Annotated in this window: 55 protein-coding genes and 2 tRNA genes (2 of these 57 running past the window's edge); 28 read left to right on the top strand and 29 right to left on the bottom strand. The window is 66.5% G+C overall.

Annotated elements, in window-relative coordinates; translation table 11 throughout:
* Both D105_RS0105890 and D105_RS0105895 read left to right on the top strand, forming a co-directional pair.
* A protein-coding gene (locus D105_RS0105890; RefSeq protein ID WP_018867326.1) for a flagella synthesis protein FlgN crosses the window boundary here: on the top strand, nt 1–177 show its final stretch. The gene continues 309 nt to the left of window position 1, outside the view; 177 of the gene's 486 nt are visible here — the last part of the coding sequence; its start codon lies beyond the left edge, outside the window; its stop codon occupies nt 175–177.
* Between the two features lie 83 nt (nt 178–260).
* The gene (locus tag D105_RS0105895; protein ID WP_018867325.1) at nt 261–977 is read left to right on the top strand and encodes a flagellar brake protein; all 717 of its coding nucleotides are present in this window, start codon (nt 261–263) and stop codon (nt 975–977) included.
* A gap of 72 nt (nt 978–1,049) precedes the next feature.
* Here D105_RS0105895 and D105_RS0105900 read toward each other — a convergent pair.
* From D105_RS0105900 to D105_RS0105950, 11 genes are all read right to left on the bottom strand, one after another.
* Nucleotides 1,050–1,126, bottom strand: a tRNA-Pro gene (locus D105_RS0105900).
* Nucleotides 1,127–1,461: 335 nt separating this feature from the next.
* Entirely contained in the window at nt 1,462–1,818 is a 357-nt protein-coding gene (locus tag D105_RS0105905; RefSeq protein WP_018867324.1) for a MerR family transcriptional regulator, read from the bottom strand.
* Nucleotides 1,802–2,101 (bottom strand): integration host factor subunit alpha, encoded by a 300-nt coding sequence (locus tag D105_RS0105910; RefSeq protein WP_018867323.1) that lies wholly within the window; start codon nt 2,099–2,101, stop codon nt 1,802–1,804. Before D105_RS0105910 ends, D105_RS0105905 begins: the two co-directional genes overlap by 17 nt.
* A 4-nt stretch (nt 2,102–2,105) precedes the next feature.
* A complete protein-coding gene (gene pheT / locus D105_RS0105915) occupies nt 2,106–4,466 on the bottom strand; it encodes a phenylalanine--tRNA ligase subunit beta (protein ID WP_018877832.1) in 2,361 nt (786 codons plus the stop codon).
* On the bottom strand, nt 4,466–5,494 hold the full coding sequence (pheS, locus tag D105_RS0105920) for a phenylalanine--tRNA ligase subunit alpha (protein WP_018877833.1): 1,029 nt from the start codon (nt 5,492–5,494) through the stop codon (nt 4,466–4,468). The genes pheT and pheS overlap by 1 nt, the downstream gene beginning before the upstream one ends.
* Nucleotides 5,495–5,637: 143 nt before the next feature.
* Nucleotides 5,638–5,997 (bottom strand): 50S ribosomal protein L20, encoded by a 360-nt coding sequence (gene rplT, locus D105_RS0105925; protein WP_017925358.1) that lies wholly within the window; start codon nt 5,995–5,997, stop codon nt 5,638–5,640.
* A 20-nt stretch (nt 5,998–6,017) separates the two neighbouring features.
* Nucleotides 6,018–6,215 (bottom strand): 50S ribosomal protein L35, encoded by a 198-nt coding sequence (rpmI, locus tag D105_RS0105930; protein WP_017942014.1) that lies wholly within the window; start codon nt 6,213–6,215, stop codon nt 6,018–6,020.
* A 102-nt stretch (nt 6,216–6,317) separates the two neighbouring features.
* The gene (infC, locus tag D105_RS0105935) at nt 6,318–6,836 is read right to left on the bottom strand and encodes a translation initiation factor IF-3 (protein WP_081618407.1); all 519 of its coding nucleotides are present in this window, start codon (nt 6,834–6,836) and stop codon (nt 6,318–6,320) included.
* A gap of 22 nt (nt 6,837–6,858) precedes the next feature.
* Complete coding sequence (thrS, locus tag D105_RS0105940) at nt 6,859–8,775, bottom strand: threonine--tRNA ligase (RefSeq protein ID WP_018867319.1); 1,917 nt, start codon at nt 8,773–8,775, stop codon at nt 6,859–6,861.
* A gap of 151 nt (nt 8,776–8,926) precedes the next feature.
* Nucleotides 8,927–9,910, bottom strand: coding sequence for an MBL fold metallo-hydrolase (locus D105_RS0105945; RefSeq protein ID WP_018877834.1), 984 nt, complete (start codon nt 9,908–9,910; stop codon nt 8,927–8,929).
* Nucleotides 9,911–10,062: 152 nt separating this feature from the next.
* The gene (locus D105_RS0105950) at nt 10,063–10,758 is read right to left on the bottom strand and encodes a TVP38/TMEM64 family protein (protein WP_018876829.1); all 696 of its coding nucleotides are present in this window, start codon (nt 10,756–10,758) and stop codon (nt 10,063–10,065) included.
* 60 nt (nt 10,759–10,818) lie between these two features.
* Between D105_RS0105950 and D105_RS0105955 the strand changes: the two genes are divergently transcribed.
* Entirely contained in the window at nt 10,819–11,814 is a 996-nt protein-coding gene (locus D105_RS0105955) for a serine/threonine protein kinase (RefSeq protein WP_018876830.1), read from the top strand.
* Between the two features lie 16 nt (nt 11,815–11,830).
* On the opposite strand, the gene D105_RS0105960 is transcribed toward D105_RS0105955, so the two are convergent.
* The 5 genes from D105_RS0105960 to D105_RS0105980 form a co-directional block, all read right to left on the bottom strand.
* Complete coding sequence (locus D105_RS0105960; protein WP_018867315.1) at nt 11,831–12,253, bottom strand: hypothetical protein; 423 nt, start codon at nt 12,251–12,253, stop codon at nt 11,831–11,833.
* A 272-nt stretch (nt 12,254–12,525) separates the two neighbouring features.
* Nucleotides 12,526–13,296, bottom strand: a complete 771-nt coding sequence (locus D105_RS0105965) for a DUF2063 domain-containing protein (RefSeq protein WP_018867314.1) — start codon at nt 13,294–13,296, stop codon at nt 12,526–12,528.
* The gene (locus tag D105_RS0105970; RefSeq protein ID WP_026279281.1) at nt 13,289–14,173 is read right to left on the bottom strand and encodes a DUF692 domain-containing protein; all 885 of its coding nucleotides are present in this window, start codon (nt 14,171–14,173) and stop codon (nt 13,289–13,291) included. Before D105_RS0105970 ends, D105_RS0105965 begins: the two co-directional genes overlap by 8 nt.
* Complete coding sequence (locus D105_RS0105975; protein ID WP_018867312.1) at nt 14,163–14,456, bottom strand: hypothetical protein; 294 nt, start codon at nt 14,454–14,456, stop codon at nt 14,163–14,165. The genes D105_RS0105970 and D105_RS0105975 overlap by 11 nt, the downstream gene beginning before the upstream one ends.
* A gap of 117 nt (nt 14,457–14,573) precedes the next feature.
* A complete protein-coding gene (locus D105_RS0105980; RefSeq protein WP_018867311.1) occupies nt 14,574–15,209 on the bottom strand; it encodes a DoxX family protein in 636 nt (211 codons plus the stop codon).
* A 170-nt stretch (nt 15,210–15,379) separates the two neighbouring features.
* Here D105_RS0105980 and D105_RS0105985 point away from each other — a divergent pair, with 170 nt between their 5' ends.
* Nucleotides 15,380–16,312: an AraC family transcriptional regulator gene (locus tag D105_RS0105985; protein WP_018877835.1), complete on the top strand. Its 933-nt coding sequence runs from the start codon at nt 15,380–15,382 to the stop codon at nt 16,310–16,312.
* 9 nt (nt 16,313–16,321) lie between these two features.
* Here the strand turns inward: D105_RS0105985 and D105_RS0105990 are convergent, their stop codons facing one another.
* The 6 genes from D105_RS0105990 to sdhC form a co-directional block, all read right to left on the bottom strand.
* Nucleotides 16,322–17,278: a NifU family protein gene (locus D105_RS0105990; RefSeq protein ID WP_081619281.1), complete on the bottom strand. Its 957-nt coding sequence runs from the start codon at nt 17,276–17,278 to the stop codon at nt 16,322–16,324.
* On the bottom strand, nt 17,232–17,486 hold the full coding sequence (locus tag D105_RS0105995; protein ID WP_019583600.1) for a succinate dehydrogenase assembly factor 2: 255 nt from the start codon (nt 17,484–17,486) through the stop codon (nt 17,232–17,234). Before D105_RS0105995 ends, D105_RS0105990 begins: the two co-directional genes overlap by 47 nt.
* Nucleotides 17,487–17,622: 136 nt before the next feature.
* Nucleotides 17,623–18,324, bottom strand: coding sequence for a succinate dehydrogenase iron-sulfur subunit (locus tag D105_RS0106000; RefSeq protein ID WP_018877838.1), 702 nt, complete (start codon nt 18,322–18,324; stop codon nt 17,623–17,625).
* Nucleotides 18,325–18,404: 80 nt separating this feature from the next.
* Complete coding sequence (gene sdhA / locus D105_RS0106005; protein WP_018877839.1) at nt 18,405–20,180, bottom strand: succinate dehydrogenase flavoprotein subunit; 1,776 nt, start codon at nt 20,178–20,180, stop codon at nt 18,405–18,407.
* A gap of 10 nt (nt 20,181–20,190) precedes the next feature.
* Nucleotides 20,191–20,529, bottom strand: coding sequence for a succinate dehydrogenase, hydrophobic membrane anchor protein (gene sdhD / locus D105_RS0106010; protein ID WP_018867305.1), 339 nt, complete (start codon nt 20,527–20,529; stop codon nt 20,191–20,193).
* The gene (sdhC, locus tag D105_RS0106015) at nt 20,526–20,906 is read right to left on the bottom strand and encodes a succinate dehydrogenase, cytochrome b556 subunit (protein ID WP_018867304.1); all 381 of its coding nucleotides are present in this window, start codon (nt 20,904–20,906) and stop codon (nt 20,526–20,528) included. The genes sdhD and sdhC overlap by 4 nt, the downstream gene beginning before the upstream one ends.
* Before the next feature lie 188 nt (nt 20,907–21,094).
* Between sdhC and D105_RS0106020 the strand changes: the two genes are divergently transcribed.
* Both D105_RS0106020 and D105_RS15190 read left to right on the top strand, forming a co-directional pair.
* Nucleotides 21,095–22,141 carry a folate-binding protein YgfZ gene (locus tag D105_RS0106020; RefSeq protein ID WP_018877840.1) on the top strand — a complete coding sequence of 349 codons (1,047 nt, stop codon included), beginning with the start codon at nt 21,095–21,097 and terminating at the stop codon, nt 22,139–22,141.
* Nucleotides 22,142–22,144: 3 nt separating this feature from the next.
* Nucleotides 22,145–22,309 carry a hypothetical protein gene (locus D105_RS15190; protein ID WP_018877841.1) on the top strand — a complete coding sequence of 55 codons (165 nt, stop codon included), beginning with the start codon at nt 22,145–22,147 and terminating at the stop codon, nt 22,307–22,309.
* A gap of 36 nt (nt 22,310–22,345) precedes the next feature.
* Here D105_RS15190 and D105_RS0106030 read toward each other — a convergent pair whose 3' ends face one another.
* From D105_RS0106030 to D105_RS0106045, 4 genes are read right to left on the bottom strand one after another with little or no spacing between them, the layout of a single operon-like run.
* A complete protein-coding gene (locus D105_RS0106030; RefSeq protein WP_018877842.1) occupies nt 22,346–23,779 on the bottom strand; it encodes an FAD-dependent oxidoreductase in 1,434 nt (477 codons plus the stop codon).
* Nucleotides 23,779–24,159, bottom strand: a complete 381-nt coding sequence (locus tag D105_RS0106035; RefSeq protein WP_018876837.1) for a DUF302 domain-containing protein — start codon at nt 24,157–24,159, stop codon at nt 23,779–23,781. The genes D105_RS0106030 and D105_RS0106035 overlap by 1 nt, the downstream gene beginning before the upstream one ends.
* A 54-nt stretch (nt 24,160–24,213) precedes the next feature.
* The gene (locus tag D105_RS0106040) at nt 24,214–25,353 is read right to left on the bottom strand and encodes an acyl-CoA dehydrogenase family protein (protein WP_018877843.1); all 1,140 of its coding nucleotides are present in this window, start codon (nt 25,351–25,353) and stop codon (nt 24,214–24,216) included.
* A 34-nt stretch (nt 25,354–25,387) separates the two neighbouring features.
* On the bottom strand, nt 25,388–25,936 hold the full coding sequence (locus D105_RS0106045; RefSeq protein WP_018867299.1) for an OsmC family protein: 549 nt from the start codon (nt 25,934–25,936) through the stop codon (nt 25,388–25,390).
* Nucleotides 25,937–26,350: 414 nt separating this feature from the next.
* Between D105_RS0106045 and D105_RS0106050 the strand changes: the two genes are divergently transcribed.
* The 9 genes from D105_RS0106050 to D105_RS0106090 all read left to right on the top strand — a co-directional run bounded on the left by D105_RS0106050 (nt 26,351) and on the right by D105_RS0106090 (nt 37,726).
* Nucleotides 26,351–27,211, top strand: coding sequence for an ABC transporter ATP-binding protein (locus D105_RS0106050; RefSeq protein WP_018877844.1), 861 nt, complete (start codon nt 26,351–26,353; stop codon nt 27,209–27,211).
* A 43-nt stretch (nt 27,212–27,254) separates the two neighbouring features.
* On the top strand, nt 27,255–28,538 hold the full coding sequence (locus D105_RS0106055; protein ID WP_018877845.1) for an ABC transporter substrate-binding protein: 1,284 nt from the start codon (nt 27,255–27,257) through the stop codon (nt 28,536–28,538).
* Nucleotides 28,535–29,374 carry an ABC transporter permease gene (locus D105_RS0106060; RefSeq protein WP_018877846.1) on the top strand — a complete coding sequence of 280 codons (840 nt, stop codon included), beginning with the start codon at nt 28,535–28,537 and terminating at the stop codon, nt 29,372–29,374. Before D105_RS0106055 ends, D105_RS0106060 begins: the two co-directional genes overlap by 4 nt.
* A gap of 198 nt (nt 29,375–29,572) precedes the next feature.
* The gene (locus tag D105_RS0106065; RefSeq protein ID WP_018877847.1) at nt 29,573–31,216 is read left to right on the top strand and encodes a sigma-54-dependent Fis family transcriptional regulator; all 1,644 of its coding nucleotides are present in this window, start codon (nt 29,573–29,575) and stop codon (nt 31,214–31,216) included.
* 186 nt (nt 31,217–31,402) lie between these two features.
* Nucleotides 31,403–32,857 (top strand): ABC transporter substrate-binding protein, encoded by a 1,455-nt coding sequence (locus D105_RS0106070; RefSeq protein WP_018877848.1) that lies wholly within the window; start codon nt 31,403–31,405, stop codon nt 32,855–32,857.
* A 3-nt stretch (nt 32,858–32,860) separates the two neighbouring features.
* Complete coding sequence (gene ntrB, locus D105_RS0106075) at nt 32,861–33,709, top strand: nitrate ABC transporter permease (protein ID WP_018877849.1); 849 nt, start codon at nt 32,861–32,863, stop codon at nt 33,707–33,709.
* 29 nt (nt 33,710–33,738) lie between these two features.
* Nucleotides 33,739–34,650 (top strand): ABC transporter ATP-binding protein, encoded by a 912-nt coding sequence (locus D105_RS0106080; protein WP_018867292.1) that lies wholly within the window; start codon nt 33,739–33,741, stop codon nt 34,648–34,650.
* A gap of 33 nt (nt 34,651–34,683) precedes the next feature.
* Nucleotides 34,684–35,130, top strand: a complete 447-nt coding sequence (gene cynS, locus D105_RS0106085; protein WP_018867291.1) for a cyanase — start codon at nt 34,684–34,686, stop codon at nt 35,128–35,130.
* A gap of 130 nt (nt 35,131–35,260) precedes the next feature.
* A complete protein-coding gene (locus D105_RS0106090) occupies nt 35,261–37,726 on the top strand; it encodes an EAL domain-containing protein (protein ID WP_018877850.1) in 2,466 nt (821 codons plus the stop codon).
* 50 nt (nt 37,727–37,776) lie between these two features.
* On the opposite strand, the gene D105_RS0106095 is transcribed toward D105_RS0106090, so the two are convergent.
* Nucleotides 37,777–37,852, bottom strand: a tRNA-Ala gene (locus D105_RS0106095).
* A gap of 548 nt (nt 37,853–38,400) precedes the next feature.
* Between D105_RS0106095 and D105_RS0106100 the strand changes: the two genes are divergently transcribed.
* The 11 genes from D105_RS0106100 to D105_RS0106150 all read left to right on the top strand — a co-directional run bounded on the left by D105_RS0106100 (nt 38,401) and on the right by D105_RS0106150 (nt 51,147).
* Nucleotides 38,401–39,186 carry a 3',5'-cyclic-nucleotide phosphodiesterase gene (locus tag D105_RS0106100; protein WP_018877851.1) on the top strand — a complete coding sequence of 262 codons (786 nt, stop codon included), beginning with the start codon at nt 38,401–38,403 and terminating at the stop codon, nt 39,184–39,186.
* A 108-nt stretch (nt 39,187–39,294) separates the two neighbouring features.
* Complete coding sequence (gene phoB, locus D105_RS0106105; protein ID WP_018877852.1) at nt 39,295–39,984, top strand: phosphate regulon transcriptional regulator PhoB; 690 nt, start codon at nt 39,295–39,297, stop codon at nt 39,982–39,984.
* Between the two features lie 15 nt (nt 39,985–39,999).
* Nucleotides 40,000–41,343 (top strand): phosphate regulon sensor histidine kinase PhoR, encoded by a 1,344-nt coding sequence (gene phoR / locus D105_RS0106110; protein WP_018877853.1) that lies wholly within the window; start codon nt 40,000–40,002, stop codon nt 41,341–41,343.
* Nucleotides 41,344–41,645: 302 nt separating this feature from the next.
* Entirely contained in the window at nt 41,646–42,614 is a 969-nt protein-coding gene (locus D105_RS0106115; protein WP_018867286.1) for a PstS family phosphate ABC transporter substrate-binding protein, read from the top strand.
* Between the two features lie 239 nt (nt 42,615–42,853).
* Nucleotides 42,854–45,124: an ABC transporter permease subunit gene (locus tag D105_RS0106120; protein ID WP_018877854.1), complete on the top strand. Its 2,271-nt coding sequence runs from the start codon at nt 42,854–42,856 to the stop codon at nt 45,122–45,124.
* 27 nt (nt 45,125–45,151) lie between these two features.
* The gene (gene pstA, locus D105_RS0106125; RefSeq protein WP_018877855.1) at nt 45,152–46,819 is read left to right on the top strand and encodes a phosphate ABC transporter permease PstA; all 1,668 of its coding nucleotides are present in this window, start codon (nt 45,152–45,154) and stop codon (nt 46,817–46,819) included.
* Between the two features lie 349 nt (nt 46,820–47,168).
* A complete protein-coding gene (gene pstB, locus D105_RS0106130; RefSeq protein WP_018867283.1) occupies nt 47,169–47,999 on the top strand; it encodes a phosphate ABC transporter ATP-binding protein PstB in 831 nt (276 codons plus the stop codon).
* A gap of 26 nt (nt 48,000–48,025) precedes the next feature.
* A complete protein-coding gene (gene phoU, locus D105_RS0106135) occupies nt 48,026–48,748 on the top strand; it encodes a phosphate signaling complex protein PhoU (protein ID WP_018867282.1) in 723 nt (240 codons plus the stop codon).
* A 67-nt stretch (nt 48,749–48,815) separates the two neighbouring features.
* The gene (locus D105_RS0106140; protein ID WP_018867281.1) at nt 48,816–49,421 is read left to right on the top strand and encodes a DsrE family protein; all 606 of its coding nucleotides are present in this window, start codon (nt 48,816–48,818) and stop codon (nt 49,419–49,421) included.
* Between the two features lie 441 nt (nt 49,422–49,862).
* Nucleotides 49,863–50,297 carry a glutathione S-transferase N-terminal domain-containing protein gene (locus tag D105_RS0106145; protein ID WP_018867280.1) on the top strand — a complete coding sequence of 145 codons (435 nt, stop codon included), beginning with the start codon at nt 49,863–49,865 and terminating at the stop codon, nt 50,295–50,297.
* Nucleotides 50,298–50,319: 22 nt separating this feature from the next.
* Nucleotides 50,320–51,147 carry an amidohydrolase family protein gene (locus D105_RS0106150; protein WP_018877856.1) on the top strand — a complete coding sequence of 276 codons (828 nt, stop codon included), beginning with the start codon at nt 50,320–50,322 and terminating at the stop codon, nt 51,145–51,147.
* Between the two features lie 430 nt (nt 51,148–51,577).
* On the opposite strand, the gene D105_RS0106155 is transcribed toward D105_RS0106150, so the two are convergent.
* A complete protein-coding gene (locus D105_RS0106155) occupies nt 51,578–53,488 on the bottom strand; it encodes a methyl-accepting chemotaxis protein (RefSeq protein ID WP_018877857.1) in 1,911 nt (636 codons plus the stop codon).
* 179 nt (nt 53,489–53,667) lie between these two features.
* Complete coding sequence (locus D105_RS0106160; RefSeq protein ID WP_018877858.1) at nt 53,668–55,170, bottom strand: DASS family sodium-coupled anion symporter; 1,503 nt, start codon at nt 55,168–55,170, stop codon at nt 53,668–53,670.
* A 172-nt stretch (nt 55,171–55,342) separates the two neighbouring features.
* Between D105_RS0106160 and D105_RS0106165 the strand changes: the two genes are divergently transcribed.
* Complete coding sequence (locus D105_RS0106165; protein WP_018876850.1) at nt 55,343–55,924, top strand: superoxide dismutase; 582 nt, start codon at nt 55,343–55,345, stop codon at nt 55,922–55,924.
* A gap of 102 nt (nt 55,925–56,026) precedes the next feature.
* On the top strand, nt 56,027–56,494 hold the start of the coding sequence (locus D105_RS0106170) for an acetylornithine transaminase (RefSeq protein ID WP_018867275.1). It continues 729 nt past the right edge of the window; the window shows 468 of its 1,197 coding nt (coding positions 1–468); it begins with the start codon at nt 56,027–56,029; its stop codon lies beyond the right edge, outside the window.

Here is a 56,494-nt window from a genome sequence, read left to right on the forward strand (position 1 = left end):
GAGCGCTGCAACACCCTCAACCAGGGCAACGCACGCCTGATCGATCGCGATCGCCAGCGCGTGGAGCTCTCCATGCAGATCCTGCGCGGCGAAGAGGCCGGCCCGGCGGCGACCTACGACCCCTACGGGCGCACCCGCCCCAACACCCGTGGCGGACGCCGTATCACACAAGCCTGATGCAGCTTATTCGCACCGATGCTGGCATTTCGGATGCTCGACCAGTACCTTGCGTCCTCACACCCAGCTAACGTCACGGACGCATGGACGAAACCGACTACACGGTCGACAAGCCGGACCGGATCGCCGGCATTCTCAAGGACCTGGACCACAAGCTCACCCTGGTCAGCGTCCGGCTCGACGCCGACGGCCCGCTGTACACTTCGGCCCTGGTCCGGCTGGACCCCGCCGCGAAGGAACTCTTTCTCGACGAACTGAATCCGCCGCGCGCGCACCAGCATGTCACCTCCGGTATGCCCCTGCGGGTATTCGCCGCGCTGCGCGGCGTGGCCGTACGCTTCTCCACCACCGTGGCCCGTATCGAACATGAAGAAGGCGGCGCCCTGTACGCCTGCCCCTACCCCGAAACACTGGAGCATCTCCAGCGCCGCGAAACCTTCCGCGTTCACATCCCCATGGCCCAGCGCCCGCAGATCGAACTGCGCGCGCCCGGCTGGAAGGACCCGGTCATCGGCGAGCTCGTCGATCTCTCGGGCCAGGGCATGTGCATCGAGCTGGCCACGGCCACGCTCGACACGCTGGAGACCGGCACCACCCTCGCGTTCACCAATCTGCTGCTCCCCGACGTCAGTGAGCGGCTCTCGGGCGACCTGCGCCTGGCCAACCGGCGGCGCAGTACGCGGGAGGGCTACGAATACGCCGGCTTCGAGATTGTCGGGATGACCCAGTGGCTGGAGCGCCAGACCAACCTCGCCTTGCTGCATTACCAGCGCGAGGCGCGTCGCCGCTCGATGGAATAGACCCGCCCGGACAAACTCGGACGTCAGACACAAAAAAGGCCGCTACAAGCGGCCTTTTTGATGCTTCCCGTTTGGTCGGGACGGCAGGATTTGAACCTGCGACCCTCTGCACCCCATGCAGATGCGCTACCAGACTGCGCCACGCCCCGAAGCCGCGAACTATATCCGATTCCCCGCCGTCACGAAAGCACCCAACACCGTCAAAGCGAACCGAGCGCCCACCACGGCACACGGCTGTTTAGTTCACCACAGAGTGCACGGAGGACACAGAGAAACGCGAGGGAACGGAAGGCATCGATGGATGCCGGATTCGGAGGACGGAGTGGGCCCGATAGGGCGCAACCCGCCACCCGTTAAGGCGTTCGGCCAGACCACATACCGACACCCAGGGTAGTTATCCGCGGTCAGGCCCTAACGATCTTCTCCGTGAACTCTGTGCCCTCTGTGGTTCAAAAGGCCTTTCTGAACACGGGTGCCGGGAAGGTCAGGCGCGGAGCGTGCGCAGTACGGACTCGAGCTCGGAGATGGTGTCCTGGATGATCTGCTGGGCCTGCTGGCGATCGCCCTTCGCCTCATCACCGGAGAGCTTCTGGCGGGCCCCATTGATCGTGTAGCCCTCCTCGTACAGCAGAGCCCGGATCTGGCGGATCAGGATCACGTCCTGGCGCTGATAGTAGCGGCGGTTCCCGCGGCGCTTCACCGGCGCCAGCATCGGGAATTCCTGCTCCCAGTAGCGCAGCACGTGCGGCTTGACCTGGCACAGCTCCGCCACCTCGCCGATCGTGAAGTAGCGCTTGCCCGGAATCGCGGGCAGTTCCTGGTGGTTACTCGCCTCCAGCATAGCTCTCTACCCGCTCGCGCAGTTTTTGCCCCGGGCGGAAGGTAACCACACGTCGCGCGGATACCGGGATCTCCTCGCCCGTCTTCGGATTGCGTCCCGGACGCTGGTTCTTGTCGCGCAGGATGAAGTTGCCGAAGCCCGAGAGTTTTACGCCCTCGCCTGCTTCCAGCGACTGGCGCATTTCCTCGAAGAACATCTCGACGAATTCCTTGGCCTCCCGCTTGTTGAGACCCAGTTCCTCGTTTAGCACGGCGGCAAGATCCGCCTTGGTAACAGCTGCCATCGCCTTATTGTCTCAGGGTTGCGTTGAACCGGGCCTGGAGATGCTGCATCACCGCGTCGGTGACGCCAGCCACATCCTGTTCGCCTAGGGTGCGATCAAAAGCCCGTAAAATCAAGCCCAAAGCCAGGCTCTTCTCGTCCGGATTCAAGCCCTTGCCCTGGTACAGATCAAACAGGCGGACATCCTGCACCAGCTCCAGGTCCAGCTCCCGGATGGCCGCCAGCACGTCGCCGGCGGCGACCGATTCGCCGACCACCACCGCCAGATCGCGCCGGATCGACGGATAGGGCGACAGCGGGCTGAACTGGGCCACCGGCGCGCGGGCCACGGCGACCGCGTCCAGGTCGAACAGGTAGACGGGCTCCACGTCGAATCGCTCGCACAGGGAGGGGTGCAACCGCCCGACCCAGCCAATCGCCTGGCCATCCACCAGGACGCGCGCTGACTGACCATCATGCAGCGCCGGGTGCCGTTCCATACGGAAGCCCAGCTCCCCGGAGAGCCGCTCGCAGAGGGTCTCCACTACCCCCTTCGCGTCAAAGAAATCCATCTTTCTCGGTGTCCCTTCCCAGTGCTCCGGTGCCGCCCGGCCACCGAGCAGACCGGCCAGGCGTGCCTCCTGGCGCAAGCCCGAGGCATCCGGCACAAACCGCAGACCATGCTCGAACAGCCGCAGATCCGGTTGCTGGCGGGCCTGGTTGTACGCCGCGGTGGTTACCAGTCCCGGCCACAGCCCGGAGCGCATCACTGCCAGGTCGGACGAGATGGGATTGGCCAGGGCCAGGGGTTCGACGTCCGGATAGAACGCCCGGGCCGTGTCCGCCGCAACAAAGCTGAAGCTGATGATCTCGTGAAACCCGCGGCGCGCGAGCCCGTCGCGCAGTGACCGCAGGGCATTGTCCGGGGTCACCGGCGCCACGGGCGTCGGCAGGGTCTGCGGCAGGGCATCGTAGCCGTGCACCCGCGCCAGCTCCTCGATCAGGTCCTCCTCGCGTTCCAGATCGAACCGCGCGCGCGGCGCCCGCACCGACCAGCCATTACCGGCCGCCTCGACCTCGCAGTCCAGCGCCCGCAGGATGCGTTCGATCTCGGCGGTATCGAGTGTGACCCCCAGCAGGCGCTGGACCCGCTCCGGGCGCAGGGTGATCGCGTTCTCCCGGTGCGGAGCCGGCGTCTCGCCGGCCTGCTCGACCGGGCCGCACTGCCCACCGCAGATCGCCAGCAGTAGCTCCGTGGCGCGCTCCATGGCCCGCGGCACCAGGGTGGGATCGACCCCGCGCTCGAAGCGGTGCGAGGCATCGGTGTGCAAACCGTGGGCCCGGGCGCGGCCGGCCAGGGCACGCGGGGTAAAATGAGCGCACTCGAGGATTACCCGCGTGGTGCTGTCGTCGACCGCACTCGCGGCCCCGCCCATCACCCCGGCCAGGGCCAGCGGCCCATCCTCTCCAGCAATCACCACGTCTCTGGGCGACAGCTTCGCCGTCTGCTCGCCTCCCAGCAGGATCAGGGATTCGCCCTCTTCCCCGCGGCGCACGATGATCCGTTCGCCGGCGCGCCCGGCATCAAAGGCATGCAGGGGCTGGCCCAGTTCCAGCATGACGTAGTTGGTCACATCCACGATGGCGCTTAGCGGACGCACCCCGGCACGCCGCAGGCGTTCCGCCATCCAGACCGGCGTGGCGGCCTTCGCGTCCAGCCCCTCCAGCACCCGCGCCGCATACAGCGGGCAGGCCTCCGCATCGCGGACCTCGATGGCCACACGGGCTTCGCTGGCCACCTGCACGCCCGGCATATCCGGGGCCCGCAGCGGGCGATCCAGCAAGGCCGAGCATTCGCGGGCAATGCCCCGCATCCCCAGGCAATCCGCCCGATTCGGGGTCAGGTCCACCTCGAGGATGGTGTCGTCCAGCCCCAGGGCCTCGCGCAGGTCCCGGCCGGCCTCCAGATCCGATGGCAGCACCATCAGCCCCGCCGCATCTTCGGACAGGCCCAGCTCGCGCGCCGAGCAGAGCATGCCTTCGGAGGCGACCCCGCGCAGCTTCGAGCGCTTGATCCGGAAGTCGCCGGGCAGGACCGCGCCGACCACGGCCACCGGCGCCCGCATCCCCTCGTGGACATTGGGCGCCCCGCAAACGATGGTCAGCGGCTCCGCCGCGCCGGCCGCGACCCGGCACACGCGCAGGCGATCGGCATCCGGATGCGGCTCCACCGAAAGGACATGACCCACCCGCACGCCGCTGAAATCCGGGGCCGCCGGTTCCTGGGCGTCCAGCTCCAGCCCCGCCATGGTCAGGCGATGCCCCAGCGCCTCCGGGGTTTCGTCGATCTGCAGCCATTCCTGCAGCCACTGCACACTGATACGCATTAGCCTGTCTGCCCGAATTGCCCGATGAAGCGGATATCGTTGTCGAAGAACAGCCGGAGATCGTTCACGCCGTGGCGCAACATCGCCATGCGCTCCACCCCCAGCCCGAAGGCAAAGCCCGTGTACTGCTCGGAATCGATTCCGACGTGCCCCAGCACGTTCGGATGCACCATCCCGCAGCCCATCACCTCCAGCCAGCCGGTATGGCTGCACACCCGACACCCCTCCCCACCGCAGTGCACGCACTGGATGTCCACCTCCGCCGAGGGTTCGGTGAACGGGAAGTAGGAGGGCCGAAACCGGGTGGCCAGATCATCACGGTCGAAAAAGGCCTGCAGGAACGCGCTCAGTACACCGCGCAGATCCGCGAAGGTGATATCGGTATCCACGCACAGCCCTTCCACCTGATGGAACATCGGGCTGTGGGTCAGATCGGAATCACAGCGATACACCCTCCCGGGCGCGATCACCCGCAGCGGCGGCTTCTGCTCCTCCATGGTCCGGATCTGCACCGGCGAGGTATGCGTACGCAACACCCGATGGGCGTCGAAGTAGAACGTGTCGTGCATGGCCCGCGCCGGGTGATGCTCGGGGATATTCAGGGCCTCGAAGTTGTGGAAGTCGTCCTCCACCTCCGGTCCCTCGGCCACGCGAAATCCGAGACCGGCAAAGAAGGTCTCGATTCGTTCAAGCGTCTGCGTGATCGGGTGCAGGGCACCCGGCCCCGGCCGGCGCCCCGGCAGCGTCACGTCCACCCGCTCGCTGGCCAGCTGATCCGCCAGGGCCGCCTGCGCCAGCGCTTCCTTGCGCGCCTCGATCAGACCGGCGACCTCGGCCTTGGCTTCGTTCACCTTCTGGCCCGCGGCGGGGCGTTCCTCCGCCGTCAGCTTGCCGAGTTCCTTCAACTGGGCGGTAATCGACCCCTTCTTGCCCAGGTACTGCACCCGGACCTCATCCAGCGCCTTCAGGTCGGTGGCCGCCTCGATGCGGTCGCGCGCCTCGGCGACGAGCTGTTGCAGTTGCTCCACGTGCGTTCCCCGAAAATGATGGGCGACGGCTTACCCGCCGTCCCGGTGTTCCCTGTTCCCGAAACAAAAAAGGGAGGGCGTCGACCCTCCCCTTTCCGGGACCCGCCAGGCAGTGCCCGGCGGGTAATCCTGCAGGATCCTGCTCAGGCCGGCAGTGCGGCCTTGGCCTTTTCGGCGATCTTGCCGAAGGCGGTCAGGTCGTGCACGGCCAGATCGGCCAGGCTCTTGCGGTCGATCTCGATCTCGGCCTTCTTCAGACCCGCCATCAGGCGGCTGTAGGAGAGATCGAACTGACGGGCCGCCGCATTGATGCGGACGATCCACAGCGACCGGAACTGGCGCTTCTTCTGGCGACGGTCACGGTAGGCGTACTGGCCGGCCTTGATGACGGCCTGGTTGGCAACGCGGAAGACGTTCTTCCGGGCGCCGTAGTAGCCCTTGGCCTGCTTCAGGACCTTCTTGTGACGGGCGTGAGCGGTTACACCGCGCTTGACTCGTGGCATGTCTCGATTCCTCGGTCAGTTCAACGGTACGGCAGCAGCTTGCGCACGGCCGGGGCATCCGACTCGTGCACCATCGCCGGACTGCGCAGGTGACGCTTACGCTTGGTAGGCTTCTTGGTCAGGATGTGGCTGCGGTGCGACTGGAACCGCTTGAACTTCCCCGACCCGGTACGGGTGAAGCGCTTGGCCGCACCCCGATTGGTCTTGATCTTCGGCATTACTCTCTCCGGCATTTGGGGCCGTACCCGATTCGGGCCGGCCGTTTGTGAAAAGGCGATACGGGTATGCGGAGACCCGACCGCCCTTGTTGTCTGACCGGCCTACTTCTTCTTGCCGGTCAGCACCATGATCATCTGGCGCCCTTCCATCTTCGGGCGCTGTTCCACGACCGCAATATCGGCCATGTCCTGCTCGATCTTGTCGAGCAGCTCGCCACCGAGTTCCTGGTGGCGCATCTCGCGCCCGCGAAAGCGGATGGTGACCTTACCCTTGTCGCCGGCCTCGATGAACCGGCGCAGGTTGCGAAGCTTGACGTTGTAGTCGCCCTCGTCCGTACCCGGACGAAACTTCACTTCCTTGATCTGGATCTGCTTCTGCTTCTTCTTGGCTTCCTGCGCCTTCTTCGCCTGCTCGAACTTGTACTTGCCGTAGTCCATGATCCGGGCCACGGGCGGCTCGGCATTCGGCGAGATTTCGACCAGGTCCAGACCGCTTTCCGCGGCCATTTCCAGGGCCTCTGCAGTACTGCAGACGCCGCGATTCTCGCCCTCGGCGTCGATCAGTCGGATTTGCGGGCTGGTGATCTGATCGTTCAGGCGGACCGTTTTCGCTGCGCTAATAGCCTTCTCTCCAGTTCAAGGTTCAGTGTTGGCGACTCGCGACCTCCTCCCGGAGGCGCTCGCCGAAGGCCTCGAGACTCATCACGCCGAGGTCTTCTCCGCTTCGCGTGCGTACCGCGACCTGCCCGTTTTCCATTTCCTTGTCTCCAAGGACCAGCAGATACGGCACGCGCTTGAGCGTGTGCTCGCGAATCTTAAAGCCGATCTTCTCGTTTCTCAAGTCGGACTCGACCCGGAAACCCTTGTCCCGCAGCGTCTTGGTGACCTCGCGGGCGTAGTCGTCCTGGCGCTCGGTAATGGTCAGCACCTCGGCCTGCACCGGCGCCAGCCAGGTCGGGAAGTGCCCGGCGTAGTGCTCGATCAGCACGCCGAAGAAGCGCTCCACCGACCCCAGCAGCGCGCGGTGGATCATGATCGGGCGACGGCGCTCGTTGTCCTCGGCCACGTACTCCATGTCGAAGCGCTCGGGCAGGTTGAAGTCCAGCTGTACCGTGGAGCACTGCCATTCGCGGCCGATCGCGTCGTGGATCTTGATGTCGATCTTCGGTCCGTAGAACGCACCGCCGCCCTCGTCCACCGAATACTTCAGCCCCTTCTTCTCGATCGCCGAGCGCAGCGAAGCGGTCGCGTGCTCCCAGATCGCGTCGGAGCCGACCGCGTCCTCGGGCTTGGTCGAGAGGTTCACGTCGAACTTCTCGAAGCCGAAGGTCTGCAGGACCTCCAGCGTCAGGTCGATCACCGCCATCACCTCGGCCTCGATCTGGTCCTCGCGGCAGAAGATATGGGCGTCGTCCTGGGTGAAACCGCGCACACGCATCAGCCCGTGCAGCGCACCGGACATCTCGCGGCGGTACACCGTGCCCATCTCCGCCCAGCGCAGCGGCAGGTCGCGGTAGGAGTGCAGCCGGTCCTTGTACATCAGCACATGGAACGGGCAGTTCATCGGCTTGAGCTGGAAGGCCTGATGCTCGTCCTCCATCGGCTCGTACATGGACTCAGCGTAGAAGTCCGCGTGGCCGGAGGTCTTCCACAGCTCCAGGTTCGCGATGTGCGGCGACACGACGAAGTCGTAACCCGCCTTCTCGTGCATGTCGTACCAGTACTTCTCGATCTCGCGGCGAATGCGCGCGCCCTTCGGGTGCCAGAACACCAGGCCGCCGCCGGCCTCGTCCTGGATCGAGAACAGATCCAGCTCCTGGCCGATCTTGCGGTGGTCGCGGCGCTCGGCCTCTTTCAGGCGTTCCAGGTATTCCTTCAGCTGGTCCTTGTTCGGCCAGGCGGTGCCGTAGATGCGCTGCAGCATCTCGTTGTCAGAGTCGCCGCGCCAGTAGGCGCCGGCCACCTTGGTCAGCTTGAAGGCCTTCAGCTTGCCGGTGGACGGGATATGCGGGCCGCGGCAGAGGTCGACGAAGTCGCCCTGCTTGTACAGCGAGATGTTCTCGCCCTGCGGGATGCTGGCAATGATTTCGGCCTTGTACTCCTCGCCCATGTCGCGGAAGTACTTCACCGCCTCGTCGCGATCCATCAGCGAGCGCTCCACCGGCAGGTCCTGTTTGGCCAGCTCTTTCATCCGCTTCTCGATCTTCTCCAGATCCTCCGGCGTGAAGCCGCGGTCATAGGCAAAGTCGTAGTAGAAGCCGTTCTCGATGGTCGGGCCGATGGTGACCTGGGCCTCGGGAAAGAGCTGCTTGACCGCCTGCGCCATCAGGTGCGCGGTCGAATGCCGGATGATCTCCACCCCCTCCGGGTCGCGGTCGGTCACGATCGCGAGTTCGGCGTCATCGTCGATCTCGTGGCGGGCATCGACCAGCTGGCCATTCACCTTGCCGGCCAGGGTCGCCTTGGCGAGGCCCGGACCGATGTCCTTGGCCACATCCAGCACGGTGACCGGATGATCGAACTCGCGGCGGCTGCCGTCGGGGAGGGTTACTGCGGGCATTGCGAGGCTCCTTCGCCGACCCATACGCGGGGTCGAACGTCGCGTGTATAAAGATTAGAATTGCCGGAAACGACAACGGCGCGAAGCGTATCACACGCCCCGCGCCGTCGGCAGGTTTCCCGGCCAGCTGCCGGGACTCCCGGAGGTCGACTTACATATTGCCTTCGATAAACAGGTAGGTCCGGTTCACGTTCGGGCGGTGCCAGTCATCGTAATGACGCAGATGCTTGAACTCTTCCAGATCCGCGAGTCGGTCCACCACCTCGCTCAGGGATTCCCAGTCTTCGATCCCCGCGCGCACTTCGCGCACCAGCAACTCAAGGTAATCACCGGTATCCTGGCGCGCCTCGGCCATATCCGTCGCGCGGCCATGACCCGGCACCACAATCTCCGGGTCAATGGACTCCAGGTGCCGGAAGGCCTCCAGCTTTTCCACCGGGTTGCTGAACGGATGAATCCCCAGCATGCGCTCGGTATAGACGATATCGCCGGTAAAGACGACGTCCTCGCCCGGCAGATGGACCATGATGTCACCCGGGAAATGGGCATCCCCGGCATAGATCAGCTCGAAGTCCACGCCGCCCACGCTCAGGGTGTACTCATCGGCATCCACGGGGTTCGGTGCCGGAACCGGCTCGGTGCCCTCCATCGCCTCCTCACCCACGGAGTTGGCCAGCGAGGCGATTTGCCCCTCGCCCCGTTCGGCCTGGGTACTCGCGGTCCGCTGGAGTGCCACCAGTTCCGCGCCCTGCTCGTGGAAGTACCCGTTCCCCAGCCAGCGATGGTCCTGCGAGCCTACGGAGATCACGTGCGTGATCGGCTTGTCGGTCACGCCGGCAATCGCCTTTTCCATGCGCTGGGCTACCTTGTAGCTCGGGCCCGAATCGATCAGCACCACGCCCTCGTCCGTGACCACAAAACCGGTGTTGTTGGTGAACCCCAGATTGACCGGCGTGCGGTTCTCGAGCGAGCCATAGAAGTAGTAGACCCGGTCGGTCAGCTGGATCGGCTCCAGCACCTTTTCGATCGGTCGATCCAGCGGCTCGTCCTCCGCCTGCACCGCCATGCCGAGCCCCAGCAGACCCAGCGCGAGAAGTGCCGCCTGACCCTGGCGCAGAAGAATATTCAATGTCATGTAATTAACTCTCCTTGGGCCTGGCAGTGCACTCGGCGGACAGGCAAATCGATCCCGAAAGCCTTGAGACTGCAATCCCGCGCCTCTCGTTCCAAAGTCACAGCTTACCGCGCATCCGCACTACATGCGCACATGCAGATACGGTACCCGAATCAGCCCCTGCCGGCGTGCCGGCGCCGGGAGCGAACCGCGGTCACGCCCCAGCGCGCCAGGAGCGGAAACACACCCGTCGCGGCCAGGGACAGCAGCAGCACCGGCGACAGTAGCCCGTCCAGCCCCTGCAGCTGCCCCAGCTGCGTACCGGCATTGGCGAAAACGACCGTGGCCGGCAGCATCCCCACCAGCGACACCCAGAAATAGGTCCAGGTCCGGATCGGCAGGAGCCCCATCCCGGCATTCACCAGCAGGAACGGAAACACCGGAATCATCCGTAACGCGAAAAGATAGAACGCGCCCTCGCGGACGAAGCCTTCATTGATCCGCCCCAGCTGCCGGCCGTAACGCCGCTGCACCGCATCGCGCGCCAGCGCGCGGGCTGCCAGGAAGGTCAGCGTTGCGCCCAGCGTGGAGGCCAGTGACGACAGCAACGTCCCCCAGACCACCCCGAACAGGGCACCGCCCGCCAGGGTCATCACCACGATGCCCGGCACGGAAAACGCGGCGACCACCGCATACACCACAAAGAACAACACGGCCGTGGACAGGGGCCGTGCATCCCGCCACACCTCGATCTCCCCGCGTGCGGCCTTCAGGCTCTCGACGTCCAGCCCCGTCCCTACTCCAGCCAGCAGCCAGACGCCGACCAGAGCTGTCAGTGCGGCCAGCAGCCCCCAGTAGTAACGGTTCAAGCGCGGTTCCTCGCGTGCATCTCGGCGAAACCATGCGCGGCAAACCCGTACACTGCAAGGATGAGCACATCGCAACCGCATCCGTACGACGCACTGAAGCCCGGGGTCATCCTCGACGCGGTCGAGACCACCGGTCTGCGCTGCGACGGGCGCCTGCTGGCCCTGAACAGCTACGAGAACCGGGTCTACCAGGTCGGCATCGAGGACGCCACGCCGGTAATCGCCAAGTTCTACCGGCCCGGACGCTGGTCGCCGGATGCCATCCGCGAGGAACATGCCTTCAGCCAGGAACTCGCCGCGCGCGAGGTCCCGGTGGTTGCCCCGCTGGCGGACGACCGGGGCGAAACGCTGCAGGAACACGCGGGCTTCCTGTTCGCCGTCTACCCGCGCTGCGGTGGCCGCGCGCCGGATCTGGAGCAGCGCGAGACGCTGGTGCGCATTGGCCGCTTCATCACGCGTATCCACGAGGTCGGGCGCGCCGACCGTTTTCGCGAGCGTCCGGTACTGGATCCCGTGCCACGTGGCGAGGAAGCGCGCCAGGCCGTGCTCGCCTCCGGCTATCTGCCACTGGAACTGGAATCGGTCTACCGCGACCTCAGCGCCGACCTGCTCCAGCGCATCCAGCGCACACTCGACAGCATTGGCCCGGTCCAGCAGCTGCGCCTGCATGGCGACACCCATCCCGGCAACATCCTGTGGACCGACGACGGGCCGCACTTCGTGGATCTGGACGATGCCTGCACCGGTCCGGCGATGCAGGATCTGTGGATGTTCCTGTCCGGCGAGCCCCCGGAGATGGCGTGGCAGATGCAGGCCCTGCTGGAGGGCTACGAGACCTTCGTGCCGCTGGATCGGCGCGAGCTTGGGCTGATCGCCCCGCTGCGCACGCTGCGCATCCTGCGGCATGCCGCCTGGCTGGCCCGCCGCGCCGACGACCCGGCCTTCATCGACGGCTTCCCGGTCTTCTACACCCCGCGCTACTGGGAAGACCACATCCTCACCCTGCGCGAGCAGGCCGCCGCCCTCGACGAGCCCGCGCTCGAGCTGGGTTACTGAACCACCGGTCACGGCCTCACCGCAGATTCCGGATGAGCTCCAGAACCGAGTCGCGGGTGTCGTCCAGAGCCGTCAGCAGCGCCTCCTCCGCCTCGCGGGCCAATTCGTCGTCCCCGTGCAGGTGCCGCGCATGCTGCGCCCAGGTAGTGTGCAGATGGAGCCCATGCGCCGGCAGTGGATCCGGTAGGACGGAGGTCAGATCCCGTACGCTGGCCGCGCGGCCCCAGCCCCGTATCCAGGTTTCCGCATCGCCAATCCCGGCTGGCACATCGCTCTCGACCGGATGGAAATAACGCCGGTAAAGAACTACCTGCTGGAGTTCGTTGATCTCGCGCGTCAGTTCGAAGGACGCCTGGCGCCAGTTGCGGTGCAGTTCCGATGTCTCGTTGCGCCAGGTGTTGTAGCCGAGGGAGGAGATCGCGATCATCAGCGAGATCATGGCGACGCTGTGCCGGCGCAGTTGGGCCCGTATCCGGTGCCGCCGAGGAACCCGGAGGACATCAGCCCTCGGCACTCGACGCCCGACTCCGTCTACCAGATACCTGAACCAGCCCCTCAGCTTGCCGCCCATTGACGCTCGCCTCACTGAAACCGGGGAAACACTGATCAATGTTTCCCAAAGGCTTTCTGTTTCAGTAACTAGCGTCTTTCACCGGCCTTTCCCATGCCCGGGCGTCCGGGTCTGCGGTGCCGGCGTCCAGTCCCTCTCCCTCAGCCGGAAACACCTTCCGGCCGCGTCCCCACAATGGCGCCCAGGCCACGGTAGTGCTCCAGGAGCTGGCGGCCACTGGCGACCAGGTCATCGGTGACCTCCAGTTCGAAATCGCCAGCCACCCGACGGATCTGTTCGGCGCCCGTCGCCGGCGCCTCGAGCACACGCCACAGCAGGCGGGCACCGAGCGGATTCAGCTCGGCGAAGCGCACCCGCTCCTCGCCCGAGCGATAGGCCAGCAGATAGGTCGGGACCTCACCCGGCTGTTCCGGCTGGAACTCCGCCCCGATGCGATGCACCGGATACTCGTAGGCGAGCAGACGCGCGGTGGCGGAGAACACCGGGACCCCGGTCATCAGGTCGCCGGTGCGGTCGAGGTCCGCGGGGCAGACGTCTTCGGCGTAGACCAGCTCGGTCTCCACCCGCTCGTAATGGGCCAGTTCCGCCAGAAACGGCGGATCGCCGGGCTGCGCCGAACGCTCGTCCGCCAGGTAGCGCACGAACTCCGCCGCCAGTTGCGGGAAGTACGGCGTCTCGCTGCCATGATCACGGTAGAAATCGCGTACCAGCTGTTCCCATGCGGCGGCTTCCAGCAACCCGCGCAAGACCGGAAACCCCCTGGCCAGCAGGTTCGCCACGTTGTTGAAGAACAGCCGCCGGTAGATCTCCAGGCGCCGGCTCTCGATGCCTTCCGGCGCCGGGTAGCGTTCGGGGTCGCGCAGATGCCGCGCGAATGCCGCCTGGATCTGCTGGAAATCGGTCTCAGGCATGCAGGATACGCTCTTCCTGCCCTGCCCGCGCCTGGAGCTGCATATCGCGGATGCGGTTGGTCTCCGCCAGGAGCTCCTCCAGCGGCGGGAAATTGAAATCACGCTCGAGCAGCGTCGGCACCGGGCCGATGCGCGCGTAGGTCTCGCCCAGCAGATCCCAGACATCGCTGCAGATCGGCTGGCCATGGGTATCGACGCGCAGATCCGGCGCCTCGGCCTCGTGCCCCGCGATATGCAGATAGCGCACCCGCTCCAGGGGCATCGCGTCGAGAAACTCGGTCGGCGCGTAGCCGTGGTTGATGCTGTTGACGACCACGTTGTTCACGTCCAGCAGCAGGTCGCAGTCGGCCTCCTCCAGCACCGCGCGAACAAACGTGATCTCGTCGAGTTCGGCCCCCACCGGGGTGTAATACGAGACGTTCTCCAGGGCCATCCGGCGCCCGAGGATGTCCTGTACCTGACGTACGCGGTCGGCCACGTAGTGCACCGCCGCCTCGGTAAACGGGATCGGCATCAGGTCATACAGATGCCCCTGGCCATCGCCACAGGCCGAGAGATGCTCGCTGTAATCCTCGATCCCGTGAGTATCCAGGAAGGTCCGCAGGTCCTGCAGGAAGGTTCGGTCCAGCGGGCGCGGCCCGCCGATGTCGAGGGACAGCCCGTGGCAGACAAAGGGCTGGGCCTCGGTATATTCGCGAAAGATGCGCCCCAGGCGTCCGCCCAGGTGCATCCAGTTCTCCGGCGCCGCCTCGAAGAAGCCCAGGCGTTCCGTCGCCTCCGGGGCCTCGGCCAGCGGGCCCAGAAGGGCCCGCCGCAAACCGAGCCCGGCACCGCTGACGCGGGCCGGGTTGACGGGCCTGACGCTCCTAGCCGCCACAGGTCCCCTCGCCACAGGCCCCTTCGGAATCCTTGTCGTCGCCGGATCCGCCGCAGGTGCCTTCGCCACAGCTACCTTCGCTGTCCTTGGGTTCTCCGGCACCGCCGCAGGTACCTTCTCCGCAGGCCCCTTCGGCCAGCATCAGCGGCGACTGGCCACCCTGCTGATAGCCGTGGTTCAGGTCGGCCGATGCGAACACCGGGCTGGTGGCCATGGCCATACCGATCGCCGCGCTGCCGACGGCCCCGGCGAGGGTCTTGGTGGAAAACAGATCGTTCTTCATGATTTCACTCCTCGTCTTGCGATTATGGACCCTTGGCTTATAGATCCTTGGGTTATAGACCCTTGAGCTATAGAACCCGGCCCCGTTCAGTAATGGCTGCTCGCACAGCTCTTGGTGTTATCCCCTGCTCATCATCCTCCGACGGATGTAGTAGTCGATGCTGACATAGCGCCCCGCCCCCCAGAAGAACAGGACCAGCAGCATCACGAAAAAGGTCGCGGCCATCTCGATCCCGTTGTTGACGATGGCAAAGTTCCCGGTCTCGGTCAGCCAGTTATAGTTGCCGTGTTCCTGCAGGATGGACTTGGCCCGGTCCAGGCGCATCTGCGCCTGCTCGATCCCGGAACAGTTGAACAGACACATCATCGGGTCGGAGATGCGCTGCCAGCCGTGTTCGAGATGCACGGTGACCGCCGCCACGACCATCGTGATCATCAGCGGGATGGAGAACCAGCGCGTGGCCAGCCCAAGCAGCAGCGCGATCGCGCCCAGCACCTCGGCATAGGCCGACAACAACACCATCAGATACGGGAACGGCATGCCCAGGCCCCAGTCCGCGTTGCCGAACCACATCACCACGCTTTCCTTCGGCAGCAGCCCGTCCAGCTTGTTGGTCCCCGCCATCCAGAAGATGGGGGCGAGGTAAAGCCGCAACAGCAAGGGCGCCAGGAAATCCGCGCCGCGCGTCCAGTCAAGCCAGCCCTGTATCCGTACCATCAAGTTTCCCGTCGCGCCCATGATGCCCTTCTCCATTTCGTCTGCTACTGGATGAAAGCCTAGACCGACCGCGCCGCCAGTACGCGAGGTCAGGCGCCAGCGTTTATGTTCGAGCGTCCAGACTCCTCCTCTCGACCACAAAACCGCGGAAACCGGGGGCGTAAGGGTCTAAGGTGAATCCCAACCACAAGGGAAAAGGACGTTCGATGGATATCAGCCCCCACGAAGACGTGCTGTCGACGGTACTCGCGGCTTACAACCTGCGGGCTCGCATCGACACCAACCCGCGGCTGTGCGGGGAGTGGCAGCTCAGCACTGCGGGTTCGGGGAATGCCAGCTTTCACCTGGTCGGCGAAGGCGGCTGCTATCTGCACATGGAGGATATGGCCCCGGTCTGGATGGAGGCCGGCGATCTGCTGTTGCTGCCCCACGACGACTGGCAGCTGATGGCCAGCCGCGACACCGTGCCCGATCGGGACAACCACCTGACGCTGGTCGAGGGTGCGGATCCGCCGGACACCCCGGTCACGCAGCTCCTGTGCGGGCACTTCGGGTTCGATTCCGGCCGGCGCAACCCGATCCTGGCCGCTCTCCCCGACCACATCATCATCCGCCGTCGCGAATCGGGCGAACGCCTGGCGCATCTGGCGGATCTCATGAACATCGAACTCGCGGAGCGTTCCTCGGGCTACCGGCCGGTGCTGGATCGTCTGGCGGATACGCTGTTCGTGATGGCCGTGCGCCATCACATCTGCACCCAGCGCGAGCACTCGGAGGGATCCCTGATCGCGGCCCTGGCGGATGACCGCATCCGCCGCGCGCTGGATGCCCTGCACGCCCGGCCCGAGGCGAGCTGGACCCTGGAAGGCCTCGCCAGCGAGGCGGCCATGTCGCGCAGCAGCTTCGCCGAACGGTTTCACACCCTGGTCGGGCAGACCCCCATCGACTATCTGACGCAGTGGCGAATGGTCCTGGCCGAGCGGCTGCTGCGCGATGGCCGCGAGTCGGTCGCCAGCGTGATGGACGCGGTGGGCTATACCTCGGAGGCGGCCTTTCGCAAGGCTTTCAAGCGGGTACACGGGTTCGGGCCGGGACGCCTCCGGCAACTGCTGCGCCGTCTGGGCTCCGGCCCGGCCTGAAGGCAGCCGTCAGAAGGTATTCGCGACGCTGGCCACGCCCGGTGCCCGCGAGCGGACCAGGCGTTCGACGACATTCTTGAGATCCAGCGTGGAACGCGGGCAGCCGACACAGGCTCCCTTCAACCGGACCCGCACGGTGCGCCCATCGAGTTCGACGAACTCGATATCGCCCCCGTCCTGCATCAGGATGCGCCGAGCCTCCTCGATGGCGGCGCGCACGGCGTCCTCGTCGATCGGACCGTCGGCGGGCACGTCCGCCGCCTCGCGTTGCGCATGGGTCTGGGCACGGTCCAGACGCAGCGCGAGTTCCGGGTCCAGCTCCTCGATCGCGTCGAGTTCCTCTTCACTGTAGACGTGATCGGGCTCGTCGCTCAGCAGATGCGAGACGTCCACCATCACCTGCGCATTGTCGGGTCCAGCCATGCTCGGGCCTCCGGGTACTCGGCTTTTGGCCAGTATAGCAACGCCCCGCTCCAGCCCAGCGCGAAGCCGCACCCGCCAGCCGGGATCCGCTTCCTCGCGCCCCGGAGGCCAGCGCAGGCGCATGCGCAAGCGGCGCAGGTCCTCGGGGTGCAACCGGCCCGCGTGCAGCCAGAGACGCCGGACCCGACCGGTCTCCGGGAGCCGGACCACCAGGATCACCATCCCGCGCAGCACCCGGGTATCGGGCAGGATCTCCACCCAGTCCACCCGCTCCTGGCGCAGTCCTTCGGCCGTGGCCAGCCACGTCGCGCCATCGGGCGTCTGGCCCAGCCAGTCCCAGGGCGGCGGCCGTGTCCGTCCTTGCCATACCCACCCGGCAACCGCCAGCCCGAACACGGGCATCAATGTCCACAACGGACTGTATGCGAGCACGTACCCCACGACCGCCAGCAGCAGAAGGATCTGGCCCGCGAGCGCGAGCCGGGGAAGAACCAGGTCAGGCCGAAGGTGCAGCCGCAGCGGCGGCGCGGATCGCCGGGACAAGCCGGGCTATCCCGTCGTCCACCGTGGTCTGGCGACCCATGACCACGTCCAGCAGCACATTGTCGGGGTAGTCGAGCAGGCGCTCGAAGGCATCGCGACCCTCCTGGTCCAGTTGCGCATATCCCTGCGCGAGAAACTGCCCGAGCAGCCAGTCGTTCTCCAGCATCCCGCGGCGGCAGCGCCAGCGAGTACGGCTGTCGGGTTCCATCACCAAAACGCCCGTCCAGCCCCCCCGTAGGAGCCTGCTTGCAGGCGAAGCCCCTGCCCGCGTCTGGCTTTGGCAGGGGCATTCGCCTGCAAGCAGGCTCCCACGGGGGCTAAACCACATTTGGGCATCCATCCACTCACAGCGACTTTCTCAGCATGGTGCGGCGGATGTCGCTGATGGCCCGGCTCGGGTTCAGGCCCTTCGGGCAGACCTGCGTGCAGTTCATGATCGTGTGGCAGCGGTAGAGTTTCCAGGCATCGTCCAGCTCGGCCAGGCGGTGATCGGTGGCCTCGTCGCGGCTGTCCTGGATAAAACGCGCGGCCTGCAGCAATGCGGCCGGGCCGAGGAACTTGTCCGGATTCCACCAGTACGACGGACAGGCGGCGGAACAGCAGCCGCACAGGATGCATTCGTACAGACCATCCAGCTGGTCACGATCCTCCGGGCTCTGCTTGCGCTCGACCTCGGGCTCCGGGCTCTCGTTGACCAGCCAGGGCTCGGCCTTGCGGTACTGGTCCCAGAAGTTGCCCATGTCCACGATCAGGTCGCGGATCACCGGCATCCCCGGGAACGGGCGCAGCGTGACCGGCGCCTCCAGATCCGCCAGCGGCGTGATGCAAGCCAGACCGTTCATTCCGTTGATGTTCATGCCGTCGGAGCCGCAGACCCCGTGCTGACAGGAGCGGCGAAAGCCCAGGGAATCGTCCTGCTCCTTCAGCAACAGCAGCGCATCCAGCAGCATCATCCCCGGCTCGACCTGGTCGTCGGGCAGGGTGAAGCGCTGCATCTTCGGCAGCGTATCCGTCTCAGGATTGAAGCGGTAGATCGAGAATTCCATCCGTACCTTCCTTCAGCGCCTGCTGATGCGGTTCGCGGCGCGAACCGCATCCCGCAGAGCGTTGCATTCCCGACAGGCCATCAGTACACGCGCTCCTTCGGCGGGAACGAGGCCACGGTGTTCGGCTGGGTGCGCACCGGCTTGTAGTCGAGGCTGTCGTCCGCCAGCGAGTACAGGCTGTGCTTGAGCCAGTGCTGGTCGTCGCGCTCGGGGAAGTCGATGCGCGAATGTGCCCCGCGGCTCTCCTCGCGCCCCAGCGCGGAGCGGATGGTCGCGATCGCGCAGTCCATCAGGTTCTCCAGCTCCATCGCCTCCACCCGTGCGGTGTTGAAGGTGGCGGAGTGGTCCGCGATCACTGCATGGTTCAGGCGCTCGCGCAGCGCGCGGACCTTCTCCACCCCCTCGCGCATCACCTGGTCGCTGCGGAATACCGAGCAGTGGTCCTCCATCACCTTGCGCAGTTCGCGCTTGAGCGGTTCGACCTGCTCGGCGGAGCCGTCGCCCGGGTCCTTGCGATCCCAGCGCGTCAGTCGCGCCATCGCCTGTTCCACGGCCGTCTCGTCCAGCGGGCGGTGGTAGCGGTTCTCGGCCAGGTACTCGAGGATGTGGTTCGCCGCTGCGCGCCCGAACACCAGGATATCCAGCAGCGAGTTACCGCCCAGGCGGTTGGCGCCATGCACCGAGACACAGGCGGCCTCCCCGGCCGCGTACAGCCCCGGCACCGGGTCCTCCGGGGTGTCCTTGACCGGCGCCACCACCTGGCCGAAGCGGTTGGTCGGGATCCCGCCCATGCTGTAGTGACAGGTCGGAAAGATCGGGATCGGCGCCTCGATCGGATCCACCCCGAGGAAGGTGATGCTCGTCTCGCGGATGCCCGGCAGACGCTGCATGATCGTGTCCGCGCCCAGATGGCGCAGATCCAGCAGCACATGGTCCGCGTTGCGCCCGCAGCCGCGGCCCTCGCGCACCTCGGTGGCGATGGAGCGGCTGACCACGTCGCGCGAGGCCAGGTCCTTGGCCCGCGGGGCGTAGCGCTCCATGAAGCGCTCGCCCTCGGAGTTGATCAGGAACCCGCCCTCGCCGCGCGCGCCCTCGGTAATCAGCATGCCGCGCCCGGCGATCCCGGTCGGGTGGAACTGCACGAACTCCATGTCCTCCAGCGGCACCCCGGCGCGCAGGGCCATCGCCATACCGTCGCCGGTATTGATCAGGGCGTTGGTGGTGGTGCGGAACAACTGCCCCGCCCCGCCGGTGGCGATCAGCGTGGTCTTCGCCTCGATCACGATCGGCTCGCCGGTCAGGATCTCGAAGGCCAGCACCCCGAGCACGAAGCCCTGCTCGTCGCGCAGCAGGTCCACCGCGAAGTACTCGTCGAAAAAGTGCGTACGCGCGCGCAGGTTCTGCTGGTACAGCGAGTGCAGAATGGCGTGCCCGGTGCGGTCAGCCGCCGCACAGGTGCGCGCCGCCTGGTCCTGGCCGAAGTTCTGGCTCTGCCCGCCGAATGCGCGCTGGTAGATATTGCCGTTGTCCAGGCGCGAGAACGGCACGCCGAAGTGGTCCAGCTCGTAGACCACCTTGGGCGCGGCGCGGCACATGTATTCGATTGCGTCCTGATCGCCCAGGTAGTCCGACCCCTTCACGGTGTCGAACATGTGCCAGTGCCAGGAGTCCGGCAGCACGTTGGCCAGCGCGGCGTTCACCCCGCCCTGCGCGGCCACCGTGTGCGAGCGCGTGGGAAACACCTTGGAGACCACCGCGACCTGGGCATCGCCGTTGGACAGCTGCAGCGCGGCGCGCAGGCCCGCGCCGCCGGCGCCGATGATCAGGGCGTCGAATTTGCGCCGTGCCACGTTCATGCCAGTCCCTTCATGCAAGCCCCGCTCGAATCAGAATGAATAACGCCCACAGGCCCGTCAGGAGCAACCCGCCGCCACCGAGCACGAACACCACAAGCCGTGCACCGGGGGCGTGCACGTAGTCCATCGCCACGTCGCGCAGGCCGATCCACGCATGCAGCCAGAGCAGCAACACGAACACGGCTGTCAGCAGCCCCACCACCGGGTGTCCCATCACCGCCAGCCAGGCCGCATGGTCCGCCGGCGCGGCCAGCACGAAGAACCCCAGGGCGAGAATTACGTACACGCCCACATAGACCGCCGTGATGCGCTGCAGCAGCCAGGCGCGCTGTCCGCTCAACAACTTCACAGCACCAGCCCCAGCCAAACCAGCGCGGTGGCCAGAAGGCCGGCGTACAGCGCATCACGCGCCGTGCGCAGCGAGCCCTCGCGATCCTCCCCGATACCAAATTCCATCAGCAGGTAGCGAATGCCGGCGAACAGGTGATGCAGCAGCCACCACAGCCCGAGCGCCAGCGCCGCCAGGCCGAGCGGATGGTGGATGATCGCGATCACCTGTGCGAAGCCCGCGGGGCTGGCCAGGGAGCGGTCCAGCAGCCAAAGCAGCACGGGAATCGACAGAATCAGGAAGACGCCGGTAATCCGGTGCAGAATGGAGACCACGGCATTCAGCGGCAGTCGGATCTTGCGCAAATCCAGAAAGACGGGACGTCCCTGCCGAGTCATGCCACCCCCTTGAACAAAGATAAAGAATCCAGGGCTGACACCCTGTGAAAGGTTCGTCTACTATCGAGCCGCTTGGTTCAGCTTACCACCTCAATCCAGTGCAGCGCTGCCTTTCCGGGCGTCCCGGCCACCGATGGCGAATCGGTCCGGCGGCGCGCGGCGACGAGCACTGCCACAGGAGAATCCCGATGCGCGAAGACTGGAAACACCACTTGATCGACGCCGGCGCCGAGTTCGAGGAGGACGACCTCCTGCACTACGGCAACCCGGAGCGCGAGCGCCGTATGGCCGTCAACGGCGAGGTGATCTGCGACCTCTCCCACCGCGGTCTGCTGGAGGTGCGCGGCGATGACGCCACCGACTTCCTGCAGGGGCAGTTCGGCAATGACATCCATGCGGTGGACGCCCAGCACAGCCAGCTCTCCAGCTACTCCAGCCCCAAGGGGCGGGCCTATGCCGTGTTCCGCGTGCTGCGCACGACGGACGGCTACCTGCTCGAGATGCCGGCGGACCGGATCGAGCCGGTCGCCAAGCGCCTGCAGATGTTCGTGCTGCGCGCGAACGTGATCATCGAGCACGCCGGGGACTCCCGCATCCACTTCGGCTTTTCCGGACCGGATGCCGAGAAGGAGCTGACCAATGCTCTGGGCGTGTGTCCCGGCGCGCCGGACGAGGTGGTCGAGAAGAATGGCGTTACCGTCGTCCGGGTACCCGGACTGCACCCGCGCTTCGAACTGTTCGGCGAGATTGACGCCATGCGCCGCGCCTGGGACAGCCTGAACGTCCACGCGGCCCCGGTGGGCCCGCGTGACTGGGCACTGCTGGACATCCTTGCCGGCGTCCCCACGGTGGTGGAGGAAACCACCGAGATGTTCGTCCCGCAGATGCTGAACCTGCACGCCCTCGGCGCGATCAGTTTCGAGAAAGGCTGCTACCCGGGGCAGGAGGTGGTGGCGCGCATGCACTACCTGGGCAAGCTCAAGCGGCGCATGTTCCGCCTGGCCATCCATACCCAGACCCCGCCGCAACCCGGCTCACCGGTCTTTCGCGCGGACGGCAAGCCGGAGCAGTCGGATGGCGAGATCGTCGCGGCCGAACTCCACCCGGACGGGCTCTATTCCGCCCTTGCGGTCGTGCAGGTGGCCACCGCGGAAGGCGAGCTGCGCTGGGGTGCCCCGGATGGTGCAACGGCCGAGGTGGTCGATCTCCCCTACGCCGTCCCGGAAGGAGCCTGACGCATGCGCTTCCTGTTCTTCTTTTTCGTCCTCATCCTGCTGGCGCTGTGGGCGGCCTTCTTCAGCCGCCCCAACAACCCCACGCTGTCCAACTGGCTCTACGTGCTGGCCGGGGTGCTGGCCATCCTGTTCCTGATCGGCTACCTCCGGCTCGACGGGGTCATATGAACCCGCTCCGGGCCGGCCCCGCCGGCCCGGTAGCGCTCAGGACGCCAGGCGGGCCCGGGGATCGACCACCGGCTTGCCCAGGTGCGTCTCCAGTTCGCGGGCCCGCCTTGCGTGGCGCCCCGACAGGGCAAAGCCCGCGAGCCGTCCGTCGGCGTGAAACTCCAGGTGGCGCCCGTCTCCATCGGCGCTGATCTCCACCCATTCCCCGGTATCCACCGGCGGCGGGCAGACATTCAACGGCAGGCTCCCCGTCTTCACCTGCACGACCCCGGCATCCGGTCGGTAGACCGTCGCCTCGCCCGACAGGGTCCGGGCCAGCGCCGCGGCCTGGCCGCGCAGGGTCTCCACGTACGGACGCAGCCGGCCCTCGAACTCGCAGCCATCGCCCAGGGCGAAGATCGCCGGATCGGTGGTGCGCAACAGCGCATCCACCTCGATCCCGCGATCGCAGGACAGGCCCACGCGCTCCGCCAGCTCGCGCTGGGGCTCCAGGCCCAGCGCGGTGATCACCACCTCGGCCTCCAGTGTCGCTCCGTCATCCAGCACGAGGCGCCGTGTTGCATCCGTTACCGGTTCGATGCGCTCGACGGTGGCCTCGGTGTGCCACTGCACGCCATGATTCGCGAGTGCCTGCTGCAGGTCATCGCCCAGCGACCGGGGCAACAGCCCGGCCAGCGGCTGCGACGCACATTCGACGAGGTGCACGGGGTGGCCACCGGCCGCCAGGTCGTCCGCCAGTTCGCAGCCCACCAGACCTGCCCCGATGATGGCCACCCGGGTATGAGCAGGCGCGCCGCCACCGGCCTCCAGCGCCCCGCGCAGGGCCCGATAGTCCTCCAGCGTGTTCACGGCCAGGGGGGGCGCGGCGCCGCCCGGGAACGCCATCCTGCGCGGCCGGGCGCCAGTGGCCAGCACCAGCTGGCCGTACGGCACACCCCCGCGCGCTGTGATAAGGCGCTGCTGCGCACGGTGAATATCCAGCACCCGCACGAAGGGCATCAGGTCGATCCCGAGCCGCGCCGCCCGCGCCGATCCGGTCTCTTCGACCAGGTCCTCGATCGCGGTGCCACGCGCGAAGGCGTTGGAGATCCGCGGCTTGGTGTAGTAATCGCCCGAATCGGCCGTCAGCAGGCGGATGGTCCGCCGCGGATCCCGCTCGCGCAGGGCCTCGGCCAGGGCCCAGCCGGCCATACCGCCACCGACGATCACCACCGCATCCGGGTCGGCCATACCGCTCCCGGCACTCCAGGCCATCGCGGCGGCGCCCGCGTCCGCCGTTTCGGCGCGCGGTTCCAGCGCGGTGAAGTCGGCCTTGGTCACGTTGCAGTCGGGGCAGTACCAGTCGTCGGGGATATCCTCGAAGCGGGTCCCCGGCGCCAGGCCGGAATCCGGATCGCCCTTGGCCTCGTCGTAGATATAGCCGCAGACCTTGCAGATATAGCGCTTGAATGCGTCGGTTTCGGTACTCATCACGCGGCCTCCACGGCGTCGAGAATGGCCTGCAGTTTCGGGTCCAGTTCGGATCCGATGGCCTCCAGGTCGGGGTTGGCCCACGGCGCGAACACCTCCCGCGCGGAACGCGTGCTGATACGCAGGATGTCGCCATCACCGGACACATGGATACGCAACGGGATGTCGATGCCCGCAGGCTTGCAGGCCTCCCAGACACGCACCGCGTAGCTCGGGTGAAAGACCTCGAGGATCTGATCCGTCGGCACCTCGACCCCGATCTTCGCGGCATTGGCCTGACCATTGATATGCGAGACCAGCTTCAGGCCCTGGGCATCGATCGCCGCCTTCAGGGTGTCGACGGCCGCCTCGGGATCCATTCGGGTAGTGATTTCCAGCATGGCGATTCCTTGATTCGGCCCGGGGCCCGGGGGCCCCGACCGTGGGTGGTGGTTTCAGTGCGCGTGGATGCGCGCAAGCTCCTTGCGCAGGTGCTTGATGGCCGGTGTCACGATGGCCACAAAGTACGACTCGCGCAGCTTGCGCTGGGCCGCCGCATCCGCCTTGTATCCGCGCGCCCCGCAGTGCAGCAGGGCCGACTGCGACGCGCGCAGGGACAGCTCGGACCCGGTCAGGCGCATCTGCAGCACGTCCGCGAAGAACCGCTCGGATTCGTCGAACGGCGTCTCGGCCAGCGCATAACAGGCCGCGCGCCCGTCCTCCAGGGCCTCTTCCAGTTCGCCGACCTGGTCGTCGAGATAGCCGTTTACGTGCCCCAGGGTCTCGTTGGCCTCGCGCATCGTGCGCAGGCAGCCGTCGATGAGCCCCAGCCCCATGCCCATCTGCAGCAGCACGAAGCCCGGACGGATCCGGCGGATGTACTCGGGGAGCGAGTCGGCCAGCACGTGGGCATCGGGCACGAATACGCGGTCGAAGTGGCAACCGAAGGTGCGCGACCCCTCCAGGGCCGTGAACTCGGGGCAGGCCGTCAGGCTGAAGCCGGGGTCGGCGCAGTTGATCAGCGCCATCACCGGGCGCGGGTTCGCGTCGGTGGTCCGGAAGATCGCGCCGAAGTAGTGATCCTCGCCCAGGTTGGACACCCAGGGCAGCGACCCGGAGACCACATAGCCCCCGTCCACGCGTTCGGCGGAGAGTTTCAGGTCCTCGATGTTGGCGAACCATTTCATCGGGTTGGACAGCGCGGTGGCGCCCAGCGCCTCGGCATTGGCCAGCTTCGGCAGCGCCTCGCGCTTGAGTGTGTCCGAGCTGCTGTTCTCCACGTACCAGGCGCAGGCGTTCTGGCACCAGGCCACGAACCCGGTGGTCATGCATTCGGCCGAGATCACCTCGGTGGCGCGGATCGCGCTGGCAATGTCGGTGGTGCCACTGGCGTTCTGGCTGGCAAGATGGCGGTTGAAGGCGCCGAGGCGGCCAGCCTCGCGCAGAAAATCCTCGGGGTACAGGCCTTCGCGGTCGATACGGGCGGTCAGTGGCGCGAGGTCGCGTTCCACCAGCGCCTGCAGCGCGGCGTCGGCATCCGCCGGCCCTGCGGCCGGCGACACCCCCGTCACGTCTTGAGTGCGGGTTTCGAGCATTGGGTTTTACTCCCGTAAAGATCCAGTAACCGGTTCAGGCCAGCTCGACGCTGACGTTGACCGGGTTGCGCATGGTGTTGGCGACCGGCGACCAGAAGTCGGCATGCGCCACCAGGTCCTTGAGCTGCTCCTCGCTGGCATCGCCTTCCAGGTGCGCCTTCACGCGGATGTCGGAGAAACCGAGGTGCTTGTTGACGTCGGTGTCGCCCACGCCCCATACGGCGGTCACGTTGATATCCCCTTCCAGAGTGAGTTCGAGCTTGGTCAGCGTGATGCCGCGGTCGATCGCGTTGGCGTGCATGCCCACCGACAGGCAGGCGCCCAGGCTGGCGAGAACGGCCTCGGAGGGATTCGGCGCGGTGTCGTCACCGAGCAGGTGCGGCGGCTCGTCGATTACGTGGGCATCCAGATCGCGCACGTAGGTCAGGTTGCGGAACTTGCCCTCGCAGACCGTGGTGGCCTTCAGGGTCACGATGCTTTCGGGGTTGGCCTTGCCCTTGGCGGCCAGGCCGTTCAGGCCGTCCTGGTCGATCGGCTCCAGGCCGTTGACGGTCAGGGAGGTGGTGGCTTCGGCTACGGACATGGTGATACTCCTCGCAGTTGGGATTCGTGGTTCCCCGGCGTTCGACCGGGTCGCCCATCCCGGTGCAGAAGCCGTGCCAACATCGCGCACACCGCACCACAAGGCCGTTTTCGGGACGTCGCTCCGGAATCGCCCCGTCACCCGACGACCATTTCGTCCCCTTTGTCCACCCGGAATCGGCCGCTTTGTCCGGATTGTCCATTGCGCATGCCCCGCGCCGGATCGCCCCGGCTTGCCGGCGCACCCACCCTGCCTCCCGGTATTTCGCGTCAGCACGCCGTTTCGAACCCGCCAACGATGAAAATCCCGGGGATCAGGACGGGTTTGGCACGTCCCTTGTAAGGAACCTTCTGAACGCGCCGCCGAAGCGATCCGCCCGGCGGCTCATGAACGAAGGATCAAGAGGGAAACGCCATGGGCGCCGCCATCTCCATCGACTACATCACCCATCACTATCCCGGGCAGGAAGCCCCCACGCTGAAGGACATCCAGGTCAACGTCGCCCCCGGCGAGACCGTGGCCCTGATCGGCCAGAGTGGCTGCGGCAAGTCCACCCTGCTGCACATGCTCGCGGGGTTGCTGATGCCCAGCGACGGCTGCGTGCGCATCAACGGCCACCAGGTGATCAAGCCGAGTCCGCGCTGGAACATGATGTTCCAGAAGCCCTCGCTCTACCCCTGGATGACCGTGCGCAAGAACGCCTCGCTGGGCCTGATCTTCCAGGGCCGCAAGCGCGACATGCGCGAGCGCATCGACCAGCTGCTGGAGACCGTCGGCCTGACCGACAAGGCCGAGGTCAACGTGCAGTCGCTCTCCGGCGGCCAGCAACAGCGTGTCGCCCTGGCGCGCAGCCTGGCCACCGACCCCGAGCTGCTGCTGCTCGATGAACCCTTCTCGGCCCTGGACGCCTTCACCCGGGTCGCCCTGCAGGACGAGGTCACCCGCCTGGCCCGCGAGCGCGGCATCTCCGTGGTGTTCGTCACCCACGACATCGAGGAGGCCGTGGCCATGGCCGACCGCGTGCTGGTCATGGGCTCCAACCCCGGCACGATCACCGCCGAGCTGAGCATCGAACTCGACCACCCCCGCGACCGCAACAGCCAGGCCTTCGTCGACCGCAAGGCCGAACTGATGGGCTACTTCGGAGCCACTCGAAGCCCCAGCACCGCTCCGGAAGCCGCCGAGTCCGAGACCGCTTCGCCTGACACGGAAGACGAAAGCCAGGCGACCGAACCGACCACATCCGAATCCCGGGCACGCGTACGCGCTGCCTGATCCACCGCCGCCACTGCCCGACCCTGACCGAGGAACCACCGCCATGTGCAACTGCGACAATCACCACGACATCGACCGCGAGCTGGACAGCCTGCTGGATCGCAGCTTCTCCCGCCGCAACTTCCTGCGCACCGCCGCCGTCGGCGGCCTGGCCGGGACCGGGCTGGCCCTGCCCGGCTCGCTGTTCGGTGCCGAACCGGGCAGCCTGGAGGAACCCGAGGGCGTCGTCCGTGACTTCGACGGCGTCGTGCGCATCGGCTACATCCCGATCACCGATGCCGCCGCGCTGCTGGTCGCCCACTCCGAGGGCTATTTCGAGGACGAAGGCCTGGAGGTCGCCGACCCGACCCTGATTCGCGGCTGGTCGCCGCTGATCGAGTCCTTCGCCGCCAATCGTTTCAATCTGGTGCACCTGCTCAAGCCGATCCCCCTGTGGATGCGCTACCAGAACGACTTCCCGGTCAAGATCATGTCCTGGGCCCACACGAACGGCTCCGCCGTGGTCACCGGGCGCCACGTGGACGTGCAGTCGTTCTCCGACCTGGGCGGCAAGAGCGTGGCCGTCCCCTACTGGTACTCGATGCACAACGTGGTCATGCAGATGGCCCTGCGCGACGCCGGCCTGACTCCGGTGATCCGCGACCAGGGCTCGGCCCTGGAGGCGCACGAGGTCAACCTGATGATCATGCCGCCGCCGGACATGCCGCCGGCCCTGGCCGCGCGCTCCATCGATGCCTACATCGTCGCCGAGCCGTTCAACGCCGCCGGCGAATTGCTGGCCCGTGGCAACGTGCTGCGCTTCACCGGCGATATCTGGAAGAACCATCCCTGCTGCGTGGTGTGCATGAATGAACGCCTGACCGACCGCGAACCGGAGTGGACGCAGAAGGTGATGAACGCCGTGGTCCGCGCCCAGGGCACCATCCAGGAGGACAAAAAGAGCATCGCCACGATGCTCTCGCGTGACGGCAAGGGCTACCTGCCAATGCCCGCCAACGTGGTGGAACGCGCGATGACGAACTACCACGACGACAGCACCTACGCCGACAGCGGCGCGATCCGTCACCCCGAGTGGGAGAACGGCCGCATCGACTTCTCGCCCTGGCCGTACCCGTCCGCCACGAAAATGCTGGTGGGCGCGATGAACGAGACCCTGGTCGGTGGCGATACCACTTTCCTCGAAGGCCTGGACCCGGAGTTCGTGAAGGATGACCTGGTGAACTACGACTTCGTGCGCAAGGCGATGGAGACCCACACCGCGTGGCAGGATGCCCCGGGCGTGGACATGGATTCGCCGTTCGCGCGCGAGGAGGTGGTGGTCCTATGAACCGCGAAGCCACGCTCTCCGCCGACCCCACGACCGTAGAGCGGTTGATGCCGCTCCTGCGGTTCGCGGACCGCACACGCCGGGCGCTGCAATACCCATTGCTGGGGATCGCCGGCCTGTTCGCCCTGTGGTACTGGGGCGGCTGGGCCATCGCCAGCAACGAGGACACGATGGCCTTTGCCAGCTTCGCCCCCGGGCCGACGCTGGCGGCGTTCTGGGACCTTGTCGTCTCCGGCAACGTCTGGAAGCCGATCGAGTCCAGCCTGTACCGCGTGGGCTGGGGTCTGGCCTATGCGATCGCCATCGGCGTCCCGCTGGGGGTAATGATCGGCTACTTCCTGACCCTGAAGCAGGTCACCCATGTGCCGTTCCAGTTCCTGCGGATGATCTCGCCGCTGGCCTGGATGCCGATCGCGGTGCTGGCCTTCGCCACCTGGGACGCGGCCATCATCTTCCTGATCGCCATTGCCGCCGTCTGGCCCATCACCTATGCCACGGCCCACGGGGTACAGCGCATTGACCCGATGTGGCTGAAGGTGGGCAACAACCTGGGGGCCAACCCGTACCACACCCTGCGCTACATCGTGATGCCCGCGATCGCGCAGGATGTGTTTGCCGGGATCCGCCTGGCCGTGGGGGTCGCCTGGATCGTGCTGGTCCCGGCGGAATACCTCGGCGTCACCTCGGGTCTGGGCTACGCGATCAACGATGCCCGCGACACCCTGGAGTACGACAAACTGGCCGCCTTCGTGCTGGTCATCGGCATCATCGGCTACATGCTGGACGCCATCTGCGTGCGCCTGATCAAGCGCAGCAGCTACCACGCCGAGGGATAATCCCCGCCCGCAGGACCCCATAGGCCCGGCCACCCCGGCCGGGCCCTTCCCCCCATCGGGCAAGGCGCGTGCAAGCCAACGGTGCGCCGCCCCGCCCCGTCACGAGGCACCAGCACCAAAACGGACCGCGCCGCTACTGCGCCAGACCTGTACAAACCGCCTTGGGCGCACTGGCAGGGTTTCTGCATATCCCCACCCATGGCCTCGCAACACGCATCCGATTCGACCCCGCCCGACCTCGCCACGCGGGAGCAGGAGATCACCCTGCTGCTGGAGGTCGCCAAGCTCATGGGCCGCTCCGGCGACCCGGACGCCGCGATCTACCGCATCCTCGGGATGATGTCGCAGCTGCTGGGCCTCAACCGCGGCCGCGTCCTGCTGCCGGACCCGAACAGCGGACAGCTACGCATCCGCCACGCCTACGGCCTGACCGACGCCGAGCGCGACCGCGGCAGCTACAGCCTGGGCGAAGGCGTCACCGGGCGCGTGATGAAGACCGGCCAGATCGCCCTGATCCAGGACATCGACAACGAGCCCGAATATCTCGCGCGCGCCATCGACCGCTCCACCCTGCCGCAGGAGACCGTCGCCTATATCGCCGTCCCCATCGTGCAGGACGAACACGCCATCGGCGTCCTCGGAGTGCATCGCCTGCGCCGCCGCTCGCGCCAGTTCCAGGACGACCTGAACCTGTTGCGGGTGGTCGCCAGCATGATCGGCCAGGTCTTGCGCATTCACCAGCTGATCGCCGAACGCACCGCCGAACTGGTGTCCGAGAATCGCTACCTGAAGAGCGCCCTGGACACCCAGGGCGGGCAATACGGCATCCTCGGCGAGAGCCCGGCCCTGCGCCATGTCCTGAAGCAGGTCCACCGCATCGCGGACACCCAGGCCACCGTCCTCGTCACCGGGGCCTCCGGCACCGGGAAGGAAAAGATCGCGCGCATGATCCACCGGATCAGCCAGCGCAGCGCCAAGCCGTTCATCTCCATCAACTGCGCCGCGATCCCGGCCGACCTGCTGGAGTCCGAACTGTTCGGCCACGAAAAGGGCGCCTTCACCGGTGCCTCCAGCGCCAAGACCGGCAAGATCGCCCTGGCCGACGGCGGCACGCTGTTCCTGGACGAGATCGGCGACATGCCGGAGGCATTGCAATCGAAGATCCTGCGCGTGCTGCAGGAGCGCGTGGTCCAGCCGATCGGCGGTTCGCGCGATATCCCGGTGGACGTGCGCATCATCGCCGCGACCCACCAGAACCTGCAGGCCGCGGTGAATGCCGGGGAGTTCCGGCTCGACCTGTTCTACCGCCTGAACGTCATCCCGCTGCACATGCCGGCGTTGCGCGACCGCGCCAGCGACATCCGCCTGCTCACCCGTCATTTCCTCGACCGCTACACCCACCTGCACGGCTGGAACGTGGTCGTGGATGACGGCGTCCTGGAGCGCCTGGAGGCCTTCGACTGGCCGGGCAATATCCGGCAACTGGAGAACGTACTCGAGCGGGCCGTGCTGCTGTCCACCGACGGCCGCATCGGCACACCGCTGATTGACGAGATCCTCCACGAAGAGTCCCGCATCAGTCCGTTCGAGCGTGAACCCCTGGGCTCGCACGCCGAGCCCTCGTCGGCAGCGCCCCGCGAAGCCGCGCCGGCGCCCCCTTACGGCGCAGACTGCACCAGCGCGGTGCGCCCCTACCAGCGTGTGCACGCCTCCGAGGCAGAGCGCCTGGCGCGGGCGATCGAGCGGGCGCGCGGGAACAAGACCCGCGCCGCCCTGGAACTCGGGCTGACCCCGCGCCAGCTGCGCTACCGCCTGAAAAAGCTCGGAATCGAAACGACTTAGCGCCGCCCCCGGCGCCAAGGGACGATTCGTCCGCATTGCCCGAAATGACGTCAAAGTGTCGGCCGGCCGTGGCACTGTGGGGGCCCCGGTGCAACCGTTTCCACCCGTTGGCATGGCACCTGCAAAGACTCTCGACATGCGCGGCAACGATGCCCGCATCGATTCGAGCCACGAGGAGAGCCGACCATGCCGACCAAGAGTCTTCACGATCCCTTTGACGCCAATGCCGACCTGCGCCATGGCTCCAGCTGCCGCCACGGCCATACCGGCCCCGGGAGCTGCAGTTGCTTCGACACCGCGTCCCCGGACCTGGAAGAAAAACTGGAGCACCGCGCCACCCATGACCCCGTGCAGGCCGACGCCCACCAGACTGGCGAGGACCTGAGCGACGAGGGCATGATCGACCGCGCCGTGGAAAGCGCCATCGTCCGCGGCATGTTCGGCCACAACGAGATCAACCGTCGCCGCTTCCTGCAGATGCTGGGCGGCGGCACCTTGGCCGCGGCTCTGGGTTCCATACTGCCGCTCGACAAGGTGAAGGCCGCGATCAAGGACGGCGGGCCGCTGGAGAAGACCAAGCTGCGCGTCGGCTTCGTGCCGATCACCTGCGCCACCCCCATCATCATGGCCCACCCGATGGGCTTCTACGAGCGCCACGGCCTCGACGTGGACGTGATCAAGACCGCCGGCTGGGCCGTCGCCCGCGACATGTCGCTGTCGGGTGAATACGACGCCTCGCACATGCTCTCGCCGATGCCGCTGTCCATGACCCTGGGCTCGGGCTCCTCGCGCGAGCACTACATCATGCCGGCGGTCGAGAACATCAACGGCCAGGCCATCACCCTGCACAACAAGCACAAGGACAAGCGTGACCCGAAGGACTGGAAGGGCTTCACCTTCGCCGTGCCCTTCGAGTACTCCATGCACAACTTCCTGCTGCGCTACCTGGTCGCCGAACACGGGCTGGACCCGGATCGCGATATCAGCATCCGCGTCGTCCCGCCGCCGGAGATGGTGGCCAACCTGCGCGCCGAGAACGTCGACGGCTACCTGGCCCCCGACCCGTTCAACCAGCGCGCGGTCTGGGACGGCATCGGCTTCATTCACATGCTGACCAAGGATATCTGGGATGGGCACCCGTGCTGCGCCTTCGCCTGCTCCGCGGCCTGGGCCGACGAGCATCCCAACACCTTCGGGGCCCTGTTCCGCTCGCTGATCGAGGCCACGCAGTACAGCTCGGACATCAACAACCGCGCCGAGATCGCCGAGGCCATCTCCCCGCGCGCCTACCTCAACCAGCCGCAGTCGGTGGTCGAACAGGTGCTCACCGGTCGCTACGCCGACGGCCTGGGCAACGTGCAGAACGACCCGCACCGGATCGACTTCGACCCCTTCCCCTGGCACTCGATGGCGACCTGGATCCTCACCCAGATGAAGCGCTGGGGCTACGTGGATCGCGACTTCGACTACAACCGCCTGGCGGAAGACGTGTTCCTGGCCAGCGAATGTGCCGAGGTCATGACCGAGCTGGGCTACGAGGCCCCCAGCGACACGTACAAGAACTTCGAGATCATGGGCAAGGTGTTCGACTACACCGACCCGGAAGGCTATCTCGACAGCTTCGAAATCCGCAGGAGCTAAGCCATGTTGAGCAATCTCAACTTCCGGGCAACTGTCCTGTCGCTGGTAATGCTCGTGGTCTTCCTGGGTGTGTGGCAGCTCGCCACCGCCCCGGAGGTCCTCGCGCCCCAGCAGGGCGAGCTGAGCGAATACGAACAGCTGATGGGAGGTGGCACGGACCGCAGTTCCAGCAGCGGCATCCCCGCCCCGACGCAGGTGTTCAGCCACGCCTTCAATGAACTGAGCAACCCGTTCTACGACGCGGGTCCGAACGACAAGGGCATCGGCATCCAGCTGGCCTACTCGATCTACCGCGTGCTGCTGGGCTTTGCCCTGGCCGCGCTGATCGCCATCCCGCTCGGCTTCGTGATCGGCATGTCGCCGCTGCTGAACAAGGCGTTCGATCCCTACATCCAGATCCTCAAGCCGATCTCGCCGCTCGCCTGGATGCCGCTTGCCCTGTTCGTGATTCGCGATTCCAACATGTCGGCCATCTTCGTGATCTTCATCTGCTCGATCTGGCCAATGCTGGTGAACACGGCCTACGGCGTCGCCTCGGTGCGCAATGACTGGCTGAACGTGGCGAAGACCCACGAGCTATCCAACCTGCGTACGGCCTTCACGGTGATCCTGCCCGCCGCGGCCCCGACCATCCTGACCGGCATGCGCATCTCCATCGGCATTGCCTGGCTGGTCATCGTCGCCGCCGAGATGCTCGTGGGCGGCACCGGCATCGGCTACTACATCTGGAACGAGTGGAACAACCTCGATCTCGCCAGCGTGATCTTCGCGATCATCATGATCGGCATTGTTGGCTTCCTGCTGGATGCCTCCCTCGCCCAGGCCACCAAACTCGTGCGCTACGCCGACTGAGTCGGCGCAGCCCAACCAGGAGTACAACCATGAGCAAGGGATTCCTCGAAATCGAGAACCTGAGCCAGCGTTTCCCGCAGCCCGACTCGAACGACCTGATGACGGTGTTCGAGGGGGTCGACCTGGACATCGAAAAGGGCGAATTCGTCTGCCTGATCGGTCACTCCGGCTGCGGCAAGTCCACCATCCTCAACGTGCTCGCCGGCCTGGCCACCCCCACCGACGGCAACGTGATCATGGACAACAAGGAGATCAAGGGCCCGAGCCTCGACCAGGGCGTGATCTTCCAGAACCACAGCCTGCTGCCCTGGCTGTCGGCCCGCGACAACGTGATGTTCGCGGTGCGCGCCCGCTGGCCGCACTGGAGCAAGGCCAAGCGCCGCGAACACGCGGAGAAGTATCTGCACATGGTGGGCCTGGATCATGCGATGGACCGCAAGCCCGCTCAGCTCTCCGGGGGCATGCGCCAGCGCGTGGGGATTGCCCGCGCCTTTGCCATCGAACCCAAACTGCTGCTGATGGACGAGCCGTTCGGGGCCCTGGACGCCCTGACCCGCGGCGTCATCCAGGAAGAACTCCTGAAGATCTGGTCGGAGACCCACCAGACCGTGTTCATGATCACCCACGACGTGGACGAGGCGATCCTGCTGGCCGACCGCGTGCTGCTGATGACCAACGGTCCGCATGCCCAGGTCGCCGAGTCGGTCAAGATCGACATCCCGCGCCCGCGGAAACGGGCCACCCTGCATCAGGAGGAGGCCTACTACCCGATCCGCAACCACCTGGTGGACTTCCTGGTTGACGGCGCCAAGGCGATGTCCGCGAAGGCTCAGGAGGCGGCCGCCCGCGGCGAAAATCCGCGCCACCGTCCGCGCATCGTCAACCCGGCCCGGCCCGAGGCCGATCCCGAACCCGGCCCGCGCATGGTCCGCGCGGTCTGAACCCTTCCCTCTATCCCTTTCAAGGAGCACACGATGAGTCTCAGCAAGAGCGCCATGACCACCACCATCCTCGAGGCGAAAGAGAACCGCGGCACCACCTGGGCCGCGATCGCCGAGGCCACCGGGTTGCACGAGGTCTATGTGACCTCCGCCTGCTACGGCATGAATCACCTGGAGAGCGACCAGGCCGACAAACTGGCCACTTTCCTGGGGCTTGGCCCGGAGGTCGCCCAGGCCCTGCAGGTCTTCCCGCACAAGGACTGGGACAAGACCATCCCGACCGACCCGGTGCTCTACCGCTTCTACGAGGCCATCAACGTCTACGGCGACACCATGAAGGCCCTGATCCACGAGAAGTTCGGCGACGGCATCATGAGCGCGATCGACTTCACCATGGACATCGACAAGGTCGAGGACCCCAAGGGCGACCGTGTGAAGATCACCTGGAACGGCAAGTTCCTGCCCTACAAGAGCTGGTAGTCCACCCCTCCGGTCACGCGGCGGCGACCTTGCTTGCCGCGTGATCGCCCCTCATCCACAGGCCGGTCAAGTACGGCCCTCCAGCCGGGAGCGTGTACGGCAAGTCCCTTCTCATAGTAGGCTCTTGCCGATGCGCCTCCGGTCCCCCCTCTCCCGTCTGCTGACCCTGCTCTCCGCGCTGTACGGCGCCGCGCCGGCGATGGCCGGAGATCATGACGGTGCCGAGGTGTACACCATTGGTGTGCTGGCCTTCCTCGACGCCGGCCAGACCGCTGCCCAGTGGCAGCCCACCGCCGACTACCTGAGCGCGCAGATCGACTCGGCCGAATTCCGTATCCAGGCCCTGAACTACCCGGAGCTGAATCGGGCCGTCGCCGCGCGCGACATCGATTTCGTCCTGACCAACACCGGACATTACGTACGCCTGGAGGCCGGACAGGGCATTACCCGCCTGGCCACCCTGATCGCCGAGGAACAGGGCCAGCCTATCCGCCAGTTCGGCGGGACCATCCTGGTGCGTGACGACCGCGCGGATCTTCAGTCCCTGGACGACCTGAGAGGCCAGCGACTGCTGGCCGTGGACGCGGACTCGCTGGGCGGCTGGCTGGCGGGCCACGAGGCGCTGCGTAACGCGGGCGTGGAGCCACAGGACGATCTCGCCGCCCTTGAATTCACCGGCATGCCACACCACCGCGTGATCGAGGGGCTGCTCGCCGGAGACGCCGATGCCGGCATCGTGCGCACCGGCGTACTGGAGGGCCAGCTCCGGGCCGACACCCTCGCCCCGGGGGCACTGCGCGTCCTGGAACCCCGGGAGACCGCGGAGTTCCCGTTCGCCCACTCCACCCGCCTGTATCCGGAATGGCCCTTCTCGCGCCTGGAACACACGCCGGATCCGCTGGCGGAGGCGGTGAGCATCGCCCTGCTGAGCCTGCCGTCCGACCATCCCGCGGTGCGCGCCGGCGGCTACCACGGCTGGTCGGCGCCGTTGTCCTATGCCTCGGTTCACACCCTGCTGGAAGAACTCGGCCGTCCGCCCTACGACCGTCCGGTGGTGGTCGACCTGCGCGCCTACTGGGAGGCCCGACCCGAGGTCCTGCTGGGGTTCCTGGCGGGCCTGTTGCTGCTGAGCGGCCTCGCCGCGCTTTATTACCGGCGTCTCACCACCCGGCTGTCGCTGGAGGTCGAGCAGCGCCGGGCGGCCGAGGCCCGCCTGCGCACACACGAGGCCGAACTGGCCTACCAGGCCGGCCACGACCCGCTTACCGGCCTGCCCAACCGCACGCTGCTGCAGGAGTGCCTGCACGATGCCATGCAGCAGGCCCGTGACGCGAACGGATGCCTGGCCATCCTGTTCGTCGATCTCGACCGCTTCAAGACCGTCAACGACAGCCTGGGTCACCGGGTCGGCGATGACCTGCTGCAAATCCTCGGCGAGCGCCTGAAGACGCGTTTCGAGGCGCGCACCATCGCGCGCATCGGCGGCGACGAGTTCGTTGTGATCATCGAAGACGCGGCCGATCACCGGGAACTCGAGGCGCGCGCCCGCCAGTTGCTGGCGCTGATCGCGGAACCCTTCGCCGTCGGGGGCTGGAGCGACCTCCAGGTGGGCGCCAGCATCGGCATTGCCCTGTTTCCGGACAATGCCACCGAGGCCGGCGACCTGATCACCCAGGCCGATGCCGCGATGTACGAGGCCAAGGACGCGGGACGCAATACCTTCCGCTTCTACCGCACCGCCCTAACCGATGCGGCCAGCCAGCGCCTGGAGATCGAGAACCGCCTGCGCCGCGCGCTGGTACAGGGCGAACTGGAGGTGTTCTACCAGCCCCAGCTGAAGACCGCCTCGGGCGCGATCACAGGTGTCGAGGCCCTGGTACGCTGGCGCGATCCGGAACGAGGTCTGATCGCACCGGATACCTTCATCCCGCTAGCCGAGGAGACCGGGCTGATCGTGGATGTCGGCGCGTTCGTCCTGCGCGAGGCCTGTCGTCAGGTCGTTGACTGGGACCGGGCCGGACTGCCGCCGCTGGAGATCTCGGTCAACCTGTCGGCCCGCCAGGTCGCCGCACCGGGCCTGCTTCACCAGGTCCGACAGGTCCTGCAGGAAACCGGTCTCCCGGCCCGACGCCTGACCCTCGAGCTGACCGAAAGCACGCTGATGGAACAGGCCGAGACGACCCGCGGCACCCTGCAACAGCTCAAGCAACTGGGCGTGGCACTGGCCATCGACGATTTCGGCACGGGCTATTCGTCGCTGGCCTACCTGAAGGAATTCGCCATCGACATCCTGAAGATCGACCAGACCTTTGTGCGCGACCTGCCCGAGGATCGCAGCGACGCCGAGCTGGCCGTCACCATCATCGGCATGGCGCACAACCTCGGGCTGGATGTTCTCGCCGAGGGGGTGGAAAACGCCGCGCAACTCGGCTTTCTCGCCACCCAGGGCTGCGATGCCTGGCAGGGCTACCTGTGCAGCCGCCCCCTGCCGGCCGATGCCCTCGCCGCACTCGTGCGCCAGCACGCGCCCGAGCACTTCGCCCGCCGGACCGCACCGCGCAGACGAACATTGCCCCGGCGCCACGCGGGCCCATAACCCGCCCAAAAAGAAAAAGGCCTGCACGAGGCAGGCCTTTTTCAGGTGTTTGGTGGAGCGGAGGAGGATCGAACTCCCGACCTTCGCATTGCGAACGCGACGCTCTCCCAGCTGAGCTACCGCCCCAAACAGGACGCGCATTCTAGCAACTCCACCGGGTGGCGGGAAGACCCGTCGGTGCAACTTTCGTCTGCGCATATCGCCCGCGAAATCGCCTTTTCGAGCGACACGTCACGGAAGCCGGGGCTGGACTGGGTCTAGCATTGAGGCATGTCCGTCAGCCACATCCAGCACCCAGGGAAACACGGATCCATGTACACGCTCGCGTTGGCAGCCCAGGTTTTCCGAGACAAGGCGCGGTGCGCAGCCGGTAGAGGTTCTACCGGCCCGTTTTTGATGGATGCGGGCCGCAACGCAGGATCGGGGAACCTGGGGTGCCAACCCCGAAGGGGCTCGGCCGCCCGTTGTGATCAAAAACGGGCGCGCGCACGGCGTTGCGGCTCCCTTGTGCAGAATGACTGCACCGCAGTCACCGCGCCTTGTTCGCACGCAAAAGCGACTCGAGCGCGAGCGTGTACATGGATCCGTGTTTCCCTAGGGGTGTCCGGCGTCGGCTCGCACTCCCCCAATCCAGCCGCGGGACGGCCCGCCGCCGGCTGGATATACTACGCCGCATGAGCTTGACCGTTCGCATCCTGGGCGCCAGTGGCGGGATTGGCCCCGGCCGGCGCACCACGTCCATCCTCATCGACGACGACATCCTGATCGATGCCGGCAGCGGCGTGGGCGATCTGAGCCTGGAAGAATTGCGCCGCATCCGCCATGTCTTCCTGACCCACTCGCACCTGGACCACATCGCCTTCCTGCCCATGCTGGCGGACATGGTCTACAGCCCGAATGCCGAACCCATCCACGTGCATGGGCTACCCGCCACGCTGAAGGCGCTCTGCGACCACGTGTTCAACTGGGTGATCTGGCCGGACTTCACGCGCCTGCCCCGCCCCGACCAGCCCCTGATCCGGCTGGAGTCCCTGCAGCCCGGACAGACCATTACCGCCGGCGATCGCGAGATCCGTGTGCTTCCGGCACGGCATACGGTACCGGCCGTGGGCTACAGCGTCACCAACCACGAAGGCGCCGCATTCGCCTTCAGCGGCGATACCACCTCCTCGCATCAGCTCTGGCCCGCCCTCAACGCCCTGCCCCACCTCGACCTGCTGATGATCGAGACCGGCCTCCCGGACGAGATGGAGGGCATGGCCGACCTGGCCAAGCACTACACGCCGCAGCACCTGGGCGAGGACCTCGCGCTACTGGAGCACCGCCCGCGCATCGCCATCACGCACCTGAAGCCCGGCCATGAACAGGCCATCCGCCAGCAACTCGCCCGTTCGCCCCACCATGACGGCATGATCTTCCTGCACGGCGACGAACGCTTCGAACTCGGCGCGCACTCGTAACAAGACCGAAGGCCCCGGCCGGTTCGGCGGATTCAGACATCACCCGCGTTCACAAGGCTGTAACATGCCTGTTATCTAATGCGGAGCAGGCAATCACGAGACAGGGCCATGGCCACTCGAATTCTGCTGGTGGAGGATGACACGGCAATCCGCGAGATGCTGCAGCTGCCGTTCCAGAAGGCCGGCTACGAGGTCCGCGAGGCCGGCGACGTGCGCAGCGCGAAATCGCTGCTGCTGGAAGACCCGCCGGACCTGATCCTGCTGGACTGGATGCTGCCGGACATCAGCGGCATCGACTGGGCGCGCACCCTCAAGGCCAGTCCCGTCACCAAGGACATCCCGCTGATCATGCTGACCGCACGCGGCGAGGAAGAGGACCGCGTGCGCGGCCTGGATGTCGGCGCCGACGACTACGTAACCAAACCGTTCTCGCCGCGCGAGCTGGTCGCACGCATGAAGGCCGTGCTGCGCCGCACCTCGCCGACCACCAGCGAGGAGCCCATCGAGATTGAGGGCCTGCGCCTGGACCCGGTCTCGCACCGCATTACCGGCAACGGCGAGGCCATCAGCATGGGCCCGACCGAGTACAACCTGCTGCACTTCTTCATGACCCATCAGGACCGCGTATTCAGTCGCGAACAGCTGCTGGACAAGGTCTGGGGCACCAACGTGTACGTGGAAGAACGCACGGTGGACGTGCACATCCGCCGCCTGCGCAAGGCGCTGGCCGACTCCGGCCATGATCATCTGGTGCAGACCGTGCGCGGTTCGGGGTACCGTTTCTCGCAGACTCCCTGACGCCCGGCGGTCCCCGTGCAGCCTCGCAAGACCTGGCCCGACATCCTCATTACCAGCCTGCTGATCGCACTGCCGATCCTGGCGCTGGGCTGGGCCACCGGCCAGTTCTGGCCTACGGTCGCCTTTCTGCTGGGCGCTGCGCTGGCGTGGAACATCGCCAACCTGCTGTGGCTGGAGACCTGGCTGCGCCGCGGCGGGCGCGCGGACCCGCCCGACGTGCGCGGCCTGTGGGGCACGATCTTCGACCACCTCTACCGCCGCCGCAAACGCCACGAAAACCGGGTACACCGCCTGCGCCAGCTGCTGGAGCGCTACCGCGACTCGGCCAAGGCCATGCCCGACGCCGTGATCGTCCTGAACGACGACCTGCGCATCGAGTGGCTGAACGACATGGCCTGCCAGCTGCTCGGGCTCAACTGGCCGCGCGACGAGGGCCAGCGCATCACCCACCTGCTGCGCCATCCGGAGTTCCTGGCCTTTATGGAGCGTGCCCGCGAATCGCTGGCCCGCGTCACGGTACCCTCGCCACTGGATCACGAGCGCCAGCTGGAGATGCGCATGCTCCCCTACGGCGATGCGCAGTACCTGCTGCTGGCGCGCGACACCACCCACCTGCATCGCCTCGAGGTGATGCGCCGCGACTTCATCGCGAATGTCTCGCACGAGCTGCGCACGCCGCTGACCGTGCTCTACGGCGTTACCGAGACACTGGAAGACGCGCTGGAGGACCAGCCCGAACTGACCCGCTCGGTGCAGATGCTGCGCGAACAGTCGGAACGCATGAAGCTGCTGGTGGACGACCTGCTACTGCTCTCGCGCCTGGAAACCGGCGAAACCACCGGCCCGCAGGACTGGTTCAACCCGCTACCGATGCTGCAGAAACTGACCGAGGAGGCGCGGCTGCTGTCGGGCACGGAGGCCCATCGGATCGTCCTTGACGCCGACCCCACGCTGGAATTTCGGGGGAATTCGGACGAGCTGCGTTCCGCCTGCGCGAACCTGATGTTCAATGCGGTCAAGTACACCCCCGGCGGGACCACAATCACCCTGAAATGGCGAGCCGATCCTGACGGTGCGCGCCTGATCGTCGACGACACCGGCCCCGGCATTGCCAGCCATCACCTCGGTCGGCTGACCGAACGCTTCTACCGGGTCGACGCCGGACGCACTCAGTCCCGCGGCGGCACCGGACTGGGGCTTGCCATCGTCAAGCACGTCCTTGCCCGCCACGACGGCCACCTCGCGATCGAGAGCCAGGTCGGCCAGGGCAGCCGCTTCACCTGCCTGTTCCCCCTGAGCCGCATTCGCCACGCCGAAGCCGCCGACCGATCCAGCCAGGAAGACCCGGCGGGGGCCTGACGAGCATCCACAAGGTTCCCGGTCCCGGGCCATCCGGACCGATTGCCGCGTCGCTGCGCTCCTCGCAATGACTGCTACAGCAACCCGTCATTGCGAGCGCAGCGAAGCAATCTACCGGGCATAGCCCGGGTCTGGCCGGACCCACATCCCCGATCGCCGCGCTGCCGCAGTGGCCCGCCACATGTCACACCGCTGTCATGTTGCCGTCACGCAACTGCAAGCAAGCCTCCCGATAATCCCGCATCAAGGACCGACCGATCGGCTCCGAACAAACCTCAAAGCAAGCACCAGGGAGTACACCCATGCTGTTCAAGCGCACGATTCTCGCCGCCGCCGCGGCTGCCGCCCTCGCCATTACCCCGGCGATGGCCGATGTCGACCCCAACCTGCCGGCCTATCAGGCAGTCAGCGGGATCTCCGGTAACCTGTCCAGCGAAGGCTCGGACACCCTGAACAACCTGATGGCGCTGTGGGCCGAGGAGTTCCAGGACTTCTACCCGAACGTCAACATCCAGATCCAGGGCGCCGGCACCTCCACTGCCCCGCCCGCCCTGACCGAAGGCACCGCCGACTTCGGCCCGATGTCCCGCCAGCCGCGCGACAGCGAGCAGGCCGCGTTCGAAGAGCGTCACGGCTACGAGATGACCCTGGTGCCGGTCGCCATCGACTCCATCGCGGTCTACGTCAACCGTGACAACCCGATCGAGGGCATGTCCATCGCCGACGTGGATGCGGTGTTCTCCTCGACTCGCCGCTGCGGCGGTGCCGAGGACATCACCCGCTGGGGCCAGCTGGGTCTGGAAGGCTCCTGGGCCAACCGCGACATCACCATCTACGGTCGTAACGCGGTCTCCGGTACCTACGGCTACTTCCGTCAGCACGCCCTGTGTGACGGCGACTTCAAGAACGCCGTGAACGAGCAGCCCGGTTCCGCCTCCGTGGTCCAGGGTGTCGCCGAGTCGCTGAACGGCATCGGCTACTCCGGCATTGGCTACCTGACCTCCGGCGTGCGCACCGTTGCCCTGGGCGAGAACGAAGGCGAATACTTCGAGCCGACCGCCGAGAACGCCGCCTCCGGTGACTACCCGCTGTCCCGCTTCCTGTACGTCGCGGTCAACAAGCACCCGGAAGACGGCCTCGCCCCGCGCCAGGCCGAGTTCCTGAAGATGGTGCTGTCCAAGGAGGGCCAGGAAGTGGTCGTGCGTGACGGCTTCGTGCCGCTGCCCGAGACCGTCGCCCAGCGCCAGCGCGAAGCCCTCGGCCTCGAGTAAACACCACCACAGGAGCCTGCCGGCGGGGCTTCACCCCCATGGCCGCTCCAACGCGATCATCGGCCGCGGCCGAGACCGCACAAGGCCCGGACACCGTCCGGGCCTTTTTTTTGTGCCGCCAACCCTTCCCATTGGCGTTCAAGCGGCTGTCACGTCGCTGTCACCTTTCTGTCACGAAGCGCCCGTAGCATGCACGCCAACTCAAGCCTTCCGCCTGCCGACCCTCAGGGGAATCCCGAATGTCCGGACCTCATGCGATCTCCACCCTTGGCCGCTTCCAGCGCTGGCGCCGCGCCAAGGACACCTCGGCGCGCTACCTGATCGGCTTTTTCGGCGTCGCGGTGGTCGGCGCGCTGACCCTGATGTTCGTCTACCTGCTGAGCGAAACGCTGCCCATGTTCCTGGGCGCGGAGCTCGAGGAACAGACCCAGTACAGCGCCCCCGGCGGCGCCGACACCGGGACCGTCCACCTGGCGGTGAACCGCCACCGGGAGATGGCCGTGCGCCTGACCGAGGACCGGCGTGCGATTTTCTTCCGTCCGGAAAGCGGCGAGATCATCCAGGAACAGTCGCTGCCAATCCCCGACGATGCCCGGGTCACCAGCTTCACCGCCGCCGAACCGCGCACCCGACTGGTCGCCATCGGACTGGACAATGGTCAGGTCCTCGCCATCGAGTACGAGTACAACGAAAGCTTCACCCCCGAAGGCCGCACCTACGAGCCCGGCCTGGTCTACCCACTGGGGGACGAGAGTTCCTCGCTGCTGGACGTCGATGGCGAAGGCCAGGCCATCGAGGTCGTCGGCATTCAGCGCGGCTCCAGCGGCGTCCGCGTCGCCGCGGCCACAGCCGATGGCCGCCTGCGCCTGGTGAATTTCGAGGAACGCACCTCGATGATGACCGGCGAGGTCGAAGTGCGCCGCTCCGCCCACGACATGCCGTCCCTGCCGGAAGGCGCCACTCCGTCGCGCATCCTGCTGGACATCACCGGGCGCAACATGCTGGTGGGCGACGACCAGGGGCGCCTCCACTTTTACGACATCTCCAACCCCCGCAATGCCCAGCGTATCGATACCCGTCGCGTGGTCGAGGGCGAGGACGCCGAGGTCACCTCGCTGGAGTATCTGCTGGGTACGGTCTCGGTGATGGTTGGCGGGTCGGACGGCTCCGTGACGCAGTACATGCTGGTGCGTGACGACGATAACGTGAACCGGATTACCCGGGTACGCGAGTTTCCCCGTCACGCGGCTGCCGTGACCAACACCCAGCCGGAATATATCCGCAAAGGCTTCGCCACCGCGGACGCCAGTGGCGCCCTGGCCATCCACTACCCCACCTCGCAGCGCACGCTGGTCCAGTATCAGGTCGGCACCAAGCCCCTGCATCGGGTCTACATGGACCCGCGCAACCGGCTCCTGATCGCGATCGACACCGACGAGACCTGGACCCTGCACCGCCTGTCGAACCCGCACCCGGAGGTCTCGCTCCACGTGCTGTGGCAGAAGGTCTGGTACGAGGGCCGCTCCAGTGGTGACTACGTCTGGCAGTCGTCCTCCGCGACCGACGAGTTCGAACCCAAGTTCTCGCTGGTGCCGCTGACCCTGGGCACGGTCAAGGCCGCGTTCTACGCCATGCTGTTCGCCACCCCGCTGGCGATCATGGGGGCGATCTACAGCGCCTACTTCATGTCCAGCCGCATGCGCAGCCTGACCAAGCCCAGCATCGAGCTGATGGAGGCCCTGCCGACCGTCATCCTCGGCTTCCTCGCCGGGCTCTGGCTGGCCCCGTACATCGAATCCAACCTGCCGGCGGTCGCCAGTATCCTGATCCTGATGCCCCTGATGATCCTGGTGGTCGCCTTCGTCTGGACGCGGCTGCTGCCGGAGGGCGTGCGCCGCGTGATCCCAGCCGGCTGGGAGGCCGCCGTGCTGATCCCGGTGGTGATCCTGGTGGGCTGGTTCTCCGCGTCGATGAGCCCCCTGATCGAGGTCTGGCTGTTCAACGGCGACGCCCGCCAGTGGCTGACCGACGCCGGCTACACCTACGACCAGCGCAACGCCCTGGTCATCGGCATCGCCATGGGCTTCGCGGTGATCCCGACCATCTACTCGATCTCCGAGGACGCGGTCTTCAACGTGCCCAAGCACCTGACCCAGGGCTCGCTGGCGCTGGGCGCTACCCCATGGCAGACCGTGGTACGCGTGGTGCTGCTGACCGCCAGCCCGGGGATCTTCTCCGCGGTGATGATCGGCTTCGGCCGCGCCGTGGGCGAGACCATGATCGTGCTGATGGCCACCGGCAACTCTCCGGTCGTGAACTTCAACATCTTCGAGGGCATGCGCACGCTCTCCGCCAACATCGCGGTGGAGATGCCCGAAACTGCGGTGGGTGGCACGCACTACCGCATCCTGTTCCTCGCCGCACTGGTGCTGTTCGCGCTGACCTTCTTCGTGAACACGGTCGCCGAGATCGTGCGCCAGCGCCTGCGCAACAAGTACAGCTCCCTCTAAACCGCATCGACGACAGGCTCCGATCCGATGAATAAATGGTTCAAAACGGGCACCCCCTGGATCTGGCTCAACGCGGGCGCCGTGGCGGTGTCGCTGACGATGGTCTTCGGGCTGATCATGATGATCGCGGTCAACGGCCTGTCGTTCTTCTGGCCCTCGGACATCATCGAGTTCGAGTACCAGACCACCGAGCAGAGCGAGCCCGTCCGGGTGATGGGCGAGCTGTCGCGCTCCGAGACCATGACCGCCCAGGCCATGCGCGAGACCGGCTTCGATGTCCCGGAAGGCCAGGAGATCGTGGTCCGCCACCTGATCAAGCGCGGCAACCGCGACCTCGATTCGCGCGACTTCCGCTGGTACGTCGAGGACTTCATGTCCGAGTGGGAACGACCGCGCGATGCCGTGGCCCTGGAGCGCCTGCAGTGGGGCAACTTCTACGGTTACATCCGCGAGTTCCGAGTGGACGACGAGGTGGTGGCCGAGGGCAGCGCGGCCCGCGAGGCCTTCGAGGCGCGCATCCCGGAAACCCGCTCCCTGGTGCAGCAGATCGAGCGCATCGAGCGCATCGAGATCGGCCGTATCAACCACGCGCTGGAACAGGTCCGCCTGGCCGAACGCGGCCTGGAGCGCGACACCGCGCTTTCCGACGCGGAACGTTCCGAACGCCATGAGGCACTCAAGGCCGAGCGCGAGGCACTGGATGCGGAGTACAGCGAGCTTGAGGCCGAGCGCAACCGCCTGCGCCAGGAGGTCGCCCGCTACGCGCTCACCCTGCAGACCGCCGATGGCCAGCGTTCCAGCATCAGCCTGTCCCAGATCGTGAACGCCTGGTGGCCGAACGACATGGGCACCGTGCAGAAGCTCGGCCACTACGTGGTCAACTTCTGGGACTTCATGACCGGCTTCCCGCGCGAGGCCAACACCGAGGGCGGCATCCTGCCGGCGATCTTCGGCACCGTGCTGATGGTGCTGCTGATGTCCATCGTGGTGACCCCGTTCGGCGTGCTGGCCGCCATCTACCTGCGCGAATACGCCAAGCAGGGGCCGCTGGTGCGCACTATCCGCATCTCGGTGAACAACCTCGCCGGGGTCCCCTCCATCGTGTTCGGCGTGTTTGGCCTGGGCTTCTTCGTCTACCTGATCGGCGGCAACATCGACCAGGTCTTCTTCCAGGACGCCCTGCCCTCGCCGACCTTCGGCTCGCCGGCGATCATCTGGGCCTCGCTGACCCTCGCCCTGCTGACCTTGCCCGTGGTGATCGTGTCCACCGAGGAAGGCCTGACCCGCATCGGCAGCAGCATCCGCCATGGCTCGCTGGCCCTCGGGGCCACCAAGGCCGAGACCCTGTGGCGGCTGATCGTGCCGCTGTCCGCCCCCGCCATGATGACCGGCCTGATCCTGGCGGTGGCGCGTGCCGCCGGCGAGGTGGCCCCCCTGATGCTGGTTGGCGTGGTCAAGCTGGCGCCCAACCTCCCGGTGGACGGCAACTTCCCGTATCTCCACCTGGACCGCGCCTTCATGCACCTCGGCTACCACATCTACGACGTCGGCTTCAAAAGTCCGAATGTCGAGGCCGGCCGGCCACTGGTCTACGCGACCGCGCTGGTCCTGGTGCTGCTGATCATCGTGCTCAACCTCACGGCGATCTCCATCCGCAACCACCTGCGCGAAAAGTACCGCGCCGACAGCGACTGAGACGCGCCATGCACAACGTCTCTCTCAGGCACGGTCATTGCGAGGCCCCGCAGGGGCCGCGGCAACCTCGCGACGCAACCCCGACGTTCGCTCCAGTCGCCTGCGGCGTCCGTCACAGAGATCGCCACGGCCCTGCGCGCCTCCCCATGACGCCTGGCTTCTCCCGTCATTGCGAGGGTCCGCAGGACCCGTGGCAACCTCCGGACGCAACCCCGGACGTCCGTCGGGCCCAGCGCCCGGGCCACCCACGGAGATCGCCACGGCGCTGCGCGCCTCGCGATGACGGTGCTTTTCCGTACCGTCGCGATAACGGGCTGCGTCGAACCCTATTCCCCATGGAGTACCCGAAATGAGTGACACCCAGACCCACGCCGTCAACGTGGCCCAGAACAACCAGGCCCCGCGCGGCCTGAACCTCGACCGCGAGGACATCTGCCTGACCGCGGAGGACCTCAAGCTCTATTACGGCGAGGACCAGGCACTCAAGGGGATCGACATCCGCATCCCGAAAAACCGCATCACCGCGTTCATCGGACCGTCCGGCTGCGGCAAGTCCACGTTCCTGCGCTGCTTCAACCGCATGAACGACCTGATCGACGCAGCCCGCATCGAGGGCACCATCCGGCTCGACGGCGCGGACATCTACGACAAGACCGTGGACATCCCCGAGCTGCGCCGACGCGTCGGCATGGTGTTCCAGAAGCCGAACCCGTTCCCCAAGTCGATCTACGAGAACGTGGCCTACGGCCTGCGCCTGCAGGGGGTCAAGAACCGGCGCCGGCTGGACGAGGTAGTCGAGAAATCGCTCAAGCGCGCGGCGCTGTGGGACGAGGTCAAGGATCGCCTGCACGAGAACGCCTTCGGCCTGTCCGGCGGCCAGCAGCAGCGCCTGGTGATCGCCCGCGCGATCGCGATCGACCCCGAGGTCCTGCTGCTGGACGAGCCCTGCTCCGCGCTGGACCCACTGGCCACGCTGAAGATCGAAGAACTGATGATCGAGCTGAAGAAGGACTACACGCTGGTCATCGTCACCCACAACATGCAGCAGGCCGCGCGCGTATCCGACTACACCGCCTTCATGTACATGGGCGAACTGATCGAATACGCCGACACCGACACCCTGTTCACCTCGCCCGCGAAAAAGCAGACCGAGGACTACATCACCGGCCGCTTCGGCTGACGTCGCGACCGCAAGGGGATACCACAATGGACAAGAGCTTCTTCAAACAGCACATCTCGCAGCAGTTCAACGCCGAGCTGGAGGACATCATCAAGCAGGTGATGGCCATGGGCGGCCTGGTCGAACAGCAGCTCGCCGATGCTGTCCACGCGATGGTCGAGGGGGATGTCGAACTCGCCGAAAAAGTGATGACCTCGGACTACCAGATCAACGCCAAGGAGGTCGAGATCGACGAGGAATGCACCCACATCCTCGCGCGGCGCCAGCCGACCGCCTCGGACCTGCGCCTGGTGATCGCGGTGATCAAGACCATCACCGACCTGGAACGCATGGGCGACGAGGCCGAGCGCGTCGGCCGCATGGGCCTGCACCTGCTGGACGCGGACCGCAACAGCGCCCCGATGGCGGACATCGCCAGCATGGGCGAGCACGCCCGCGAGATGACGCGCGGCGCTCTCGATGCCTTCGCCCGTATGGATGTTGAACAGGCCGTGCGTGTGGCGCAGCAGGACATCCAGATCGACAGCCTGTACGAGATCATCACCCAGAAGCTGATGAAACAGATGACCGCCTCGCCGGATTCGGTCCCGCGCCTGATGGACATCATCTGGGCTACCCGTTCGCTGGAACGCATCGGCGACCGCGCCCGCAACATCTGCGAATACGTCGTCTACTTCGTCAAGGGCAAGGACGTGCGCCACACCAGCTACGACCAGATGGCCGAAGAGGCCACCGGCGACCGCCACTGAGGCAGGTCCCGTCGCACCCGGGACACGGTCGTTTGCGTCCCGGTCCGGTGCCCGCTTCAATGGGGGCATGCGCAGCTACAGCCTCCTCAAGTCGTTCGCGTCCCGCTCCGGGGGGCTCGTCGCCATGTGCCTGTGCATCCTGAGCGCGATGCCGGCGCTGGCCGCGAACCCGCTCGGCGCACCCGAAGAGGCGCCCGCGGGAGAACCCTCGGCCGCCGTACTCGAGATGCTGGAGCGCGACGAACGCCCCGCCGGCGTGGTCTTCGAGATCATCGAGAATGACCGCGCGGCACTCGCCGCGCTGCTTCCCGAGATCCGCGCGAACATCGCCCGGCTGCGCGAAGACGACCCGGATTTCCCGGTGGCCATCGTCGCCCACGGCGCGGAGCAGTTCACCCTCACCCGCGGCGAGGCCGGCCAGCACCCCGGCCTGCACGCCGAGGTCGAGGCACTGGTGCGCGACGAAGACGTAAGCGTCGCCGTCTGCGGCACCTTCGCGGACTGGCGCGGCATCGAGGCCGACGCCTTCGCCGACTTCGTGGAGGTCGCCGATCTGGCCCCGGATCGCCTCGACGACTACCGCGCGCTCGGCTTCGAGATCATCCGCCTGCGCCCCTCCCTGCTCGACGCCCCCGAACAGGACCCCTGGCAGTTCGACTTCGGCAATCCCTGACCTACTGATTGAAAGACCTTTTTCACCACGAAGGGCACGAAGGCACGAAGAAGGGCCAGGTCAAAGTCAAAGGCAGTTCACAGGAAGGCTGGAAGATGCGAAGGATGGATCGGCCAGAACCGGCCGGAACCCGGCAAACGCACCGGGCAACCCCCTGTGGGAGCGGGCTTGCCCGCGAAGCCCCCGCCCGCGCCCACTCAGCCACCGGCCTTCAAAACACCCCTCCCCGCCGGGCCCTGCCAGACCCATTACCCGATCCATATCTCTTCCAATCTTCCCCTCTTCCTGTAAATCGATTCTCCGCCCTTGACCCGCCCCTTCTTCGTGCCTTCGTGCGCTTCGTGGTGAATCCGCCCTTAAACCGCCCTTGCAGCAGCATGACTAACACTCCGGCCTTCGGGATGCTGTAACGCCGTCGGTCTCCTGTGGCATGCTTTCCGCATGCGATTTCTGATCCGAACCTTCTTCCGTGGCGTGCGCCTGATCCTGACCCCGTTCATGCTGATCGGGGAGCGCGTCTCGCGCCCGCGCGGCATCGAGCGCGACCCGGCCGAACAGGCCCGGGTCGACGAGCAAACCCGCCATCTGGCCCTCTATCACTTCCCGGCCTGCCCGTTCTGCATCAAGGCCCGACGCGCCATGCAGCGGCTTTCGCTGGACATCGAACTGCGCAACGCCCAGGCCGCCGGGCCCTGGCGCGAGGAGCTGCAGAACGAGGGCGGGCGCCTTCAGGTACCCTGCCTGCGCATCGAGGAAGACGACCACTCGGTGCGCTGGCTGTACGAATCCGACGCGATCATCCGTTACCTGCGCGAGCGCTTCGATCCGCAACAGGCCGCGCCGGCCGCCGCCACCGACGCCCCGCCGCGTTCCTGACCCGGAGCGACAGCCGAAGACCATGTATCACTCCATCCGTCGTTCCCTGCTCGCGCTCCTGCTGACCCTGCCATTCGCGGCGGCCAGCGCCGCTTCGCCGATCTTTGACGCCCACCTGCACTACCGGCCGGCCGAGGCCGCACACTTCGGCATTAGCGACGTCGCGCGCACCCTGGCCGCCAACGAGGTGCGCAGCGCCATCGTCATGGCCCCCGAAGACGATCTGATCCGCCGCCTCAAGGCCGGGTCCGATACGCGCATCGTGCCGTTCCTGGAGGTTTCGCAGCGGCTGGGCAAGAAGATGGACTGGATGCATGTCGAGGATCTCGGCGACCGCGTCGCCCGCATGCTCGATGAATCCGACGTGAAATGGCGCGGCCTGGGCGAGTTCCATATCCTGGCGGATGACCGCTTCGCCCCCGGTTTCGAGCAGCTGCTGGACCTGGCCGTGGCGCGCGACCTCACCATCATGATCCACGGCGACCCCGCCGTAATCGACCACGCCTACGCGACCCATCCCGAGGTCCGCATCCTCTGGGCCCATGCCGGCAGCTACGCGTACCCGCCGCTGGTGCAGGACTACCTCGAACGCCACCCGCGCATGAACATGGACCTGTCCATGCGCAACCCGCGCATCAATCCCGGCGGCCAGATCGACGACGCCTGGTTCGAGCTCTTCCTGGCCCACCCCGACCGCTTCATGATCGGCGTGGACACCTTCACGCGCACCCGCTGGGAACAGTACACGCGCCTGAAGGACGAGACCCGCGCCTGGCTGGAACAACTCCCCGAGGACGTCGCCCGCGCGATCGCCTTCGAAAACGGCGAACGGCTCTTCCCCGCTCCGTAAAGCCCTGGATTCACCACGAAGCGCACGAAGGCACGAAGAAAGGCCAGGACAAGGGCGGTTCACAGGAAGGCCGAAAGATTCGAAGGATGAATCGGCTAAAACCGTCCGGGGCCTGGCCGACGCCGTGACCCGTCCAGCCCGCCGGCCGAGCCCCCTGTGGGAGCGGGCTCGCCCGCGAAGCCCCCGCCCGCGTCCGCTCGAGCACCAGCCCTCCAACCAACCCTCCCCGTCAGACCGTGCCCGATCCATTACCCCATCAATCTCGCTTCCAATCTTCCCCGCTTCCTGTAGACCGGTTTTCGCCATCGAACCAGCCCTTCTTCGTGCCTTCGTGCACTTCGTGGTGAATCAAGCCGTTCAACCACACACGCATGAAAAAGCCCGCCACCCCAAAAGGATGGCGGGCTCGGCTCCCGGCAACTGATCGTGATCAGACCTTGAACTGACCCACGCGCTGCTGCTGCTCGGAGGCCAGCTTGGACAGCTCCTCGGACGCATTGCGGATCTGCTCCGAACCCGACGCGGTCTGATCCAGCACCTCGGTGATGTTGGCCACGTTGCGGTTGATCTCCTCGGCCACCGTGGACTGTTCCTCGGCGGCGCTGGCGATCTGCGTGTTCATGTCGCTGATGCGGGTGACGGATTGCGTAATCGCGACCAGCGACTCGCCGGCCAGGTTCACCTGCTCCACGCTCTCGTGGGCCTTGGCACGGCCGTCTTCCATCGCCTGCACCGCCTCGCGCGTGCCGGTCTGGACCCGCTCGATCATCTGCTGGATCTCGTGGGTCGAGTCCTGGGTGCGGCTGGCCAGCGTGCGCACCTCGTCCGCCACCACCGCGAAGCCGCGACCCTGCTCGCCGGCGCGGGCGGCCTCGATCGCCGCGTTCAGCGCCAGCAGGTTGGTCTGATCGGCAATGTCGCCGATCACCTCGAGGACCTTGTTGATCTCCTCGGCGTCCTGCGAAAGACGACTGACCACCTCGGCGGCGCTGTCCACCTGAGTGGACAGGCCATTGATCGCGGTGACCGTCTTCTGCACCACCTGCTGGCCGGCGTTCGCATCCTGATCGGTGGTCTGCGCGGCGGCGGCGGCGTCCGCCGCATTCCGGGCCACTTCCTGCACGGTGGCCGTCATCTCGTTCATCGCGGTGGCGACCTGGTCGGTCTCCGCCTTCTGGCGGCGGACCTGCTCGTTGGTCTCCTCGCTGGTCGCGGACAGCTCGTTGGCCGCGGCCGCTACCTGGTCGGAACCGGCCGCCACCTGCTGGATCAGCACCCGGATCTTCTCCACGAAGTTATTGAAAGCGATGGAGAGATCCCCCAGCTCGTTCTTGCCGGATACCTTCAGCTGACGCGTCAGGTCCCCTTCGCCACTAGCGATGTCGTTCAGCCGGTCCACGGTCTGGCACAACGGCCGCACGATGCTGCGCGTCAGGAACCAGGCCAGCAGCGCGCCCAGGACCACAGCAATCACGCCGACCATCACCACGGTACCTGTGGCATTGCGCGCCATGTCGACATAGGCACTGCGATCGACCATCAGCTCGAGGACGCCCACCGCGTCCCCGGAGAAGTCCATCACCGGCCGCGCGATCACCGCCATCGGCTTGCCCTGGTAGGTCACGTTGCGCACGTGTCGCTCGCCACCGAGCACCTCGCGCATCTCGGCGGCGCTGAAGGTGGCCTCGCCATCGATGGTGCCGCCAAAGCGGCTGAAACGTCCGTCGTCCCGCAGGTACAGCGCGACCGGCGCCCCCAGCTCCTCGGTAAACTGCTCGAAGAAGGGATCACCGAAGGACAGGCCAAACTCCACCGAGCCCACGTGCTCACCGTTATGGGCGATCGGCACGACACCTCGAATCCCGAGGCCCGCCACACCCTCTTCCAGACCGGAGATCGGCGCCTGGTTATTGTTGGTATCGACCACGGTCTGGCGGAAGCCGGACAGGTCGTCATCGAAGCGGTCCGGACGATGCACGCGCAGGAAGGACGTCGCCGGCGGCGTATGGAACTGGTACTGGCGCACCCCGTAGTCCGTGCTCAGCGACTCGAAGGTCGGCACGGTCATCGCAGCCAGCCGTTCGCGATCGCCCGTGGCCAATGCCTCCTGGATATCCGGGATGCGGGCGACCGTCTCGGCCATCGCCGTGGCTCGCGCCGCCTCCTGGTCCAGCCGATCCAGCAACTGTCCGGCCAGGTCGTTCAGCTCGCGCTGCTCGGCGCGGTCCGCCATCGTGCCCAGGGCGTTCATCACCACCACCAGCGTCAGCACCACGGCGAGCACGACCACGCCGATGATGCCCACCATGAGCCGTACACCAATCCGGATATTCTCAAACATGTCTGCGCGTCCTTTCCTGCACCGGTCACGGCCGGCTCCAGAATCAAGATTCAGGTCAGTCGTCCTTCCTAGCGGCGGCGAATCCTAAAACTTGAATACCAAAGTGCTTTCTTCCCCACAGGTTCTCAGGGGACAAGATTGCCTCGGTGGGCCGCTTCCGAGCTCCGCGCTCAGACGGGCTACAACAACAGAATCTCGGCAAACGCGTAGACCACCAGGCTGATCAGCACCAGCGCCAGCACCGAAAGCAAGGCCCCGCCACGCACCATGTCCAGCACCCGCAGCCGGTTGCTGGCGAACACGATGGCGTTGGGTGGCGTCGCCACCGGCAGCATGAAGGCCACCGACGCGGCAAACGCCACCGGCAGGGCCAGCAGCAGTACGGGCACGTCCATGCTCAGCGCGAACGCGGTCACCAGCGGCAACAGCGTAGCCGCTGTCGCGGTATTGCTCGTCACATGACTCAGGGTCATGGTCAGGAGCGCCACCCCGGCCATGATCAGGATCAGCGGCCAGGCCTGGGCGATCACCAGGGCATCCGCCGCCAGCTCCGCCAGCCCGCTGGACTCGATCGCCGCGCCCAGGCTCAAGCCTCCGCCTACCAGCAACAGCACGCCCCAGGGGAGCTCGCGCGTATTGTCCCAGCTCAGCAGCCGGCGCTGTTCGCGCGAGCCCGACGGCACCAGGAACAGCAACCCGGCCCCGAGGATCGCGATGCCGGCATCGGTCAGCGAGATCGGTAGCCAGCCCTCGAGCAGCGGCCGTGTCAGCCAGGCCAGCGCAACCAGCAGAAACACCCCGGCCACCCGCTTTTCCGCGACCGACCAGGGGCCCACGGTCGCGCGCTGTTCGTCCAGCAGCGCGCGCAGACCGTTCAGCTCCACCCGGTGCACCGGAAACACCCAGCGGGTCAGCGACCACCACGCAAGGGCCAGCAGCACCGCCGCCAGCGGCAGCCCCAGGGTCATCCATTCCAGGAACCCGATCTCCATCCCGTGGCGATCCCCGAGGTACGCGGCCGTCAGGGCATTCGGCGGCGAACCGATGATGGTCGCCATGCCCCCGATATTCGCGGCGAACGCAATGCCCAGCAGGAGCGCCAGAGCCGGGCGTCGCGATTCCATGTCCGGCCCCTGTGGCGGCGCGCCGCGCTCGATCAGTCCCAGCACCGAGAGCGCGATCGGCAGCATCAGGGCCGCCGTCGCGGTATTGCTGACCCACATGGACAACCCCGCCGTGGCCAGCATGAAGGCCCCCACCAGCACATGCAGGCGATTGCCGGCGCGCGCCACGATCGCCAGCGCCATGCGCCGGTGGAGATCCCAGCGCTGCACGGCCAGGGCAATGGCGAAGCCGCCCATGAACAGGAAAATGATCGGATTCGCGTACGGCGCGGTGGCCTCGTCCATGGGCACGATGTCGAGCACCGGCAGGACCGCGATCGGCAGGAGCGCCGTCACCGGCAGCGGCAGGGCCTCGCTGATCCACCAGGTCGCCATGAACAGCGTCAGGCCCAGAACCCGCCAGGCCGCCGGATCGAACCCCGCCGGGGCCGGCACCAGCAGGAAGATGGCGAAGATCGCCGGCCCCAGCAACAGACCGATGCGCCCGCGCCAGTTCACCGGAGGGGTCTTTTCCGGTTGGGTGTCGCGTTGCCCTGCCGTGTCCTCGGTCGCTGCCATGGGCCTCTTTCGTCGGTCAAGCATCAGGGTATACGGCCCGGGCCAAAACCAACCCGTACCATCGGAAATTGCATCGTCCGGGCAACGTGACTATCGTTGTCCCGTTATGCGGCGTGCCCGTTTCGGGACGCTGCCACAGCAGTTTCTCACGACACTGTCCAAGGAGTCTTTCATGGCCTACGAACTGCCCGATCTGCCCTACGCCAAGAACGCGCTGGAGCCGCACATTTCCGCCGAGACGCTGGAATACCATCACGACAAGCACCACGCGACCTACGTGACCAAGCTGAACGGCCTGCTGCCGGGCTCCGAGTTCGAAAACGCCACGCTGGAAGACATCATCAAGAAGGCCCCGGCCGGCGGCATCTTCAACAACGGCGCCCAGGTCTGGAACCACACCTTCTACTTCAACTGCATGGCACCGAACGCCGGCGGCGAGCCCTCGGGCAAGCTGGCCGATGCCATCAACAGCGCCTTCGGCTCCTTCGACGCCTTCAAGGAGAAGTTCAACGAGTCCGCCGTTGGCAACTTCGGCTCCGGCTGGACCTGGCTGGTGCAGAACAGTGATGGCTCGGTGGAGATCGTCAACACCTCCAACGCCGCGAACCCGCTGCGCGACGGCAAGACCCCGCTGCTGACCTGCGACGTCTGGGAACACGCCTACTACATCGACTACCGCAACGCCCGCCCGAAGTACCTCGAGAACTTCTGGGCCGTGGTGAACTGGGACTTTGTGGCCCAGCAGATGAAGTAAAGTCCCAAGCGGACTAAACTAGGCGCCTTTGGCCGCATGACGCGGCCGCGCCTTTCATCGAGCCGGCGGCCCTCCGCCGGCTCTTTGGTTTCGGAGAACCCCATGAGCGACGCCCTGCAGAACACCTACAAGCGCCTGCCCGTTGCCTTCGAGCGCGGCGAAGGCGCCTGGCTGTGGGATACCGACGGCAAGCGCTATCTCGACGCCCTGTCGGGGATCGCGGTGTGTGGCCTTGGCCACGCCCATCCCAAGGTCGCCCAGGCCGTCTGCGACCAGGCCAGCACCCTGGTGCACACCTCCAACCTCTACCGCATCCCGCTACAGGAACAGCTGGCGCGGCGCCTGTGCGCACTGTCCGGCATGGATCGCGCCTTCTTCTGCAACTCGGGGGCCGAGGCCAACGAGGCGGCGATCAAGCTCGCCCGCCTGCATGGCCGTGCCCGCGGGATCGCCGAGCCGAAGATCGTGGTGATGGAAGGCAGCTTCCATGGCCGCACCATGGCCACCCTGTCCGCCACCGGCAACGCGAAGGTCCGGGCCGGATTCGAGCCGCTGGTATCGGGCTTTGTG

The sequence above is a fragment of the Thioalkalivibrio sp. ALE28 genome (genome assembly GCF_000377425.1).
GTDB lineage: Bacteria > Pseudomonadota > Gammaproteobacteria > Ectothiorhodospirales > Ectothiorhodospiraceae > Thioalkalivibrio.

What these genes read in the sequence shown, in the direction of transcription:
- D105_RS0105895 (WP_018867325.1), top strand. Translation starts at nt 261, where the DNA reads ATGGACGAAACCGACTACACGGTCGACAAGCCGGACCGGATCGCCGGC.
- D105_RS0105905 (WP_018867324.1), bottom strand. Translation starts at nt 1,818, where the DNA reads ATGCTGGAGGCGAGTAACCACCAGGAACTGCCCGCGATTCCGGGCAAG.
- D105_RS0105910 (WP_018867323.1), bottom strand. Translation starts at nt 2,101, where the DNA reads ATGGCAGCTGTTACCAAGGCGGATCTTGCCGCCGTGCTAAACGAGGAA.
- pheT (WP_018877832.1), bottom strand. Translation starts at nt 4,466, where the DNA reads ATGCGTATCAGTGTGCAGTGGCTGCAGGAATGGCTGCAGATCGACGAA.
- rplT (WP_017925358.1), bottom strand. Translation starts at nt 5,997, where the DNA reads ATGCCACGAGTCAAGCGCGGTGTAACCGCTCACGCCCGTCACAAGAAG.
- rpmI (WP_017942014.1), bottom strand. Translation starts at nt 6,215, where the DNA reads ATGCCGAAGATCAAGACCAATCGGGGTGCGGCCAAGCGCTTCACCCGT.
- thrS (WP_018867319.1), bottom strand. Translation starts at nt 8,775, where the DNA reads ATGCCCGCAGTAACCCTCCCCGACGGCAGCCGCCGCGAGTTCGATCAT.
- D105_RS0105945 (WP_018877834.1), bottom strand. Translation starts at nt 9,910, where the DNA reads ATGACATTGAATATTCTTCTGCGCCAGGGTCAGGCGGCACTTCTCGCG.
- D105_RS0105955 (WP_018876830.1), top strand. Translation starts at nt 10,819, where the DNA reads ATGAGCACATCGCAACCGCATCCGTACGACGCACTGAAGCCCGGGGTC.
- D105_RS0105960 (WP_018867315.1), bottom strand. Translation starts at nt 12,253, where the DNA reads ATGATCTCGCTGATGATCGCGATCTCCTCCCTCGGCTACAACACCTGG.
- D105_RS0105965 (WP_018867314.1), bottom strand. Translation starts at nt 13,296, where the DNA reads ATGCCTGAGACCGATTTCCAGCAGATCCAGGCGGCATTCGCGCGGCAT.
- D105_RS0105975 (WP_018867312.1), bottom strand. Translation starts at nt 14,456, where the DNA reads ATGAAGAACGATCTGTTTTCCACCAAGACCCTCGCCGGGGCCGTCGGC.
- D105_RS0105980 (WP_018867311.1), bottom strand. Translation starts at nt 15,209, where the DNA reads ATGGAGAAGGGCATCATGGGCGCGACGGGAAACTTGATGGTACGGATA.
- D105_RS0105985 (WP_018877835.1), top strand. Translation starts at nt 15,380, where the DNA reads ATGGATATCAGCCCCCACGAAGACGTGCTGTCGACGGTACTCGCGGCT.
- D105_RS0105995 (WP_019583600.1), bottom strand. Translation starts at nt 17,486, where the DNA reads ATGGAACCCGACAGCCGTACTCGCTGGCGCTGCCGCCGCGGGATGCTG.
- D105_RS0106000 (WP_018877838.1), bottom strand. Translation starts at nt 18,324, where the DNA reads ATGGAATTCTCGATCTACCGCTTCAATCCTGAGACGGATACGCTGCCG.
- sdhA (WP_018877839.1), bottom strand. Translation starts at nt 20,180, where the DNA reads ATGAACGTGGCACGGCGCAAATTCGACGCCCTGATCATCGGCGCCGGC.
- sdhC (WP_018867304.1), bottom strand. Translation starts at nt 20,906, where the DNA reads ATGACTCGGCAGGGACGTCCCGTCTTTCTGGATTTGCGCAAGATCCGA.
- D105_RS0106020 (WP_018877840.1), top strand. Translation starts at nt 21,095, where the DNA reads ATGCGCGAAGACTGGAAACACCACTTGATCGACGCCGGCGCCGAGTTC.
- D105_RS15190 (WP_018877841.1), top strand. Translation starts at nt 22,145, where the DNA reads ATGCGCTTCCTGTTCTTCTTTTTCGTCCTCATCCTGCTGGCGCTGTGG.
- D105_RS0106030 (WP_018877842.1), bottom strand. Translation starts at nt 23,779, where the DNA reads ATGAGTACCGAAACCGACGCATTCAAGCGCTATATCTGCAAGGTCTGC.
- D105_RS0106035 (WP_018876837.1), bottom strand. Translation starts at nt 24,159, where the DNA reads ATGCTGGAAATCACTACCCGAATGGATCCCGAGGCGGCCGTCGACACC.
- D105_RS0106040 (WP_018877843.1), bottom strand. Translation starts at nt 25,353, where the DNA reads ATGCTCGAAACCCGCACTCAAGACGTGACGGGGGTGTCGCCGGCCGCA.
- D105_RS0106045 (WP_018867299.1), bottom strand. Translation starts at nt 25,936, where the DNA reads ATGTCCGTAGCCGAAGCCACCACCTCCCTGACCGTCAACGGCCTGGAG.
- D105_RS0106050 (WP_018877844.1), top strand. Translation starts at nt 26,351, where the DNA reads ATGGGCGCCGCCATCTCCATCGACTACATCACCCATCACTATCCCGGG.
- D105_RS0106055 (WP_018877845.1), top strand. Translation starts at nt 27,255, where the DNA reads ATGTGCAACTGCGACAATCACCACGACATCGACCGCGAGCTGGACAGC.
- D105_RS0106060 (WP_018877846.1), top strand. Translation starts at nt 28,535, where the DNA reads ATGAACCGCGAAGCCACGCTCTCCGCCGACCCCACGACCGTAGAGCGG.
- D105_RS0106065 (WP_018877847.1), top strand. Translation starts at nt 29,573, where the DNA reads ATGGCCTCGCAACACGCATCCGATTCGACCCCGCCCGACCTCGCCACG.
- D105_RS0106070 (WP_018877848.1), top strand. Translation starts at nt 31,403, where the DNA reads ATGCCGACCAAGAGTCTTCACGATCCCTTTGACGCCAATGCCGACCTG.
- ntrB (WP_018877849.1), top strand. Translation starts at nt 32,861, where the DNA reads ATGTTGAGCAATCTCAACTTCCGGGCAACTGTCCTGTCGCTGGTAATG.
- D105_RS0106080 (WP_018867292.1), top strand. Translation starts at nt 33,739, where the DNA reads ATGAGCAAGGGATTCCTCGAAATCGAGAACCTGAGCCAGCGTTTCCCG.
- cynS (WP_018867291.1), top strand. Translation starts at nt 34,684, where the DNA reads ATGAGTCTCAGCAAGAGCGCCATGACCACCACCATCCTCGAGGCGAAA.
- D105_RS0106090 (WP_018877850.1), top strand. Translation starts at nt 35,261, where the DNA reads ATGCGCCTCCGGTCCCCCCTCTCCCGTCTGCTGACCCTGCTCTCCGCG.
- D105_RS0106100 (WP_018877851.1), top strand. Translation starts at nt 38,401, where the DNA reads ATGAGCTTGACCGTTCGCATCCTGGGCGCCAGTGGCGGGATTGGCCCC.
- phoB (WP_018877852.1), top strand. Translation starts at nt 39,295, where the DNA reads ATGGCCACTCGAATTCTGCTGGTGGAGGATGACACGGCAATCCGCGAG.
- D105_RS0106115 (WP_018867286.1), top strand. Translation starts at nt 41,646, where the DNA reads ATGCTGTTCAAGCGCACGATTCTCGCCGCCGCCGCGGCTGCCGCCCTC.
- D105_RS0106120 (WP_018877854.1), top strand. Translation starts at nt 42,854, where the DNA reads ATGTCCGGACCTCATGCGATCTCCACCCTTGGCCGCTTCCAGCGCTGG.
- pstA (WP_018877855.1), top strand. Translation starts at nt 45,152, where the DNA reads ATGAATAAATGGTTCAAAACGGGCACCCCCTGGATCTGGCTCAACGCG.
- pstB (WP_018867283.1), top strand. Translation starts at nt 47,169, where the DNA reads ATGAGTGACACCCAGACCCACGCCGTCAACGTGGCCCAGAACAACCAG.
- phoU (WP_018867282.1), top strand. Translation starts at nt 48,026, where the DNA reads ATGGACAAGAGCTTCTTCAAACAGCACATCTCGCAGCAGTTCAACGCC.
- D105_RS0106140 (WP_018867281.1), top strand. Translation starts at nt 48,816, where the DNA reads ATGCGCAGCTACAGCCTCCTCAAGTCGTTCGCGTCCCGCTCCGGGGGG.
- D105_RS0106145 (WP_018867280.1), top strand. Translation starts at nt 49,863, where the DNA reads ATGCGATTTCTGATCCGAACCTTCTTCCGTGGCGTGCGCCTGATCCTG.
- D105_RS0106150 (WP_018877856.1), top strand. Translation starts at nt 50,320, where the DNA reads ATGTATCACTCCATCCGTCGTTCCCTGCTCGCGCTCCTGCTGACCCTG.
- D105_RS0106155 (WP_018877857.1), bottom strand. Translation starts at nt 53,488, where the DNA reads ATGTTTGAGAATATCCGGATTGGTGTACGGCTCATGGTGGGCATCATC.
- D105_RS0106160 (WP_018877858.1), bottom strand. Translation starts at nt 55,170, where the DNA reads ATGGCAGCGACCGAGGACACGGCAGGGCAACGCGACACCCAACCGGAA.
- D105_RS0106165 (WP_018876850.1), top strand. Translation starts at nt 55,343, where the DNA reads ATGGCCTACGAACTGCCCGATCTGCCCTACGCCAAGAACGCGCTGGAG.